The organism is Serratia sp. 2723 (assembly GCF_050434425.1).
In the GTDB taxonomy this organism is placed as follows: domain Bacteria; phylum Pseudomonadota; class Gammaproteobacteria; order Enterobacterales; family Enterobacteriaceae; genus Chania.
Genome location: NZ_JBNDIN010000016.1, coordinates 57672 through 115342, shown reverse-complemented (window position 1 = coordinate 115342; position 57671 = coordinate 57672). Strand labels below are relative to the sequence as shown.

At 56.3% G+C, this 57671-nt stretch carries 40 protein-coding genes and 4 tRNA genes (2 of these 44 cut by a window edge); 20 read left to right on the top strand and 24 right to left on the bottom strand.

The window, feature by feature from the left end:
* The 6 genes from ABIE29_RS20465 to ABIE29_RS20440 form a co-directional block, all read left to right on the top strand.
* On the top strand, window positions 1–871 hold the 3' portion of the coding sequence (locus tag ABIE29_RS20465) for an anaerobic C4-dicarboxylate transporter (RefSeq protein ID WP_429620797.1). Its footprint begins 476 nt before the window's first position; the window shows 871 of its 1347 coding nt (coding positions 477–1347); its start codon lies off the left edge, out of view; the stop codon is at window positions 869–871.
* A 202-nt stretch (window positions 872–1073) separates the two neighbouring features.
* The gene (locus tag ABIE29_RS20460) at window positions 1074–1838 is read left to right on the top strand and encodes a DUF481 domain-containing protein (protein WP_429620795.1); all 765 of its coding nucleotides are present in this window, start codon (window positions 1074–1076) and stop codon (window positions 1836–1838) included.
* Window positions 1839–2117: 279 nt separating this feature from the next.
* Window positions 2118–2336, top strand: coding sequence for an HP1 family phage holin (locus tag ABIE29_RS20455; RefSeq protein ID WP_429620793.1), 219 nt, complete (start codon window positions 2118–2120; stop codon window positions 2334–2336).
* On the top strand, window positions 2320–2874 hold the full coding sequence (locus ABIE29_RS20450; RefSeq protein ID WP_429620791.1) for a lysozyme: 555 nt from the start codon (window positions 2320–2322) through the stop codon (window positions 2872–2874). Before ABIE29_RS20455 ends, ABIE29_RS20450 begins: the two co-directional genes overlap by 17 nt.
* Window positions 2875–2931: 57 nt before the next feature.
* Window positions 2932–3150: a DNA-binding transcriptional regulator gene (locus ABIE29_RS20445; RefSeq protein WP_179247308.1), complete on the top strand. Its 219-nt coding sequence runs from the start codon at window positions 2932–2934 to the stop codon at window positions 3148–3150.
* A 132-nt stretch (window positions 3151–3282) separates the two neighbouring features.
* Window positions 3283–3930: a helix-turn-helix domain-containing protein gene (locus ABIE29_RS20440; RefSeq protein WP_429620789.1), complete on the top strand. Its 648-nt coding sequence runs from the start codon at window positions 3283–3285 to the stop codon at window positions 3928–3930.
* Here the strand turns inward: ABIE29_RS20440 and ABIE29_RS20435 are convergent.
* The 6 genes from ABIE29_RS20435 to ffh all read right to left on the bottom strand — a co-directional run bounded on the left by ABIE29_RS20435 (window position 3927) and on the right by ffh (window position 8126).
* Window positions 3927–4307: a VOC family protein gene (locus ABIE29_RS20435; RefSeq protein ID WP_074032104.1), complete on the bottom strand. Its 381-nt coding sequence runs from the start codon at window positions 4305–4307 to the stop codon at window positions 3927–3929. The two genes, ABIE29_RS20440 and ABIE29_RS20435, sit on opposite strands and share 4 nt — an antisense overlap.
* A gap of 197 nt (window positions 4308–4504) precedes the next feature.
* Window positions 4505–4861 carry a 50S ribosomal protein L19 gene (rplS, locus tag ABIE29_RS20430; RefSeq protein WP_004712521.1) on the bottom strand — a complete coding sequence of 119 codons (357 nt, stop codon included), beginning with the start codon at window positions 4859–4861 and terminating at the stop codon, window positions 4505–4507.
* A 77-nt stretch (window positions 4862–4938) separates the two neighbouring features.
* Window positions 4939–5682, bottom strand: coding sequence for a tRNA (guanosine(37)-N1)-methyltransferase TrmD (gene trmD / locus ABIE29_RS20425; protein ID WP_021182185.1), 744 nt, complete (start codon window positions 5680–5682; stop codon window positions 4939–4941).
* Between the two features lie 52 nt (window positions 5683–5734).
* Window positions 5735–6283, bottom strand: a complete 549-nt coding sequence (gene rimM / locus ABIE29_RS20420; protein ID WP_021182184.1) for a ribosome maturation factor RimM — start codon at window positions 6281–6283, stop codon at window positions 5735–5737.
* A gap of 18 nt (window positions 6284–6301) precedes the next feature.
* Window positions 6302–6550, bottom strand: coding sequence for a 30S ribosomal protein S16 (gene rpsP / locus ABIE29_RS20415; protein WP_004932501.1), 249 nt, complete (start codon window positions 6548–6550; stop codon window positions 6302–6304).
* A gap of 214 nt (window positions 6551–6764) precedes the next feature.
* Window positions 6765–8126 carry a signal recognition particle protein gene (ffh, locus tag ABIE29_RS20410; RefSeq protein WP_021182183.1) on the bottom strand — a complete coding sequence of 454 codons (1362 nt, stop codon included), beginning with the start codon at window positions 8124–8126 and terminating at the stop codon, window positions 6765–6767.
* A gap of 166 nt (window positions 8127–8292) precedes the next feature.
* On the opposite strand from ffh, the gene ABIE29_RS20405 reads away from it, so the two are divergent.
* The gene (locus ABIE29_RS20405) at window positions 8293–9087 is read left to right on the top strand and encodes a cytochrome C assembly family protein (RefSeq protein ID WP_429620820.1); all 795 of its coding nucleotides are present in this window, start codon (window positions 8293–8295) and stop codon (window positions 9085–9087) included.
* 64 nt (window positions 9088–9151) lie between these two features.
* On the top strand, window positions 9152–10441 hold the full coding sequence (locus tag ABIE29_RS20400; protein ID WP_429620783.1) for an HlyC/CorC family transporter: 1290 nt from the start codon (window positions 9152–9154) through the stop codon (window positions 10439–10441).
* Between the two features lie 276 nt (window positions 10442–10717).
* Here ABIE29_RS20400 and luxS read toward each other — a convergent pair whose 3' ends face one another.
* From luxS to pncC, 13 genes are all read right to left on the bottom strand, one after another.
* The gene (gene luxS, locus ABIE29_RS20395) at window positions 10718–11233 is read right to left on the bottom strand and encodes an S-ribosylhomocysteine lyase (RefSeq protein ID WP_429620781.1); all 516 of its coding nucleotides are present in this window, start codon (window positions 11231–11233) and stop codon (window positions 10718–10720) included.
* 164 nt (window positions 11234–11397) lie between these two features.
* Window positions 11398–12960, bottom strand: a complete 1563-nt coding sequence (gene gshA, locus ABIE29_RS20390; protein WP_429620779.1) for a glutamate--cysteine ligase — start codon at window positions 12958–12960, stop codon at window positions 11398–11400.
* An 81-nt stretch (window positions 12961–13041) separates the two neighbouring features.
* Window positions 13042–13470 (bottom strand): YqaA family protein, encoded by a 429-nt coding sequence (locus ABIE29_RS20385; RefSeq protein ID WP_024530730.1) that lies wholly within the window; start codon window positions 13468–13470, stop codon window positions 13042–13044.
* Window positions 13467–14033 carry a fructose-1-phosphate/6-phosphogluconate phosphatase gene (yqaB, locus tag ABIE29_RS20380; protein WP_429620777.1) on the bottom strand — a complete coding sequence of 189 codons (567 nt, stop codon included), beginning with the start codon at window positions 14031–14033 and terminating at the stop codon, window positions 13467–13469. Before yqaB ends, ABIE29_RS20385 begins: the two co-directional genes overlap by 4 nt.
* A gap of 310 nt (window positions 14034–14343) precedes the next feature.
* Window positions 14344–14420: transfer RNA gene (locus ABIE29_RS20375), tRNA-Arg, on the bottom strand.
* Between the two features lie 186 nt (window positions 14421–14606).
* Window positions 14607–14683, bottom strand: a tRNA-Arg gene (locus ABIE29_RS20370).
* Between the two features lie 200 nt (window positions 14684–14883).
* Window positions 14884–14960 (bottom strand) — tRNA-Arg (locus ABIE29_RS20365).
* A 3-nt stretch (window positions 14961–14963) separates the two neighbouring features.
* A tRNA-Ser gene (locus ABIE29_RS20360) sits at window positions 14964–15056 on the bottom strand.
* 333 nt (window positions 15057–15389) lie between these two features.
* A complete protein-coding gene (gene csrA, locus ABIE29_RS20355) occupies window positions 15390–15575 on the bottom strand; it encodes a carbon storage regulator CsrA (RefSeq protein WP_004091602.1) in 186 nt (61 codons plus the stop codon).
* Between the two features lie 254 nt (window positions 15576–15829).
* On the bottom strand, window positions 15830–18457 hold the full coding sequence (gene alaS / locus ABIE29_RS20350; RefSeq protein ID WP_429620765.1) for an alanine--tRNA ligase: 2628 nt from the start codon (window positions 18455–18457) through the stop codon (window positions 15830–15832).
* 131 nt (window positions 18458–18588) lie between these two features.
* Entirely contained in the window at window positions 18589–19122 is a 534-nt protein-coding gene (recX, locus tag ABIE29_RS20345) for a recombination regulator RecX (protein ID WP_429620763.1), read from the bottom strand.
* Window positions 19123–19180: 58 nt separating this feature from the next.
* Complete coding sequence (recA, locus tag ABIE29_RS20340; protein WP_429620761.1) at window positions 19181–20245, bottom strand: recombinase RecA; 1065 nt, start codon at window positions 20243–20245, stop codon at window positions 19181–19183.
* A 112-nt stretch (window positions 20246–20357) separates the two neighbouring features.
* Window positions 20358–20846, bottom strand: a complete 489-nt coding sequence (gene pncC, locus ABIE29_RS20335; protein ID WP_429620759.1) for a nicotinamide-nucleotide amidase — start codon at window positions 20844–20846, stop codon at window positions 20358–20360.
* A gap of 203 nt (window positions 20847–21049) precedes the next feature.
* Here pncC and ABIE29_RS20330 point away from each other — a divergent pair, with 203 nt between their 5' ends.
* The 5 genes from ABIE29_RS20330 (at window position 21050) to ABIE29_RS20310 (ending at window position 44204) form a co-directional block, all read left to right on the top strand.
* Window positions 21050–22435: an MFS transporter gene (locus tag ABIE29_RS20330; protein ID WP_429620757.1), complete on the top strand. Its 1386-nt coding sequence runs from the start codon at window positions 21050–21052 to the stop codon at window positions 22433–22435.
* Window positions 22436–23105: 670 nt separating this feature from the next.
* A complete protein-coding gene (locus ABIE29_RS20325; RefSeq protein WP_429620755.1) occupies window positions 23106–39266 on the top strand; it encodes an Ig-like domain-containing protein in 16161 nt (5386 codons plus the stop codon).
* 216 nt (window positions 39267–39482) lie between these two features.
* Window positions 39483–40859: a TolC family outer membrane protein gene (locus ABIE29_RS20320; RefSeq protein ID WP_429620818.1), complete on the top strand. Its 1377-nt coding sequence runs from the start codon at window positions 39483–39485 to the stop codon at window positions 40857–40859.
* 26 nt (window positions 40860–40885) lie between these two features.
* Window positions 40886–43024 (top strand): type I secretion system permease/ATPase, encoded by a 2139-nt coding sequence (locus tag ABIE29_RS20315; RefSeq protein ID WP_429620753.1) that lies wholly within the window; start codon window positions 40886–40888, stop codon window positions 43022–43024.
* A 10-nt stretch (window positions 43025–43034) separates the two neighbouring features.
* Window positions 43035–44204 (top strand): HlyD family type I secretion periplasmic adaptor subunit, encoded by a 1170-nt coding sequence (locus tag ABIE29_RS20310; RefSeq protein WP_429620751.1) that lies wholly within the window; start codon window positions 43035–43037, stop codon window positions 44202–44204.
* A gap of 57 nt (window positions 44205–44261) precedes the next feature.
* Here the strand turns inward: ABIE29_RS20310 and dinQ are convergent, their stop codons facing one another.
* On the bottom strand, window positions 44262–44345 hold the full coding sequence (gene dinQ / locus ABIE29_RS20305) for a damage-inducible type I toxin DinQ (protein ID WP_429620816.1): 84 nt from the start codon (window positions 44343–44345) through the stop codon (window positions 44262–44264).
* 372 nt (window positions 44346–44717) lie between these two features.
* Window positions 44718–45797 carry a lytic murein transglycosylase B gene (mltB, locus tag ABIE29_RS20300; protein WP_429620749.1) on the bottom strand — a complete coding sequence of 360 codons (1080 nt, stop codon included), beginning with the start codon at window positions 45795–45797 and terminating at the stop codon, window positions 44718–44720.
* 266 nt (window positions 45798–46063) lie between these two features.
* On the opposite strand from mltB, the gene ABIE29_RS20295 reads away from it, so the two are divergent.
* The 4 genes from ABIE29_RS20295 (at window position 46064) to ABIE29_RS20280 (ending at window position 51081) form a co-directional block, all read left to right on the top strand.
* A complete protein-coding gene (locus ABIE29_RS20295; RefSeq protein WP_429620747.1) occupies window positions 46064–46801 on the top strand; it encodes a carbonic anhydrase in 738 nt (245 codons plus the stop codon).
* A gap of 201 nt (window positions 46802–47002) precedes the next feature.
* Window positions 47003–47476, top strand: coding sequence for a (2Fe-2S)-binding protein (locus ABIE29_RS20290; RefSeq protein ID WP_429620745.1), 474 nt, complete (start codon window positions 47003–47005; stop codon window positions 47474–47476).
* Window positions 47473–49743 carry a molybdopterin cofactor-binding domain-containing protein gene (locus ABIE29_RS20285; RefSeq protein ID WP_429620743.1) on the top strand — a complete coding sequence of 757 codons (2271 nt, stop codon included), beginning with the start codon at window positions 47473–47475 and terminating at the stop codon, window positions 49741–49743. The genes ABIE29_RS20290 and ABIE29_RS20285 overlap by 4 nt, the downstream gene beginning before the upstream one ends.
* Before the next feature lie 6 nt (window positions 49744–49749).
* Complete coding sequence (locus ABIE29_RS20280) at window positions 49750–51081, top strand: c-type cytochrome (protein WP_429620741.1); 1332 nt, start codon at window positions 49750–49752, stop codon at window positions 51079–51081.
* 397 nt (window positions 51082–51478) lie between these two features.
* Here ABIE29_RS20280 and ABIE29_RS20275 read toward each other — a convergent pair whose 3' ends face one another.
* Genes ABIE29_RS20275 through ABIE29_RS20265 form a run of 3 tightly spaced genes read right to left on the bottom strand, consistent with a single transcriptional unit; the run spans window position 51479 to window position 54741 of the window.
* Entirely contained in the window at window positions 51479–52834 is a 1356-nt protein-coding gene (locus ABIE29_RS20275) for a sigma 54-interacting transcriptional regulator (protein ID WP_429620739.1), read from the bottom strand.
* Window positions 52821–54578: an ATP-binding protein gene (locus ABIE29_RS20270; protein ID WP_429620737.1), complete on the bottom strand. Its 1758-nt coding sequence runs from the start codon at window positions 54576–54578 to the stop codon at window positions 52821–52823. Before ABIE29_RS20270 ends, ABIE29_RS20275 begins: the two co-directional genes overlap by 14 nt.
* Complete coding sequence (locus ABIE29_RS20265) at window positions 54568–54741, bottom strand: hypothetical protein (RefSeq protein ID WP_429620735.1); 174 nt, start codon at window positions 54739–54741, stop codon at window positions 54568–54570. The genes ABIE29_RS20270 and ABIE29_RS20265 overlap by 11 nt, the downstream gene beginning before the upstream one ends.
* A 167-nt stretch (window positions 54742–54908) precedes the next feature.
* On the opposite strand from ABIE29_RS20265, the gene ABIE29_RS20260 reads away from it, so the two are divergent.
* The 3 genes from ABIE29_RS20260 to ABIE29_RS20250 all read left to right on the top strand — a co-directional run.
* Entirely contained in the window at window positions 54909–55361 is a 453-nt protein-coding gene (locus ABIE29_RS20260; RefSeq protein WP_429620733.1) for a periplasmic heavy metal sensor, read from the top strand.
* A 289-nt stretch (window positions 55362–55650) separates the two neighbouring features.
* The gene (locus ABIE29_RS20255) at window positions 55651–56118 is read left to right on the top strand and encodes a glycine zipper 2TM domain-containing protein (protein ID WP_429620731.1); all 468 of its coding nucleotides are present in this window, start codon (window positions 55651–55653) and stop codon (window positions 56116–56118) included.
* 147 nt (window positions 56119–56265) lie between these two features.
* Window positions 56266–57671: the 5' portion of an alpha/beta hydrolase gene (locus ABIE29_RS20250; RefSeq protein WP_429620730.1), read on the top strand. Its footprint extends 49 nt past the window's final position; the window shows 1406 of its 1455 coding nt (coding positions 1–1406); the start codon lies at window positions 56266–56268; its stop codon lies off the right edge, out of view.

Sequence of the window (57671 nt, the reverse complement as noted above, 5' to 3'; positions counted from 1 at the left end):
GGCCGGCCATGGGATCGGCAAAGCCTACTCGCTGCTGGAGATCCTGGCCGTTTCGATCCCGGCGTCGTTGGTCGGCGTATTGATGGCGGCATTGTGGAGTCTGCGCCGCGGTAAAGATCTGGATAAGGATGCGGATTTCCAGGCCAGGATCCAAGATCCGGAGCAGCGCGCCTATATCTATGGCGGCACCGAAACGCTGCTCAATCAAACATTTCCCAAGCAGGCTTACTGGTCAACGCTGATCTTCTTCGGCGCTATCGCTATCGTGGTCATGCTCGGTGCCTTTGCCGATCTGCGTCCTTCCTTTGCCGATGCCAAGGGCGTGTTAAAACCGCTGTCGATGAATCTGGTGATCCAGATGATGATGCTGATCGCCGGTGCCGTGATCCTGATGGGCTGTAAAGTCAAACCTAGCGATATCGCCAACGGTGCCGTATTCAAAGCGGGAATGGTCGCCATCTTCTCGGTCTTCGGCGTGGCATGGATGAGTGATACCTTCTTCCAGGCACATATGGGGGAGCTAAAGGTGGTGCTGGAAGACGTGGTGAAAAGCCAACCCTGGACTTACGCTATCGTCTTGTTCCTGGTTTCCAAACTGGTTAACAGCCAGGCCGCGGCTCTGACCGCCGTTGCACCAATGGCCTTGCAGTTAGGCGTCGAGCCTAAAATGCTGCTGGCCTTCTTCCCGGCGGCCTATGGTTACTTCGTGTTACCCACCTACCCAAGCGATTTGGCCTGCATCGGCTTTGACCGCTCTGGCACTACACGTATCGGTAAATTTATCATCAACCACAGCTTTATCATTCCTGGCCTGATCGGCGTCCTGTGCTCCTGCATCACCGGCTATCTATTAGTGATGACCTTCCTTTAGTCTCGTTTCTGCCGGCAGCGGGCGATCCCGTTGCCGCTGTTATCACTGCCGCAAAAAGCCAATAGTATCACTAGACGAAAAGTGCATAAGTCCCCTGTTTAAACTAAAAACATAAGCTAACCAGACCTATTTTTGTCCCCTCAGCGAACCGATATAATGTGAGCGCCATCACTTATAATCACACTTAACTACTGGATCCAAAATGCTCTCTTTACGCGCTCATCGCGCCATTCCGCTGTTTTTTAGCTGCTTGACCACCTTCACCAGTGTTTCCGTATTCGCCGACAATACCCTCTTCACCGCGATGGACGATCCGGCCACCGCCAAGAAGCCGTTTGATGGTAATGTTCAGGCTGGCTATAACGCCCAGTCAGGCAACACACAGAACTCGACCCTGCTGGCCAACACCACCATGACCTGGTTTAACAGCGATACGGCATACAGCCTGTGGGGCTCGGCGAACAACACTACCTCCTCCAACGTACGCTCCTCCGAGAAATACCAGGCCGGTGGCCGTACCCGTCATAATCTGACGGCTCGTAATTATATGTTCGGCCAGGTTGGCTGGTTGAACGATCGTTACAACGGTTATGATTCACGCTCTACGCTGACCGGGGGTTACGGGCGCCAGATCTTTAGCGACCCGCGCCAGGACCTGCGGGTCGAATTCGGCCCAGGCGTTCGCCATGATGAATACCACGGCGGTGGCCGTACCACCCGTGCCCTGGCCTATGGCGCTGCCAACTATTCCTACAGGCTGACAGACACGGCCCGTCTATCCGAAGGGCTATCCGCTTTGGCGAACGACGAAACCACCGTTAACTCCGAAACCGCGTTAAACGTCGCCATCAATAATGACTTCGCCCTACGGCTGGCCTACACGGTGGTCTACAACACCAAACCACCGGCCTCAGCACCGAAAAATACCGATACCACAACTTCAGTAACGCTGGTGTACGGTTTGTAATTTCGTCTTACAGATCCGCGTAGTCCACCTCTAAGCCCATAATTAATGGGCTTTTTTTATGCCCATTCGCGCATTGACCATTTTGCTAAAAATAATCCTATCCTTGCTTGACGACTTTAGCATTTTGATTAATACTGTATGCATATACAGTAATAATTGCTAAGGTAAAACCCATGATAAACCCGGCAAATGAGGCCAGTATCGACTCGCTTATCGTGGCCAACAGCCGCGTTATCCTACAGAACAACCCGCTGCGACAGCAGATCTGGGGTTAATGGGATGGAGAGATTAACCTCATTCATTACCTATTCCGCGGCACTGTTTCTCGCCTGGCTTGGCAGGCTCTCGCCGCAGGATGTTGCCTTTCTGATCGGCGCGGCTGTAGGGATCGGCACCTTCCTGGTTAATTGGTACTACAGACGCAAAAGTCTGGAGATCCTCAAAAGCATCGAGCGCGATGCAGCAGCACGGAGACTTTTTGATGAACTCAATCGTTAAGCGTTGCAGCGCCCTGGCCATTCTGACGATCGCCATGCTACTGCCACAGGCCAAGCGGATTAATACTTCCGAACAAGGGCTGTACCTGATTGCCGATTTTGAGGGGTGCCAGTTAACCCCGTATCAATGCGCAGCAGGGGTTTGGACGCAAGGTATCGGCCATACGGCAGGCGTTATTCCAGGTAAATCCATCACGCCAGTGCAGGCAGCGGAAAACCTGCTGGAAGATATCCGCCGGGTGGAGAGCCGCATCGCGGCCTGTCTGCCAAAGCAGATGCCCCAGGCCACTTATGATGCCGTCATGGCGTTTGCCTTTAACGTTGGTACGGGGGCCACCTGCCGCTCTACCCTGGTTTATTTCCTTAACCATGGCCAATGGCAGCAGGCTTGCGATCAGTTACCACGCTGGATTTATGTCAATGGCGTCAAAAACCGCGGGCTGGAACGCCGCCGGGCCGCCGAACGTGAGCTGTGCCTAAAAGGTCTCAGCACGCCGAATACCACCAGTTTCCCAGGGAAAGAACAGCTCGCTCAGTGACTTTTTCGAGCATTGCTGACGAATAGTTTTTCACCGTTTTATCAAGAGGGGGTCTCTATGATGCATTGTCCACTGTGCGGTAGCGTGGCACACACTCGCTCCAGCCGCTATCTGAGTGAGTCGACCAAAGAACGCTATCACCAATGCCGTAACATTAACTGCAGTTGTACCTTTGCCACCCATGAATCCGTGGCCCGGGTCATCGTTTCACCCGGCGACATCATTCCGGTGCAGCCTCACCCGCAAGAAGGCAAACAACGCGCCGCCGCGATGTAATGAAAAAAGGGGGATTACCATCTGGTAATCCCTTGGTTTCAAACCAATGCCATCAGAATAACGATAATCCAATCGGAGAGAATAGATGGTAAGCTTTAGAAAACCGGATCATTGAGATGATAGGGAGATCAAATGCAACAACTGGTCTTGGAACACTGGAGTTTTCATGCGCCAAAAACGACACAGCAAATCGTTGTTCCTGATGGCTGTCGGGATTTAATTTTCCTGACTGACAGAAATGGGCAACAGGAGATAATGATCACTGAGATCGACACCTGTGCCTATGGCGTAGAAAGCGCCGCAGGGGACCATTATGATGGTTTCCGGTTTCGGCCAGATTGTGTTATCGATGAGGGCAAATTATACCATTACCTCAACGCTTGCCGATTAACACCGGACCATCCAACATTACTGTCCATCATTCACGATACCGTTCGTGTGGATACGCAACTTGCCGAAATATTGCTGTCGTTACGGCTTGCCAACTCTCTGACTCAGGCAAGCCAGGAGTTGGGGATCAGCGTTCGTACTCTGGAACGACTGGTGAAGAACAAAACGGGCAAGAGCCCGTTATTCTGGCTTCGTCTATTACGAATGAGAAGAACTGCATCAATGCTATCTGCCTGTGATCCTGCCTCCCTGACAGAAATCGCACTAAACGGTGGCTATTGTGACCAATCGCACATGAACAGGGAGTTCCAGCATTGGTTAGGGATCACGCCTGCCGCATTCCGTATCAATCCCCATTGGCAACAGGCGTTTGGTGAAGGCTACGATTAAGCCATGACGGAACAGATCTCGACGAGGTTATGCTCTGGATCTGCCACATAGCAGATCGTTTGCCCCCAAGGCATGTGCTGAATATCTTCAACCAGCACCGCACCGGCATCCAGCGCTGTTTTTAGCGCTTTCGGCACATCGTCGGTAGTGAAGGCAATTTCAAACACCGGATGATTATAATCACTTTTAGCGCTCTTTTTGCCCTGCCCAGCCAGCAACTCTCTTGAGCAAAATGACAGCCGCGTGGCACCGGTAGCCAATTCTCCCCAGTCCCCACTTTCATGCAAACAATGGATCTCAAAACCAAAGGCTCGATGATAGAAATCCATCGTTTGCTGCACGTTATCAACATATAAAATCGTATAGGCAAATTGCATTGCAGGCGCTCCATTCAGCTGTCAGTGACGGTAGTTTCACAAATCCGCCTTCCCGCGTATTGGATAAATACGACAGGCTAATTAACGTACGTCCCCCTCCCTCCTCGTCAAACACCAACACCATGCCCGACGCACCATAAAAAAAGGGGATTACCATAACGGTAATCCCCTTATCACTATTAACTTTTGGATGCTGCTTAGTTAACGCGGTTCAGACGCTCTTTGATACGAGCAGACTTACCAGTACGTTCACGCAGGTAGTACAGTTTGGCTTGACGAACGGCACCACGACGTTTAACAGTAATGCTGTCGATTACTGGGGAGTGAGTCTGGAATACACGCTCAACACCTTCGCCGTTGGAAATCTTACGAACAGTGAATGCAGAGTGCAGACCGCGGTTACGAATAGCGATAACCACGCCCTCGAATGCCTGCAGACGTTTTTTGCTACCTTCAACGACCCATACCTTCACTTCCACGGAATCACCCGGACGGAATGCAGGTACGTCTTGCTTCATCTGCTCTTGTTCAATTTGCTTAATAATGTTGCTCATAATATGTCTCTTACCCTAGGTAAACTGATATATCGGTCTCGTCGAGACAACGCTCAGACGTTCCCTTCATAGTCCTGTTACTTAGCTCGATGTTCCCGTTGGAACTCGGCCAGCAACACCTCTTGCTCGTCAGTCAGAGCTAGGCTTTCTAGAAGTTCAGGTCTTCTAAGCCAGGTACGGCCCAGCGACTGCTTTAAGCGCCAGCGACGTATCTCGGCATGGTTGCCCGACAGTAAAACTGGCGGAACCTCCATCCCTTCTAACACCTCCGGGCGGGTATAGTGCGGGCAGTCCAGCAATCCCTCAGCGAAGGAATCTTCCTCTGCCGAAGCCTGATGGCCCAGAACACCCGGTATAAAGCGGGCGACCGAATCGATCAGGGTCATTGCCGGTAGTTCACCGCCGCTGAGAACGTAATCGCCGATTGACCATTCTTCGTCAATTTCGGTTTGGATCACGCGCTCGTCTATCCCTTCGTAACGGCCACACACCAGGATCATCTTCTGGTTAGCCGCCAGTTCGCGCACACCGGTTTGATCCAGCTTGCGCCCCTGAGGTGACAGATAAATCACCTTTGCTCCCTCGCCTGCCGCTGCTTTTGCTGCATGAATAGCTTCCCGCAAGGGTTGCACCATCATCAACATTCCCGGGCCGCCGCCATAAGGGCGATCGTCCACGGTACGATGCCGGTCGTAGGTGAAGTCACGCGGACTCCAACACTGCACGCTCAGCAGGCCATTTTTTACTGCCCGGCTAGTTACCCCGTAATCGGTGATTGCGCGAAACATCTCAGGAAACAGGCTTACGATACCAATGAACACCAGCCAATCCCCATCTTGTTATTCCACTTGCTTCGACCATTAAATCCGGAGGTCAAAAACCAGGATCCCACTCAGCCTCGATAATCTTGGCGGCGAGATCGACTTTCTTGATAACCTGCCCATGAAGAAACGGGACCAACCGCTCCTTCATACCGAATGCATCTTTCAGGTTTGCCCGCACGACCATGACGTCGTTAGAACCGGTTTCCATCATATCGATGACTTTACCCAGTTCGTATCCGGAAGTGGTGACTACCTGGCAACCCATAAGGTCTTTCCAGTAGTAATCATCGCCTTCCAGCGGAGGCAACTGCTCGGAATCTACGACAATTTCGCAATTGGTCAGTAAATTCGCTGCATCCCGATCGTCAATGCCTTTGACCTTGATGATCAGATCCTGACTGTGGCGTTTCCAGTCTTCCAACTCGACAAACTGCCACTGACCAGAGCGCTGGATTAACCAGGGCTGATAGTCAAATATGCTTTCGGCGTTCTCGGTGGATGAAAACACTCTGAGCCAACCACGGATGCCGTAAGTAGACCCCATCTTACCGAGTACAATCGGCTGCTTAGGTGCTACCGGTTTGAGTTGCTTGCTCATTGCCACCACCGCGACAGATTAAGCTGCTTTCTTAGCGTCTTTGATCAGCGCGTGAACGCGATCAGAAACGGTAGCACCCAGACCAACCCAGTGCTCAATGCGATCCAGGTCCAGACGCAGTGCTTCAGCCTGACCAGATGCGATTGGGTTGAAGAAACCTACACGCTCGATGAAACGACCATCACGAGCATTGCGGCTGTCGGTCACTACTACTTGATAGAACGGACGCTTTTTAGCGCCGCCACGTGCCAAACGAATTGTTACCATAACATCCTCTTTAGTTAATAAAACAGCCGGGCCCCATTGAGGGACGGGGCCCGGTTGCAATATAAAAAGCCCGAAAATTTTACTCATTTTGGCGCAAAAAGCAATCTAAAGCGTAGATTGCCGGTAATTCGTTTTTGCGCCATCACGCTCTCGGACAGGTTTTACCGTGATCGGTAAATCGACAAACCCGCCACAGCCTTGCTGCGGCGTGGTTTTAACGGCCTGGGAAGCCCGGCGGCATCATGCCTTTCATGCCGCGCATCATCTTCGCCATTCCGCCTTTTTTCATCTTTTTCATCATGCGCTGCATATCGTCGAATTGTTTTAACAACCGATTAACATCCTGCACCTGCATGCCGGAGCCCATCGCAATGCGACGTTTGCGTGAACCCTTGATAATTTCCGGCTTGGCACGCTCTTTCAACGTCATTGAGTTAATGATCGCCTCCATGCGTACCAGCACTTTGTCATCCATCTGCGATTTGACGTTGTCCGGCAGTTGGCCAGCGCCCGGCAGTTTGCTCAACATGCTGGCCATACCGCCCATATTACGCATCTGCTTGAGCTGGTCGAGGAAGTCGGTCAGATCGAAACCGTCGCCCTTCTTCAGCTTGCTAGCCAGTTTTTCCGCCTGTGCGCGGTCAACCTTGCTTTCGATATCTTCGATCAGCGACAGCACGTCGCCCATGCCGAGAATACGTGAGGCCACGCGATCCGGATGGAATGGCTCCAGCGCGTCGGTTTTCTCGCCCACGCCGAGGAATTTGATCGGCTTGCCGGTAATGTGGCGAATAGACAACGCCGCACCGCCGCGCGCATCACCATCGACCTTGGTCAGCACTACGCCGGTCAACGGCAGCGCTTCGTTAAAGGCCTTGGCGGTGTTGGCCGCATCCTGGCCGGTCATGGCGTCGACCACAAACAGGGTTTCCACCGGCTTGATCGCCGCATGTACCTGTTTGATTTCGTCCATCATCGCTTCATCGACGTGCAAGCGGCCTGCGGTATCGACGATCAGCACGTCGTAGAACTTCAGCTTGGCCTGTTGCAGCGCACGGTTAACAATGTCGATCGGTTTTTCTTTCACGTCTGACGGGAAGAAGTCGATGCCGACGCCTTCCGCCAGGGTTTCCAACTGCCGGATCGCCGCAGGGCGATACACGTCGGCAGAAACCACCAGGACTTTTTTCTTCTGTTTTTCTTTCAGGAATTTGCCGAGCTTGGCCACGCTGGTGGTTTTACCCGCACCTTGCAGGCCGGCCATCAGCACCACCGCCGGTGGCTGCGCCGCCAGGTTCAGCTCGGTGTTCACTTCGCCCATCGCGGCAATCAGCTCGCTCTTGACGATTTTGACGAACTCCTGGCCCGGCGTCAGGCTTTTGTTAACTTCATGCCCAACCGCGCTCTCTTTCACGCGGTTGATGAAGTCACGCACTACCGGCAGCGCAACGTCCGCTTCCAGCAATGCCATACGCACTTCACGCAGGGTTTCTTTAATGTTCTCTTCGGTCAGCCGCCCACGGCCACTGATATTGCGCAGGGTGCGCGACAATCGATCGGTTAAATTTTCAAACATCGTCTCATGCTCAACGTAAGAGTCAGGCCGCAGTGGCGACACAATTGCGGCGATTATAACACGTTGCTACAACGATCTCTGCCTCAGCGTTGGAGATTGGTTGGAGTAGGGGCCGCTCAACGTTATACTGGCATTCCAATTAACCATGCCGATGCTAAATAACGCTATGCCAGTATTCTCTCTTGTGGCTTTGATGGCCTACCTGCTCAGCCTTGGACTGATCATTCCCAGTTTGTTGCGGAAGAATAGCGCATACCGTCGGCTGGCGCTGGTTTCGGCCGTGGTGGCGCTGATCTGCCATGCCATCGCCCTCCAGCAGCGCATTTTTGACGTCAGCGCCGGGCAAAATCTCAGCCTGCTGAACATCGGCTCCATCGTTGGCCTGATTATCTGTTCGGTGATGACCTACGTCGCCTCCCGCGATCGCGGCTGGTTCCTGCTGCCGATCGTCTACAGCTTTGCGATGATCAACCTGGCATTCGCCTGCTTTCTGCCTGGCGAGTTTATCACCCATCTGGAAGCCAGCCCGGAGCTGATGGTGCATATCGGCCTGGCGCTGTTCTCTTACTCCACCCTGATTATCGCCACGCTGTACGCCCTGCAACTCGCCTGGCTTGATTACCTGCTGAAACATAAAAAACTCGGTTTCAGTGCCGATATGCCGCCGCTGATGAGTATTGAGCGCAAGATGTTTCATATCACCCAGATCGGTGTGGTATTGCTGACGCTGACGCTGTGTACCGGCCTGCTGTATATGGACAACCTGTTTAGCAAAGAGAACGTACATAAGGCGGTGCTGTCCATCATGGCGTGGTTTGTTTATATCGTGCTGCTGTGGGGCCATTATCACGAGGGCTGGCGTGGCCGCCGCGTGGTCTGGTTCAGCTTTGCCGGCTCTTTTCTGCTTACCATGGCCTACTTCGGGAGCCGCCTGCTCCAGGAACTGATGATGGTGCGCTAAGTCTGGCCTGGCGCTCCATCGCCCCGCTGAGGCACTCTTCTCCCCCAACATAAGGAATACCGCGTTGGAGCACGTTTCGACTGAGACCCTCATTTTCATTTTGGTGATTATGGTCGCGGTCTCCGCTTATTTTTCAGCATCCGAAACCGGCATGATGACGCTCAACCGCTATCGTCTGCGCCACTTGTCCAAACAGGGCAACCGTGCCGCACGCCGAGTAGAGAAGCTGCTGCAAAAGCCTGACCGCCTGATTGGCCTGGTGCTGATTGGCAACAACCTGGTCAATATCCTGGCCTCTGCGCTGGGGACCATCGTCGGGATGCGCCTGTATGGCGATATTGGCGTGGCAATCGCCACCGGGGTGCTGACCTTTGTCGTGCTGCTGTTCGCCGAAGTGTTACCCAAAACCTTTGCCGCCCTCTATCCTGAACGCATTGCCTTCCCTAGCAGCTTCCTGCTGGCCCCGCTGCAAAAAGTCATGTTCCCACTGGTGTGGCTGCTCAATGGCATTACCACCCTGCTGCTGCGGATTTTCGGCATCCGTACCAACGTACGCATCAGCGGCGCGTTGAGCAAAGAGGAGCTGCGCACCATTGTGAACGAGTCCCAGTCGAAGATTTCGCGCCGTAATCAGGACATGCTGATTTCAGTGCTGGATCTGGAGAAGGTGACGGTGGATGACATCATGGTGCCGCGCAACGAGATCGTCGGAATTGATATCAACGACGACTGGAAGTCGATCATGCGCCAGCTGACACACTCCCCACACGGTCGAATCGTGTTGTACCGCGATTCGCTGGACGACTCCATCAGCATGCTGCGCGTCCGTGAAGCCTACCGGCTGATGACCGAGAAAAAAGAGTTCAACAAAGAGAACCTGCTGCGAGCGGCCGATGAGATCTACTACGTGCCAGAGGGCACGCCACTCAACGTTCAACTGGTGAAATTCCAGCGCAACAAAGAGAAGGTCGGCATCGTGGTCGATGAGTATGGTGATATCCAGGGGCTGGTGACGGTTGAGGATATCCTCGAAGAAATCGTCGGCGATTTCACCACCTCAATGTCACCTACGCTGGCGGAGGAAGTGAATCCACAGAGCGATGGCTCGGTATTGATCGATGGCAGTGCCAACGTGCGCGAACTGAACAAGGCTTTCAACTGGACGCTGCCAGCCATTGAGGCCAGGACCATCAACGGTATGCTGCTCGAAGAGCTGGAGGAGATCCCCAGCATCGGGACCAGGGTACGCATCAGCCACTATGATATCGATATCCTCGACGTACAGGACAATATGATCAAGCAGGTGCGCGTCACGCCGATTAAATCCTTACAGGCAAGTGTGCAAAACCACTAGGCCCCTCACCCTAACCCTCTCCCACAGGGAGAGGGGACCTATCGAGTAAGCTGAAAGTATCGTGGTTCTTCATAAGCATCGGTGATTGAAAGGACGATCTAGTTTGCTTAGCTCACCTCTATTACTTCCAAAAGAGCCGGGACTACCAGCTCCCTCTCCCTGTGGGTTTGGGTTTGGGTGAGGGGCAATCGGGCTGCTTGATCAGCTCTATTACGTCCAAAAGAGTAGAGACTACCAGCTCCCTCTCCCTGTGGGAGAGGGTTGGGGTGAGGGGACCTAGATGTGCAACTCTTGCAGCTTATCTTCCGGCAACGCCAGCTCTTCGTTATGGTTCACTACCACGCCGTGCTCAAGAATATGCTTGGCAATTTCCTGCGCCTCTTCCAGCGAGTGCATATGGTAGGTACCGCATTGGAACTCATTGAGCTCAGGGATCTTGCGCTGGTCAGTCACCTTCAAGACGTCGGCCATCGCGGCTTGCCAGGCATCAGCCACGCGCTGCTCTTCCGGTACGCCAATCAGGCTCATATAGAAGCCGGTACGGCAACCCATTGGCGAGATATCGATGATCTCCACGCCGTTACCATTCAGATGGTCGCGCATGAAGCCAGCGAACAGATGTTCCAAGGTATGGATCCCACGCTCTGGCATCACTTCCAGATTCGGGCGACAGAAGCGCAGATCGAATACGGTGATGGTATCCCCATGAGGGGTTTGCATGGTTTTAGCAACGCGGACAGCCGGAGCCGCCATGCGAGTATGATCTACGGTAAAGCTATCCAGCAGTGGCATGTCATCACCTCTTGGTAAAATGAATTTATTTCGAAACTTTTTTCGTACCGATGAAACCTTTTCCAACCCTGCGGGTCTTAATCTATGAAAGACGCGCATTTGTTATCATCATCACTGTTTTCAGAGATGAGTATTTGGCCACAGTGATGTGGCCTTTTTCTTTTTCAGCCCCCGCCGTTTTCCTTCAGGAACTGTTCAAAGCTTAGCGTGTCACTGGCTTCTATGTCACGCTGGCGCTGCCACGAGGCTTGCTGCTCCTGAGCGAATTGCTCTTCGGTCAGCAGTTCCAACGGCTCCGCTATCAGCATTTTGCGATATTTTTCCGCCAGTTCCAGGCCAACGTTACCGGTGCCTTGCGCTTTCATTTCCTTGAGGATACGGGCCGAGAACGTCAGCTCCGGATCGTCAAACGCCGCCACCAGTTGTTCACACACCTGCTGATATTGTCGATCGCCCGCTTCGCTATCCAACACCTCGGCCACCCGCTTCAGATCGGCAAACAGCGCTTTGCCAACCTTATCCAACGGTTCACGGGTATCGTTACAGCCGATGCCGATGGTCTGGCCTGGCTTACGCCCTTCCAGGATCACCCGATTCCAGTTTTTACGGGTGCACAACAGTTCATCACTGCTCATTTCTGGCGCATCCGCCAGTACGCACCACACCAGGAACAGATCCAGGAAACGCGCCTGCACCGCATCCACACCGATTGGCGAGAATGGGTTGATGTCCAGCGAGCGTACTTCGATATACTCGATACCGCCGCGTAACAGTGCATCTGACGGTGTCTCACCGCTGTGGGTGACGCGTTTTGGCCGGATCGGGGCATAGAGTTCGTTTTCGATCTGCAACACGTTGCTGTTCAGTTGCAGATAGCGATCGCCCTCTTTTACTCCCAGCTTGGCATAGTCTTCTGAAGGCGTCGCAATCGCACGCTTCAGACCTTGCACATAGGTTTGCAGATCGTTAAAGGTAATACCCAGATTACTCTGCGACTTATTGGTATAGCCCAGATCGCTCAGGCGCAGCGAGGTGGCATAAGGCAAATAACACATGCCCCGTTCATTGCGCTCAAACGGCAAATCGGTTTCTCGGCCTTTGAGGAACGAGGAACAGATGGCTGGCGATGCCCCGAACAGATATGGGATCACCCAACCAAAGCGGTAGTAGTTGCGGATCAGGCGGAAATATCCCGCAGAGATCTGCTCTTTACCACTCTCTTCATCTTCAACGCCGGCCCACGCCTGCCAAAACTCCAGCGGCAGGGAGAAGTTGTAGTGCACACCGGAAATGGTTTGCATCAACGCGCCGTAGCGGTTCTTCAGCCCCTCCCGGTACAGCGTTTTCATCCGCCCAACGTTGGAGGTGCCAAATTGCGCCAGTTCGATGTCCTGCTCGGCGTTGATAAAGCACGGCATGCTCAACGGCCACATGCGCTCATCACCCAGATTGCGCGCCACGTGACGATGGATATCGCGCAGGAACGTCAGCAAGTGATCGAGGTCGTCATCAACCGGTGTAATAAATTCTAATAGCGCCTCGGCAAAGTCCGTGGTGATCCAATGGTGCGTTAATGCCGCCCCCAGTTGTTCTTGATGACCCGTGCTGGCAAGCGTGCCATCCGCAGTTACCCGCAGTGTTTCACGCTCAATACCGCGCCGGATCCCTTTTAATGCATGAGGGTGGGCTTCCAACCAGGAAAGCGCCTGTGATACGTCCGGGATCAAATTGACCTCCCGCTTCTAAAAACGATAGCTGTAAGCATACTGAATCCGCTCCCTAGAGAATATTGAGTTATATTCACTTGGTTAATGCCACCAGGCGATACCCTGCAGCGTAATCATCGTCAAGATGATGTAACGCAACGCTTTTCCGATACACAGAAACAGCGTAACGGCACCCCATGGCATGCGCAGCCAGCCTGCCAACACGCACAATAAATCGCCCACAACCGGCACCCAACTGAGCAACAGCGCAGCCGGGCCAAAGCGTTGTAACCAACCAAGAGCCGTTTCCAGCCCGCGTTGTGGTTTCAACGCCGGTAACAGACGCCCGATAATGACGTTGGTCAACCCACCCAGGGTATTTCCCAACGTTGCAGCCAGCACCAGTAAACCTGGTGAAGCGCTGCTGTTGGTCAACAACGCAACCAACACGATCTCCGAATTGCCAGGCAACAGCGTCGCACTAAGGAAGCTGCTGCCAAACAACGACATGACCGCCAACGTACTACTCACAATGCGCGAACGTCTACCACGGCCATATTGGCGCTTCTGGCGGCCCGAATGCCGAAATCGGCATCTTCAAACACCACGCAGTGCTCAGGAGGCACGCCAATCAACTCCGCACAGCGCAGGAAGGTATCCGGCTCCGGCTTGTGGCGTTGAACATCATCAGCACCAACGATGGCATCAAAGCAGTCGAACAGCCCTAAATGACGCAGCAACATCTCCGCCATCCGGTGCTCACTGCCCGTCCCCACGGCCATGGGGCGACGGCCATGATAAGACTTCACTACTTCAATCAGCGGCAATGGGCGCACCGTGTCTAATAGCATGCTTTCTACCGCACGGGTTTTCTCGGCGGCCAGTTGATGAGGATCGAGATCGGCCTGATGTGCGGCAATCACCGCCTGCGCAATGCGCCAGGTAGGTGAACCGTTCAGCCCTGTCATGGCGGCCGCATCAAACTTCATTCCGTAACGAGCCAACACCTCGTGCCACGCCTTGAGATGCGTCGGCTCGGTGTCCAGAATGGTACCGTCCATGTCGAAGATCAGACCCTGATAGCGATCATACATCGTGACTCCATGACCATTGAGCAAAGAAAGCTACTTTAGCGTAAAGCCGGAAGGTTGTCGCTGCCAGAGCATGACGGAAAATGCGGTGTAGAAGAGAGCTTATAAGAAGCAAAGACGGAAGCTGGAAAGCAGAAAACGAAAAACCCGCCGAAGCGGGTTTCTCTATAAAATGGTGCATCCAGGAGGACTATTCAGCACAATCCTGCGCTTCACCCGTTGGGCCGTTGCAGTGCAACGTTATCCTCCCTAGTGCTACCTTCCATATTGTATCTATCTACAAATTAGCGTTTGCGATAAGTACATTATAATATGGTGCATCCAGGAGGATTCGAACCTCCGACCGCTCGGTTCGTAGCCGAGTACTCTATCCAGCTGAGCTATGGATGCAGTTTTATTTTTTAGCGATGGGTTTCGTTCCGTGAAACTTCACTTGAAGAATGGTGCATCCAGGAGGATTATTCAGCGCAAGCGCTTCACCCGTTGGGCCGTTGCAGTGCAACGTTGCCTCCCTACTGCTACCTTCTATATTGTATCTATCTACAAATTAGTATTCGCGATAGGTACTTTATAATATGGTGCATCCAGGAGGATTCGAACCTCCGACCGCTCGGTTCGTAGCCGAGTACTCTATCCAGCTGAGCTATGGATGCACAGGAATTCTTTTTTGATACCGTATGGTATGTCGTTACTACCCCACCATACTGCAAAATATGGTGCATCCAGGAGGATTACTCAGCGTAACCGCTTCGCCCGCCGGGCCGTTGCTAAAGCAACGTTATCCCCCTTTGTGCTACCTTTCAGCTCGCATTCATCTGTAAGCTAAAAACTCTCAGACAAACACTTCGTAATATGGTGCATCCAGGAGGATTCGAACCTCCGACCGCTCGGTTCGTAGCCGAGTACTCTATCCAGCTGAGCTATGGATGCAAATGGCGGTGAGGCGGGGATTCGAACCCCGGATGCAGCTTTTGACCGCATACTCCCTTAGCAGGGGAGCGCCTTCAGCCTCTCGGCCACCTCACCAGTACGCTTCTTGCGAATCGTGCCTAACTTGCTTTAGAGAAGCTCATCGGCACTGCGTGGCGCACATATTACTTTCCCGGGTTTATAAGTCAAACAATTTTTCCCAACTCTTGCGCGTTTGCACAAATCACAGGCAACATGAGTAATTTCGCGGCAAAAAGAGTGCTTTATCAACAGGAAAATGCCGTGCTAACGCGGATAAGAGTTTGATCGCAGGAGAAAGATTATTGGCAAAAAGAGTGAGGGAGATAACTGGCAACGTGAAAGAAGGAGGTAAAGCGGGTCAAGAAAAGCAAGGAGCGTCTCGCTATAGAACGAGACGCTACTTAGAAATCAGTAAGTCGTCTGTTGAGACTTCTCGGCCTGGATGCGCTGGTAGATTTCTTCACGGTGAACAGACACCTCTTTGGGGGCATTCACACCAATACGAACTTGGTTGCCTTTAACCCCTAGCACTGTGACCGTAACCTCATCGCCAATCATGAGGGTTTCACCAACTCGACGAGTCAGAATTAACATTCTTTGCTCCTTGAAAGATTAAAAGAGTCGGGTCTCTCAGTTTCCCCGCCATTATCCATTATATGTAGTGAAAACGTAAGTCAAGAACCCACAATAAATGTAAGCAGACTTGGTGTCACTCCAGATTAAGAATAAGTTTAGCTGACCTGGAAAACTTTGTTCCCGCAATTATCACAACATTGTGTTAGCACAGTCTAAAAACGCCATAAGCCGTAGTGGTTTACGGCGTCAGTAACGTGCCTATTTATTTATATTCACAGTTTCGCGGCCACCCAGGCCTCTACGCTGTTTAATGCCGCAGGCAAGGCGTTGGCATCACTGCCCCCAGCCATTGCCATATCAGGGCGTCCACCCCCCTTGCCACCAACCTGCAGTGCGATGTTGCCGATCAGCTCGCCGGCTTTAACCCGGTCGGTCAGATCTTTGGTAACACCCGCAATCAGGCTGACTTTGCCTTCTTCCACCGTGGCTAACACGATGATCGCAGAACCCAGCTGATTTTTAAGATCGTCAACCATGGTACGCATGGTCTTCGGTTCAACGTTATCCAACTGGCTGACCAGCAGTTTCACGCCATTGACCAGCTTGGTTTGACTCGATAGCGAAGCGCTTTCCTGCGCAGCTTGCTGATCTTTCAGCTGTTGCAGCTCCTTTTCCAGCGCGCGAGAGCGATCAAGTACCGCACGCACCTTATCACTCAGGTTATTGCTGTCACCCTTCACCAGGTGAGCAACATCCTGTAACAGGTCACTTTGCTGATGCAAGGTCGCTATCGCCCCTTCACCTGTCACCGCTTCAATACGACGGATACCGGCTGCGGTACCAGACTCACTCTGAATGCGGAACAGGCCGATGTCACCGGTACGGTTGGCATGCGTACCGCCACACAGTTCGGTAGAGAAATCCCCCATGGTCAGCACACGCACGTGGTCATCGTACTTCTCGCCAAACAGCGCCATCGCACCCTTCTCTTTGGCATCGTCCAACGCCATCACTTCGGTCTGCACCGACAGGTTACGACGGATCTGCTGGTTAACCAAATCTTCTACCGCGCGGATTTGTTCTGGCTTCATCGCTTCGGAGTGCGAGAAGTCAAAACGCAGGTACTTGTCGTTAACCAACGAGCCTTTTTGCGCTACGTGCTCACCCAGGATCTGGCGCAATGCCGCATGCAACAGGTGAGTGGCGGAGTGGTTCAGCCGAATACGGTTACGGCGTACGCTGTCGATCGCCGCATCAACGCGGTCGTTCAGCTTCAGCGAGCCGCTAGCCAGCTTGCCCAGGTGACCGATAGCCTGGCCATATTTCTGCGCATCGCTCACCACAAATTCACTGCCGGCCGCTTTCAGCACGCCTTTATCGCCGACCTGGCCACCCGATTCGCCATAGAATGGCGTTTCGTCCAGCACCACCACGGCCTCTTCACCCGCATGGATCTCAGCCACCGGCTGACCATCACGGAACAGAGCGGTAACTTTCGCCTGTTGCTCTTCGCGATCGTAACCATTGAACTGGCTTGCGCCGTCAACACGGATCAGGCTGTTGTAGTCCGCGCCAAAACCGCTGGACTCACGCGCACGGCGGCGTTGAGCCTCCATCGCCTGCTCAAAGCCTTGCTCATCAACCTTGAGACCACGCTCACGGCAGACGTCGGCGGTCAGATCCACCGGGAAACCGTAGGTATCATACAAACGGAATGCCGTTTCGCCATCCAGGGTATCGCCCTGCAGCTTGGCCAGTTCGTCATCCAGCAGCGCCAAACCGCGCTCTAGCGTACGAGCAAACTGTTCTTCTTCGGCTTTCAGTACCTGCTCAACCTGTGCCTGCTGACGTTTCAGTTCATCGGCAGCCGGGCCCATCACTTCGATCAACGGAGCAACCAGCTTGTAGAAGAAGGTATCCTTCGCGCCCAACATGTTGCCATGACGGATCGCGCGGCGAATGATACGGCGCAGCACGTAGCCACGGTTTTCATTCGACGGGATCACACCATCGGCGATCAGGAAAGCACAAGAACGGATATGGTCCGCAATCACGCGCAGCGACTTGTTACCCATATCGGTTGCGCCGGTCAGTTTAGCAACGGCAGCAATCAGGGTGGTGAACAGATCGATTTCGTAGTTGGAATTGACATGTTGCAGCACCGCAGCGATACGCTCGAGGCCCATGCCGGTATCCACCGAAGGCTTCGGCAACGGCAGCATGGTGCCATCAGACTGGCGGTTGAACTGCATGAACACGATGTTCCAGATCTCGATATAGCGATCGCCATCTTCTTCCGGGCTACCCGGAGGGCCACCCCAGATATGGTCACCGTGATCGAAGAAGATCTCGGTGCACGGGCCGCATGGGCCGGTGTCACCCATCTGCCAGAAGTTATCGGAAGCAAAGGCCGCGCCTTTGTTATCGCCGATACGGATGATGCGTTCCGCAGGCACGCCAATCTGCTTCTGCCAGATGTCGAAGGCTTCGTCATCGGTCTCATAGACGGTGACCCACAGCTTTTCTTTCGGCAGGTTGAACCAGTTTTCACCGGTCAGTAGTTCCCACGCGTAGCTGATAGCATCGTGCTTGAAATAGTCACCGAAGCTGAAGTTGCCCAACATTTCAAAGAAAGTATGGTGACGGGCGGTATAGCCGACGTTTTCCAGGTCGTTGTGCTTGCCACCGGCACGCACGCAACGCTGTGAAGTGGTGGCACGCGAGTAGGCGCGCTTGTCCAGCCCCAGGAAAACGTCTTTAAATTGGTTCATGCCGGCATTGGTAAACAGCAATGTCGGATCATTGTTAGGTACCAGGGAGCTGCTTGCTACAACCTGGTGGCCTTTACTATGAAAGAAATCGAGAAACGCTTGACGGATCTCAGCGGTGCTCTTGCTCATAATTTTCCCGGAAAGACTAGAATAACGATGCGTGAAAGAGGCTCGACATCCTGACGATATCCTCTGGCTCACGAACTAAATGTGGGGATAAGATAAATTTTCTTCGGGGGGAAGTAAAACGCCGTGTGCATTCATTGTGCAAAATCACGGTAAATCGACTGAATTTCTTCCTGGAAGAAGCCGCGATAGAGCAGATAGCGCAACACCTTGGCCTTCTCTTTCCATTCTACCGGTAATGGATCGCCAAATTTGCGTAGCGCGATCTCCCTGGCTTGCTCACACCAATCGATTTCGCATTCCGCCAGTGCGTCCTGCACCATCTCTTTATCCACGCCCTTTTGCATCAGTTCTGAGCGAATGCGTTGCGCGCCATACCCTTTGCGGCTGCGGCTGGCGATAAAGCTATTGGCGAAACGCCGATCGTCCAGCCAGTTATGCTGGTAGCAATAACTAATCACCTGTTCAATGATTGCGGGATCGACGGGCTCTTCGGGGGGTTCTGTAGAGGATTTGCTACCGAATCTGGCGTTCGCCATAAATGGCGGCGCCGCAAGTTTGCGGCGCAGTTCGGCTTCACTATGATCGCGTTGGGACAATAGCCGCATCGCACGGCTAATCAACGTATTTTGCTGATTACTCGCAGATTGAGCACCTACATCATTCATATCGACAAGCCTTAGTGATCGGTATACGCCCTAAAGGGCATATACCGACCGGCAAAGATTAAAACTCTTCGCTGGTTTCTGCTTCGCTGTCATCTGCCTGCTCGGCACCGGCAGCAACGGGTTCACCATTGCTGTGCAGCAACAGGTCACGCAGTTTTTTATCCAGTTCCGCAGCAATAGCCGGGTTTTCTTTCAGGAAGTTACAGGCATTGGACTTGCCCTGACCGATCTTCTCACCGTTGTAGCTGTACCAGGCACCGGCCTTCTCGATCATCTTGTGCTTCACACCCAGATCGACCAATTCGCCACGGCTGTTGATCCCTTCGCCATACAGGATCTGGAACTCTGCCTGTTTGAACGGCGCAGCAATTTTGTTCTTCACCACTTTCACGCGGGTTTCGCTACCGATCACTTCATCACCTTCCTTGATCGCACCGATACGGCGGATATCCAGACGGACAGAAGCGTAGAACTTCAGGGCGTTCCCCCCGGTGGTGGTTTCCGGGTTACCGAACATCACGCCAATTTTCATACGGATCTGGTTGATGAAAATCAACAAGGTGTTGGCGTTCTTCAGGTTACCGGCCAATTTACGCATGGCCTGGCTCATCATACGTGCCGCCAGCCCCATATGTGAGTCACCGATTTCGCCTTCGATTTCCGCTTTCGGCGTCAGCGCCGCTACGGAGTCAACGATGATGACGTCAACCGCACCAGAACGGGTCAGCGCATCACAGATTTCCAACGCCTGCTCACCGGTATCCGGCTGAGAACACAGCAGGTTGTCGATATCCACGCCGAGTTTCTTGGCATAGATGGGATCCAGTGCATGCTCAGCATCGATAAACGCACAGGTTTTACCTTCGCGCTGCGCGGCGGCAATAACTTGCAGAGTCAGGGTAGTTTTACCGGAGGATTCCGGGCCATAAATCTCGACGATACGGCCCATTGGCAAGCCGCCTGCGCCCAGTGCGATATCGAGTGACAGCGAGCCGGTGGAGATCGTTTCTACGTCCATGGAGCGGTCTTCACCCAGACGCATGATGGAGCCTTTGCCGAACTGTTTCTCAATCTGACCCAGTGCCGCAGCTAACGCCTTTTGCTTGTTCTCATCAATAGCCATTTTTGCTCCTTCGTTGCGCAATGCCAGAATGACTCACATTGCCGCTGAATGTATGTTGTGCAGGAAATTGTCGCTAATTATACTGTATGGTCATACAGTATCAAGCCTAATTTTACAAAAATTCATCAAGCGCGGTTTGCAACGCAAAAAGGGTTGCCTGCAGGCGCACCGCATCGCGATCGCCGGTAAATTGCATTTTGCACGCCAGCACCCGGCCGGAACGTTCGGCAAAACCAAACCAGACGGTACCCACCGGTTTTTCCACACTGCCACCGTCTGGGCCGGCAATGCCGCTGACCGAAAGCGCCAGATCGGCCTTGGCCGCGTGCATCGCGCCCTGCGCCATCTCACGCACCACCTCCTCACTGACCGCGCCATAAGCCTGCAAGGTCGCTTCCGCCACCCCTAACAGTTCGTGCTTTGCCGCGTTGCTGTAAGTGACAAAACCGCGATCGAAATAGGCCGAGCTGCCGGCGATATCGGTAATTGCCTTGGCAATACCGCCGCCCGTACAGGACTCTGCGCAGCTGATCCAACGCCCATCGGCCTTTAGCCTTTTTCCGACGGCAATACTGAGCTCACGCAACCGCTTCTCACTCATGGCCTCTCCTTTTAATCAATCAAGGTATATGCGCCTGATGGTAGCATTTATCAAGCCTCTGCGGCATTTTACCGGCCGAAATGCCAAGCGCTTCGCAGCACTGCGGTTTTAAGCCGTTGTACTAACTGCTAGTATCGGGAATACGTCCAGCTTGTTGCGGCAAACCCGTTTGCCTCAATCTTCGACTAAAACAGGAAGGCCGAGTGAAAAAAACGTTAGGTGTATTCTTTCCGCTGTATACCACCACCCTGCTGATGCTGCTGGGTTCAGGGTTACTGACCACCTACATTTCCCTGCGGTTAACCTCCATCAACGTCAGCGGTGCCCTGATCGGGGCCATTATCGCCGCTAACTACATCGGCCTGGTGATCGGCGGCAAGGTCGGCCACTTTCTGATTGCTCGCGTAGGGCATATCCGCGCCTATGTCTCCTGCGCCGGGATCATTACCGCTGCGGTGCTGGGCCACGGCCTGACGGAATACATCCCGGTCTGGGTGGTGCTGCGGCTGATTATCGGCCTGTGTATGATGTGCCAGTACATGGTGCTGGAGAGCTGGCTGAACGATCAGTCTGAATCCAATCAGCGCGGCATGGTATTCGGCTTTTATATGGCTGCCTCCTACCTTGGCATGTCACTGGGGCAGATCGTGCTGATGTTGCAAGCCAACCTAGGCATCACCACGCTGCTGCTCATCGCGCTGTGTTTTTCCCTCTGCCTGGTGCCAATCGCCCTGACAACCCGCACCAATGCCCGGCATATGTCACCCGCCCCCATGGAGCTGCGCTATTTTTTACATGCCATTCCTAAAGTGTTGGCCACCACGCTGGTGATCGGCATGGTGGTAGGCTCCTTCTACGGGCTCGCGCCGGTATATGCCAGCCAGCAGGCATTGTCCACTCAGCAAACCGGCCTGTTTATGGCCATTGCTATCTTTGCCGGGCTGGTGGCGCAGTTTCCGCTGAGCTGGCTGTCAGACCGTTACAACCGCACGCTGCTGATGCGGGTTAACGCACTGCTGCTGGTGATTGCCGCCTTACCGCTGGCCCTATTGCCCCATATCGATTTCCCGGTGTTACTGATCGTCGGCTTCATGGTCAGCATGTTGCAGTTCACCCTGTATCCGCTGGCGGTAGCGCTGGCCAACGACATGATTGAGCCAGAACGCCGCGTTTCCCTGGCTGCCTGTCTGCTCATGGCGTTTGGCGTGGGGGCCAGCATCGGGCCGCTGGCCGTCGGTGCGTTGATCCAGCCTTTGGGTGGGAACATCCTGTACGTGTTTTTCGCGCTGTGTGGTCTGTTGATTATGGCTTGCAGCAGAACGGTCAAACAGGATGAGTCGCAGTTTGTACAAGATGCGCCGGTGCCCCATATCGCCATGCCAGACAGCCTCTCCAGCTCCCCGCTATCCCCTGCGTTAAACCCGACGTTCGATGAGCAGACCATTCAAGATACGATGCCCGCGCCGGAGGCCGCTCCCGATCCGCTAGTTCAGTTGGCGGAACCGCTGTCGGAAGAAGATCCAGCCCATTCTCAAGGTGCAGATCCCGAAGAAGATACCGGGCTGAAAAAAGCCTACACTATGCTATAGGTTAGCCAGGCGTGGTCCGCCACGCCCCACCCCAAAAACTGAAGTTTTTCTTATACCAATCAATAAAATTAGTAGCATAACTAATAAATAAAAAATCTTAACTTCACGATTTCAAAAAAAAACCCTTTATTAGCCACGAAGATAAATGCCAATGGCCCCCGCAATAACCGTTAGTTTTTTCATGTAATTGGCTTATTCCCTCCCCCGGTAGCACCAACTTAAAAATAAGTAAAACCCTCAACAATAAAAAGTTAACCACATGATTTAAAATTAATTTAATTTTATAGCCCGATAAACAAACGAGTAAATAAAATGCAATTTATCTTGATAAAAATAAAGTGTCCGGGTAATTTAAGAAACCATGAATTACCTGTGGATACTTATCCACGCTAGCAGATAAGAATTTTTATCAATACCGAGTTTGTACAATAATTATTGCCACCTATGGCATTTTTATCAAAGCTCGCTTATACCTTACCTCATGGATAAGTTAGAAAACTTAATCATCAGGGATGAGCTTTTAGTTAACTTTGTATTAATTAGTCATCGAAACACCAGGTTAATTTTAGCTCGAGGGCATCCCCTCGGGCATTCCAGCGCGCCTACAAAAACCACACCAGTGGTTTTGTTGCGCTATGCAAATTCACTTTGACGTTCAGAGGCTAACCACATGGCACAATCCAATTTCACCCTTGGGGCTGTTGATATTATTGCTCGTCACGGCGGCGCAAGAATCGCTGACGTCGCAACCGGTTCCCATTCCGTCAGCCTCACACAAAGCAGCATCGTGCGGATCCATGGCACTCAGGCTTTGGTGAGCAGCTATGAACGTCAAGGTAACGATCTGATAGTTCACATGAAAGATGGCACTACGGTACGTTATCAGAGCTTCTTTGAAGTGGACGCCGACGGCAAACACAGCGAACTGGTATTTGATGATGGCAATGGCGCTATCCTGCACGCAATATTCCCGGAAACCGCCGCTACCGCCCAGCCGATGCTGATCACACCGCAGTTTGAATCACTGTCTGATATTTCACCTCTGCTGATTGGCGACCATGATTTATCCAATGGCGCTATCGCCGCTATTCTTGCTGGCCTGGCGCTGGGCGCTGGCGTCGCCATCGCTACCGGGACGGGGAAGAACGACCACCACAATGACGAACCGTCCTTACCGCCAGAACAACCAACCCTGACCGTCGGAAAACTGGGCCAGGACAACGTTCTGAACGCCGGTGAAGTTAAAGTTGCCCAATTACTGAGCGGCCTGACCACCGGCGTTGCCGCGGGTGTGACCATCACGCTGACGCTCAACGGCAAAAGTTACACCTCTACCGTAGGAGCCGATGGCAAGTGGAGTTTTGATTTCAGTTCAGCTTCGCTTTCTGGCCTGAAAGACGGCATTTACCAGTTGACGGTTAAAGTGACCAACCAGGATGGGATCAGCATCGAAAAAACGATCTCCGTGCTGGTCGATACCACCCCGCCAGCCTTAACCGTCAACAAACTGAGCGGCGATGACCATCTGACTGGTACCGAGTTAAAAGCGGCACAGGTGCTGAGCGGTACTGGCGAGGCCGGCCTGACCGTTACCATTACCCTGAACGGTAAAACCTACACCACAACGGTGGATAGCAATGGCAAGTGGAGCCTGCAACTGCCTGCGGCGGATCTGGCTTTGCTGAAAAGTGGTAACTACGAGTTAATCGTGACCTCCGTCGATAAAGTCGGCAACCAAACCACGGTCGATCATCAAATCTCGGTTGATACCATTGTCGTTAATCCTGCCCCGCAGATCTCGATTAACGCCCTGACTGGCGATAACCTCATCAACGCCAACGAAACGAAAAGTGCCCAAACGCTGAGCGGCCATACCCAGCACGTCGAAGCCGGGCAAACCGTTACCATCACCCTGAACGGCAAAACCTATACCGCTGTCGTTCAAAATGATGGCAGTTGGTCGCTTTCACTGCCTGCCGCCGATCTGGCCGCGCTGGCCAATGGTTCGATCACGCTCAATGCCACCGTCACCGACAAAGCAGGCAACAACGCTACCGTGACGGAGCATTTGCAGGTAGATACCGTGCCACCGGTGCTGACGCTGGATAAATTTACCGGAGATGATGTTGTCACCGCCGACGAGCAAAAATCCGCGCAAAATATTACCGGCACCGCCTCCGTCAGCGAAGCCGGGCTGGTGGTCAGCGTGTCATTCAATGGCAAAACCTATACCGGGATCGTAGGCGCAGATGGCAAATGGAGCATCAGCGTGCCTGCCGCAGATATGGCCGCCCTGACCAACGGCAGCTATGAGATGATCGCCACGATTAGCGATCAGGCCGGCAACACGACAACCACCGCGCCACAGCTTATCACCGTGGACGACCAGCTCTCGGCCATCAATATCGGCATTGTTTCTTCCGACGATAAGCTCAACGCCGTCGAAGCCGGGCTTCCTCTTGCCATCAGCGGCACTACGGCCAACGTCGCCACAGGAGCTACAGTTACCGTCACGCTCAATGGCAAAACCTATACCGCGCTGGTATTGGCTGACGGCAGTTGGACATTACAGGTGCCTAGCGCCGATCTGCAACTGCTGGCCGAAGGCCAAAACACCATTTCTGCCAGCGTGGCAGGTATCGATGGTTCGACCGTGACCACCACGCATAATCTGGACGTTTACACTCATAACTTGCCTTCGGTGACTCTGGACACGCCGTTTGGTGATGGCATCCTGAACGGCGCAGAAGCGGGTCAACCGCAGACCATCACGGGTTCTACCGGCATCACCACGCCGGGCCAGACCGTTACAGTCACCCTGGGCGGTAAAACCTATACCGGCACCGTAGACGGCAGCGGTAACTGGAGCGTCACGCTGCCCAGTGCCGACCTACAAGCGCTGCCGGACGGCACACCGGCCTTGACCGTCACGGTCACCGATGCTGCCGGTAACAGCAATACGCTCAACACCACCGTCACCGTTGATGCGACCGCACCAACACTCACCGTTAACGTAGTGGCCGGGGATGATGTGCTGAACGCCGCCGAAGTGCAGGCAGCGCAGACCGTGTCTGGCACCGCGTCCGTTGCCGATGCTGGCCGCACCATCACCCTGACCCTGAACGGCAAAACCTATACCGCCGTAGTGCAACCGGATGGTTCCTGGAGCGCTTCACTGCCTGCCGCCGATCTGCAAGCGCTCAGCGATGGCAGCCATAACCTGGTCGCTACCCTCACCGATACTGCGGGTAACAGCACCAGCGTCACCCACAGCATCAGCGTCGACGCCAACCCGGCCAACCTGCCAACCGTCAGCATCGGCGTGTTTGCCGGTAACGACATTATCGACGGCGCGGAGGTGAAAACCGCCCAAACCCTGTCCGGCACCACTACGCACGTGGAAGCCGGCCAGACCGTCACTATCACCCTGAACGGTAAAACCTACACCGCTACCGTGCTGGCAGACGGCTCCTGGAGCACCAGCGTACCGGCCGCCGATCTGGCACTGTTGGCCAACGGCCAGACCACCATTACCGCCACCGTCAGCGACAGCGCCGGTAACCCGGCCAGCGCCAGCCATGACGTGACCGTCGACACCAGCCTGAGCGGGCTGTCGATTGACGTGATCGCCGGTGACGATAAACTCAACCTGGCCGAAAGCCTGCTACCGCTGGCAATCAACGGTAGCAGCACCAACCTGGCTACGGGCGCGACAGTGACCGTTACCTTGAACGGTAAAACCTACACCGGCACCACGCTGGCGGATGGCTCCTGGAGCGTCTCCGTGCCTGCGGCCGATCTGGCCTTGCTGGCCGATGGCACCGCTACCGTGACCGTCACCGCCGTCGATCAGACCGGTAATCCGGTCAGCGGCAGCCACGATCTGGGCGTGTTTATCCATAGTCTGCCAACTGCCACCCTGAACACGCCGTTTGGCGATGGCATTCTCAACGGCACGGAAGCGGGTCAACCGCAGACCATCACGGGTTCTACCGGCATCACCACACCGGGCCAGACCGTCACTGTCACTCTGGGCGGTAAAACCTATACCGGTACCGTAGACGGCAGCGGTAACTGGAGCGTCACGCTGCCAAGCGCCGATCTGCAAGCGTTGCCAGACGGCACACCAACCTTGTCAGTGGTGGTCTCCGATGCCGCCGGTAACAGCAATACGCTCAACACCACCGTCACCGTCGATGTGACCGCACCAACACTCACCGTTAACGTAGTGGCCGGGGATGATGTGCTGAACGCCGCCGAAGTGCAGGCAGCGCAGAGCGTGTCCGGCACCGCCTCGGTGGCGGATGCAGGCCGCACCGTTACCCTGACCCTGAACGGCAAAACCTATACCGCCGTAGTGCAACCGGATGGTTCCTGGAGCGCTTCACTGCCTGCCGCCGATCTGCAAGCGCTCAGCGATGGCAGCCATAACCTCGTCGCTACCCTCACCGATACTGCGGGTAACAGCACCAGCGTCACCCACAGCATCAGCGTCGACGCCAACCCGGCCAACCTGCCAACCGTCAGCATCGGCGTGTTTGCCGGTAACGACATTATCGACGGCGCGGAGGTGAAAACCGCCCAAACCCTGTCCGGCACCACTACGCACGTGGAAGCCGGCCAGACCGTCACTATCACCCTGAACGGTAAAACCTACACCGCTACCGTGCTGGCAGACGGATCCTGGAGCACCAGCGTACCGGCCGCCGATCTGGCACTGTTGGCCAACGGCCAGACCACCATTACCGCCACCGTCAGCGACAGCGCCGGTAACCCGGCCAGCGCCAGCCATGACGTGACCGTCGACACCAGCCTGAGCGGGCTGTCGATTGACGTGATCGCCGGTGACGATAAACTCAACCTGGCCGAAAGCCTGCTACCGCTGGCAATCAACGGTAGCAGCACCAACCTGGCCGTCGGAGCCACGGTTACCGTCACCTTGAACGGTAAAACCTACACCGGCACCACGCTGGCGGATGGCTCTTGGAGCGTCTCCGTGCCTGCGGCCGATCTGGCGTTGCTGGCCGATGGCACCGCTACCGTGACCGTCACCGCCGTCGATCAGACCGGTAATCCGGTCAGCGGCAGCCACGATCTGGGCGTGTTTATCCATAGTCTGCCAACTGCCACCCTGAACACGCCGTTTGGCGATGGCATTCTCAACGGCACGGAAGCGGGTCAACCGCAGACCATCACGGGTTCTACCGGCATCACCACACCGGGCCAGACCGTCACTGTCACTCTGGGCGGTAAAACCTATACCGGTACCGTAGACGGCAGCGGTAACTGGAGCGTCACGCTGCCAAGCGCCGATCTGCAAGCGTTGCCAGACGGCACACCAACCTTGTCAGTGGTGGTCTCCGATGCCGCCGGTAACAGCAATACGCTGAACACCACCGTCACCGTTGATGCAACTGCGCCTACCCTCACAGTGGGCCTGGTTGCCGGGGATGACGTGCTGAACGCCGCCGAAGTCCTGGTGGCGCAGAGCGTGTCCGGCACCGCCTCGGTGGCGGATGCGGGCCGCACCGTCACCCTGACCCTGAACGGCAAAACCTATACCGCCGTAGTACAGCCGGATGGCTCGTGGAGCACCAGCCTGCCTGCCGCCGATCTGCAAGCGCTCAGCGATGGCAGCCACAATCTGGTCGCTACCCTCACCGATGCTGCGGGGAACAGCACCAGCGTCACCCACAGCCTCAGCGTCGATGCCAACCCGGCCAACCTGCCGACCGTCAGCATCGGCGTATTTGCCGGTGACGACATCGTTAACGGAGCCGAAGCGCTGGTCACTCAGGCCCTGTCAGGTACCACCACCCATGTCGAAGTGGGCCAGACCGTGACGCTGACCCTGAACGGCAAAACCTACTTCGCCACCGTGCAGGTAGGCGGCGGCTGGAGCGTAAACGTTCCGGCAGCAGATATGGCGCTGCTGGCCAACGGCCAGGCCACCATCACCGCCAGCGTCAGCGATCAGGCTGGCAATCCGGCCACCGGCAGCCATACCATCAACGTTGATACAACGGTGGAAAGCATCGCCATTAACCTGATTGCCGGTGACGATAAGCTGAACCTGACCGAAGCCTCACAGCCGCTGACCATCAGCGGGACCACGGTCAATGTGAACGCTGGCCAAACCGTTACCGTAACCTTGAACGGCAAGACCTACACCGGCGTCGTTCTGGCCAACGGCAGTTGGAGCGTATCGGTGAGCAGCGCCGATCTGCTGGCACTGCAAGACGGCCTGACAACGGTAACCGCCAGCGTCTCCAACCCGGGTGTCGATCCGGTCAGCAACAGTCATTCGCTGGACGTACATATCCATACCCTGCCGGAACCAACGATCAATCAGCCGTTTGGCGATGGTTTCCTCAATCAGGCGGAGGCGGCCACTGCACAACTGCTGAGCGGCAGCACCGGCATCCCTGGTGCGGGACAAAGCGTGATCGTCAGTCTGGGCGGGAAAACCTATACCGCTACCGTGGATGGCAGCGGTAACTGGAGCGTTTCTATCCCATCGGCCGATCTGCAAAATCTGCCTGCGGGCAGCAATACCATCAGCGTCGCCGCAACGGACTCTGCGGGTAACAGCGTGGCTGGCAGCATTACGGCGCAGGTCGATCTGGTGCCACCAACCTTGGCGGTCAAGCCGTTTGCCGGGGATGACAAAGTTAACGCCCTGGAAAGCCTCAGCGACCAGGTGGTTTCCGGCACCGCTTCCATCGACGACGCCGGGCGTACCGTCACGGTGACCCTCAACGGTAAGTCCTATACCGGGGTAGTCGCCAACGACGGTACCTGGAGTGCCACCATCCCAAGCGCCGATCTGCAAGCGCTAGGCGATGGCAGTTATCCATTAACCACTACCCTGAGCGATGCGGCGGGCAACACCACCACCGTCACCCACACCGTGACGATCGACGCCAATCCGCTGGATCTGCCAACCCTGAGCATCAATGTATTTGCCGGTAACGATATTATCGACGGCGCAGAGGTGAAAACCAGCCAGACGCTGAGCGGCACTACCACCCACGTGGAAGCAGGCCAGTTGGTGACCATCACGCTGAATGGCAAAACCTATACCGCTACCGTGCTGGCAGACGGTACCTGGAGCACCAGCGTACCCGCCGCCGATCTGGGCCAACTGGCTCAGGGCAACAGCACCATTAGCGTCACCGTTAGCGATACCTCCGGCAACCCGGCAACGGCAACGCATGACGTGGTGGTCAACACGGCTCTGAGCGGCATCGCCATCGACGTGATTGCCGGTGACGATAAGCTGAACCTGGCCGAAAGCCTGCTGCCATTAACCATCAACGGCAGCAGCCTCAACCTGGCCACCGGCGCAAGCGTGACCGTGACGCTGAACGGTAAATCCTACACCGGCACTACGCTGGCGGACGGTTCCTGGAGCGTGCAGGTGCCACCAGCCGATCTGGCGCTGTTGGCAGACGGTAATATCAACCTGAGCGTTTCCGCTGTCGACCAGGTCGGTAACCCGGTCAGCAGCAGCCATACCTTGGGCGTGTTTATCCATAACCTGCCTGACGCCACCCTCAATACCCCGTTTGGCGATGGCATCCTCAACGGTACGGAAGCGGGTCAGCCACAGACCATCACCGGCTCCACCGGCATCACCACGCCGGGACAAACAGTGACCGTGACCCTTGGGGATAAAACCTACACCGGCACGGTAGACGGTAGTGGCAATTGGAGCGTCACCGTTCCGGCTGGCGATCTGCAGGCGTTGCCGGATGGGACGCCAGTACTCAACGTAGTGGTCACCGATCCTGCGGGCAACAGCAATACCCTGAACGGCACCGTAGTGGTCGATAAGGTTGCACCGACCCTCACCGTTGGCGTGATTGCCGGGGATGACGTGCTTAACAGCGCAGAAGTGCTGCTCAACCAGACCGTCTCAGGCACCGCCTCCATCGGCGATGCCGGTCGTACCGTGACGTTGACGCTGAACGGTAAAACCTACACCGCAGTGGTTCAGCCTGACGGTTCGTGGAGCACTTCGCTGCCAACCGCCGATCTCGCCGCACTGTCCGATGGCAGCTATAACCTGGTCGCCACCTTGACCGATGCCGCCGGTAACAGCACGAGCGTCACTCATGCTATCGGGGTAGATGCCAGTGCGTTGAACGCACCGGTGCTGACCATCGGCACCTTTGCGGGCAACAATATTATTGACGGTGCCGAGGTGCAGACAACGCAAACCCTGAGCGGCAGCAGCCTGAATGTTGAAGCCGGGCAGATCGTTTCCGTCACCCTCAATGGTAAAACCTATACCGCCACCGTGCAGGCAGACGGTTCCTGGAGCACCAACGTACCGGCAGCCGATCTGGCTCTGCTGACTAACGGTAGCCTGACGATCACCGCCGAAGTGACCGATAAAGCCGGCAACCCAGCCAGCGCCACCCATGACGTCACGGTCGATCTCACGCTAAGTGCGTTGGCAATTGCCCCAATCACCGGCGATAACCAACTGAACGCCATCGAAGCCGCCGCAGGGATCAGCATCAGCGGGAGTTCCACCAACGTGGCCGCCGGGGCCACCGTCACCATCGCGCTTAACGGTAAGTTCTACGAAGCGATAGTGCAGGCCGATGGTAGTTGGACGACTACGGTGCCATCCGCCGATCTGACGATCCTGGGCGATGGCAAACTGACCGTCACCGTCAGCGCCACCGACGAAGCGGGTAATCTGGTCACCGGTTCGCAGCAGTTGGGCGTGCTGATCAACAGCCTGCCGGTTGCTACCCTGAACACCCCGTTCGGTGATGGCTACCTCAATAAGGCAGAGTCCACCAGCGATCAAACGCTAAGTGGTACTACCGGCGTCAGCGGCAGCGGGCAAACCGTCAGCGTGGTGCTGGGCGGTAAGACCTATACCGGCATCGTGGATAACAACGGCAACTGGAGCGTGAGCGTGCCAAGTGCCGATCTGGCAGCCCTGCCAGACGGCACAACCAACATTGGAGTCACCGTCGGCGACGTGGCAGGCAACACCTCCAGCATCAACTCCAGCGCCACGGTCGATCTGACCGTGCCGGTGCTGACCATCAACACCGTCAGCGGTGATGACATCATCAACATCGCCGAAAGCCAGCAAGCGCTGCAAATCACCGGTACCGCACCGATCAACGACAGCGGCCAGCCAGTGGTGGTGAAAATCACCATCAACGGCTTGACCTATAACGGGCTGGTACTGGCGGATGGCAGCTGGAGCGTCACCATTCCTGCCGGCGATCTGGCTAACCTGCCTAACGGTGCCTCCTCCATCACCGCCACCTTGACAGACACCGCAGGCAACACCGGCAGCGTCAGCCACGGCATCACCCTGGATACCGATCCGGCCCAGGCGCCGCTGTTGACCATCAACACTCTGTCCGGCGACGACTACCTCAGCCTGGCGGAATCCAACCTGCCGTTGACCATCAGCGGGGGGAGCCAACGCGTCGAACAGGGGCAACAGGTCACCGTAACGCTCAATGGCAAAACCTATACCGCCATCGTCGGTGCGGACGGCAGTTGGAGTCTGCAGGTTCCGGCTGTGGATGTGGGTGCCTTGCCAGACGGTCAAGACACCATCACCGCCACGGTTAGCGATACCTCTGGCAACCAGGCCACCGCCAACCACAACCTCACCGTGATCACCGATGCGGGTAATCTGCCGCAACTGTCGATCAACGTGATCGCTGGCGATGACATCATCAATGCCAACGAGGCGAAAGCTGCCATCATCATCAGCGGGGGATCCAGCCACGTGCAGCCTGGCCAGGTGGTCAGCGTACTGCTTAACGGCAAAACCTACACCGCAGTGGTACAAGCAGACGGCAGTTGGAGCGCAACGGTTCCATCAGCCGACGTGCAGGCATTGCCTCAAGGCTCGCAGACCGTAACTGCCTCGGTGACCGATATCGCCGAAAACCCGGCAAACGCAACGCACAACGTCAACGTAGACACCGTGCCACCACTACTGGAGATCGATATCTTCGCTGGTGACGGTATCCTGAACCTGGCGGAAGCGCTGCTGGGGCAAGTGTTGAGCGGGCATACCGATCCGGGCCTGACCGTTACCGTCACGCTGGGCGCCAATGTTTACACCGCTCTGGCGGATCCGACAACCGGTGCCTGGAGCGTTAATATCCCAAGCAATATCCTGCAAGGGCTGTTGGATGGTAACGTGACCATCGGTGTGAGCGTCACTGACACCGCAGGTAACAACGTGTCAGACTCCATCACCGTGGCGGTCAACACCCATACGCTGCCATCACTGACGTTGAACCCGCTGTTCGGCGATAACATTCTCAACATTGCCGAGCTGGGGATCGCTACGCCAATTGGCGGTGCAGCAGCCAACCTGCTGGTTAACACCCCGGTATTGGTCAAGATTGGTACCTACGTGGTGAACGGTATCGTGAACAACGATGGCACCTGGAGCGCGCTGATCCCAGCCAATGCCCTGGCCTTGTTGGCCGATGGCACCGTGCAGGTGGTGGTCTCCGCCGTGGATGCGGCAGGTAACCCAGCCAGCGCTGGCGGTTCACTGGAGATCCTGTCGCATATCCTGCCGAATCCAACCATTAACCTGCCGTTTGGCGATGGTGCTCTGAATCTGGTGGAGGCCGGGGTCAATCAGCTGCTGACCGGCACCACCGGCATTATCGGCAACGGTCAAACGGTGGTGGTCAGCCTCAACGGTAAAGACTACAACGCCACGGTCGCCAACAACGGCCAATGGAGCGTCACCTTACCGACTACCGATCTGCTGGGGCTGCTGGATGGCCCACACACCATCAGCGTGGTCGCCACCGATAAAGGCGGCAACAGCCACGGTGCGACACTGGACTTCGACAGCATTCTCACCGGGCTGCCGGTAGCCGGGTTCGACACACCGTTTATCGATGGCATTGTCAACCATGCCGAAGCCTTGTTGGGCGGAGCTCTCACCGGTACCACCGGGCTTGCCAGCGATGTTGGCCAGAAAGTGATGGTCAACGTGAACGGCCTGAACCTGGCGGCCACGGTAAATGCCGACGGCAGTTGGACGCTGCCGCTCGACAGCGCGACCCTGCTCGGCCTGCCGGACGGTAACTGGCCGGTCACGGTGACGGTCACCGACGCGGTGGGTAACAGCAACAGCACCAATGGCTCGCTGGAGATCCTGGTCAACAAGCTACCGTTGCCAACCCTGGATCTGCCGTTTGGCGATGGCCTGCTGAGTATCGCCGAAGCCGCGTTGACGCAAACCCTGACCGGCAAAACCGGTCTGGTCGGCAGCGGCCAGATCGTCACGGTGACGGTGGACGAAGGTCTGCCGAATCAGCAAACCTTCACCGCTCAGGCCGATGGTTTGGGTGGCTGGTCTCTGCAACTCACCGCCGCACAGCTTGCCGTGTTCACCAACGGTCAGCACACCATTGAGGTCAGCGTGGAGGATCGTGGCGGCAATACGGCCACCACCGCACCGCTGGACGTTAACGCCCTGCTGACGCTGCCGACTCCTACCATCGTTCCGCCATTTGGTGTTGACGGTGTGCTGAGCATCAGCGAAGCCGCCGGTGCGCTGACGATCACCGGCACCACCGGGGTAAATGGCGCAGGCCAGGCGGTCAAAGTGGTGATCGATGTCAATGGCGTGAGCTACAACGCGCAGGTTGATATCAACGGCAACTGGACGTTACCGCTGCCTGCGGCCACCCTGAGCAGCTTGCTGGACGGGCCGCACGTGCTGACCGTCACGGCGACCGACGCCGCTGGCAACACCAATAGCAGTTCGCTGAACTTCACCAGCGATCTCAGCGCGCCGCTGCCAACCATCAACACGCCGTTCGGTGATGGGTTCCTCAACCTGGCCGAGGCCGACCTGGGGCAAACTCTGACCGGTAGCGCCGGTGATGCCACCGCAGTGACCGTGACAATCGGTAGCCAAACCTTTACCGCCCAGGTCAGCGGCGGCAACTGGAGTCTGGCGCTGACTACACCGCAGTTAAAAGCGCTGGCCGAGGGCGATAACACCATCACCGTGACCGCCACGGATGCTGCGGGCAACCAGGGCACGGCCGGTTCTTCGGTCCATATTTCGGTCAACACGCTGCCGTCCGTCACCATCAGTAACTTCACGGCGGATAACACCATCAACTATGCCGAGAGCCAAACGGTACAGCTGATTACCGGTAGCACCACCAACGTCGCGGTTGGGCAACAAGTGACCGTTACGCTCAACAGCAAAACCTATACCGGGGTGGTGTTGGCCAATGGCAGCTGGAGCGTATCGGTGCCACCAGCCGATCTGAAAGCCCTGAGCGGGACGCCAAACATCACGGCTCAGGTCAGCGATCAGGCCGGGAACGTCGCCGTCGACAACCACAACTTCACCGTGAACCTGACGCCTCCAAGCCAGATCATCACCCTCGATCCGGTGACCGGCGATAACATCGTCAACGCCAGTGAAGTGGGCTTGATCATCAACCTGACCGGTAAGGTGGTTGGTGGGATTGGCCTTGGTCAGGTTGTGACCATTACCGTAGGCGGCTTACCGCTGGGTATTCCGGTCACTACCCTGGCGGATGGCACCTTCAGCACCGTGGTGACCTTCCCGATTGACGGCAATATCGTGGTTTCGGCCAGCACTACGTTGCTGACACCGCTGCCGACGGTATTTACTGCCAATGAAACCGTGCTGGTCGACCGCATTCCGCCGACGCTCACCATCAATACCTTCGCGGGTAACGATGTATTGAACGCCAGTGAAAGCACCGTCGCCCAGGCGATCTCCGGTACCGCCTCGGTCTCGGAAGCGGGTCGCATTGTCACCGTCACGCTGAACGGCAAAACCTACAGTGCACAGGTCAGTGGGGCCGGCACCTGGTCGGTCAACGTGCCACCGGCGGATCTGGTTAACCTGCCGCAGGGCAGTAGCACCATTAATGCCACCCTGTCCGACGCGGCAGGCAACACCACGCCTGCAACGCACATCATTACTACCGATACCACGGCACCGCTGCTGTCGGTTGATCTGCTGGCCGGGGACAATATCCTGACGTTGGCAGAAGCCCTGCTCGGCCAGGTATTGACCGGGACCGGCGGTATTGGTGAAACCGTCACCGTTACGCTGGGGCCATTGACCGCCAGCGTGGTGGTTGGCCCAGATGGTAAATGGAGCATTCCGCTGCCGTCGCTCGATCTGCAAAGCCTGACCGATGGGCCGCAGATCATCGGCGTCACCCTGACCGACACCGCAGGCAACAGCAGCCATACCGACGTGACGCTGAACGTGGCGTTGAACAAAACGCTCGGTGCGGGGGTTAACGCCCTGTTTGGCGGCGATGGCGTGCTGAACCTGGCCGAATCGCTGCTGACTCAGGTGATCAGCGGTAACGCCACCGGCGATTACAACGGTGCGGTTGTTCACGTCACCATCGCTGGTATTACGCTGGATGCGGTGGTTGGCGGTAACGGCCAGTGGAGCGTGTCACTGCTGCCTAGCCAGCTCAACCTGTTGGGTGATGGTCTGGCACAGGTCAACGTGCAGATCGTCGACTCCCACGGCAACGTGGTCAACGATCTGATCGATATCGACGTGCTGACCCAAAACCTGCCGGTGATCGGGCCGGTCGTTGCCTTCGGCGATGGCCTGCTGAATGCAGTAGAAGCCGGTGTGTCACAGACTGTCAGCGGGGTGATTAACGGTCTTGGTATCGGCGGCGGCAGCGTTAGCGTCAACCTAGGCACCAAAACCTATACCGCTAGCGTGGGTGCGGGTGGAGCCTGGAGCCTGTCGATCCCACCACTGGATCTGGCCGCCCTGAGCGACGGCAATCTGGCGCTGGGCGTCTCGGTGACCGATTCTGCCGGTAACGTGGTGAGCAAAAACATCGATATCACCGCCATCATCCACAATCTGCCGCACATCGTGCTGGATCCGATCTTTGGCGACGGTATCCTTAACGTGGCAGACCTGTTGCTGAACCAGACTATCGGCGGCACCGTCACCAATCTGGCGAAGGGTGCCACCATCAATCTGGATATTGCCGGTTCGCAAACGCTGACGGCCACCGTAGGCGACGGCGGCAAATGGAGCGCCACCATCACGCCGGATATCCTCGGTATCCTGCAAGGGTTGGGTAACGGTAACTTTACCGTTACCGCTTCGGCGACCGATGCGGTGGGCAACACCACCAGCGCTACCGCCGGGCTACAGCTGGATGTGAAACTGCCGGTGATTACGCTCGATCCGCTGTTTGGTGGTGATGGCTTCCTCAACGCAGCTGAAGCGTTGGTGGCACAAACCGTCAGCGGTACCGTGGACTTCGCCAGCGCGGGTGCCCAGGTACAGGTTTCTCTTGGCGGTAAAAACTTCCTGACCACCGTCGGTGCCGACGGCAAGTTCAGCCTGGTGCTGCAACCTGCCGATCTGCACACCCTGCTGGACGGCAATATCAACGTTGGCGTTTCGGTGCTGGATGGCTCCGGCAACACCGGCGTGCTGAATACGGCGATTGATGTGATCGTCAACAAGCTGCCAACGCTGGCGCTGAACCCGCTGTTTGGCGGCGACGGCTTCCTCAACGCGGCTGAAGCGCTGCTGACCCAGACCATCAGCGGTACCACCACCAATGCGGCGGCGGGTTCCCAGGTGGTGATCAAGGTCGGTACGCTGCAACTGAACGCCACGGTCGGTGCTGACGGTAGCTGGAGCGCCAACATCAATCCGCTGCAATTGGCGGATCTGGCGGCGGGTAATCTGATCGTCAGCGCCACAGTCACCGACCCGGCAGGTAACACCAGCGGCGCCAGCCTGGGCCTCAACGTGGCGACCATCCTGCCAACGCTGACGCTCAACCCGCTGTTTGGCAACGGCACGCTGGATCTCAGCGATCTGCTGTCACCGCAGATCTTGAGCGGTAACGCCGGTAACGTGTCGGCAGGGACCACCATCACCCTGACCTTGGGCAGCCACACCTACACCACCAGCGTCGATGCCACCGGTAAATGGCAGCTGCCGATCCCAGCTCTGGATCTGCAAGGGCTGCTGGATGGCCTGACCAACGTCACCGCCAGCCTCACCGATGCGGCGGGTAACACCGTGAGCCAGGTCAGCCCGCTCAACGTGCTGATCAACGCCCTGCCAACCATCACGCTGGATCCGCTGTTTGGCGGCGATGGCCTGCTGAATGCGCTGGAAGCGACCGGCAATCAGATCATCAGCGGTCATGCCACCAACGCACCGGGTTCAACCATTCAGGTTAACCTCGGCAGCAATACCTTCACCACCCAGGTGAAGGCCGATGGCAGCTGGTCACTCAGCCTGACGCCGCTCAATCTGTCCAGTCTGCTGGACGGCAATCTGGAGCTGGGGGTTTCGGTCACCAACTCCGCAGGGAAAACCGGCAGCATCAGCGCCGATCTGGGCGTGGGCATCCACAACCTGCCGACCGTTAACCTGGGCAGCCTGTTTGGCGATGGTTTCCTCAACCTGAGCGAAGCCAACCTGAACCAGCTGATCGGCGGCACCACCACCAACGCCGTCGGCGGTAGCGTCAGCGTTAACGTGGGGGGGCTGGTATTGACCGCCGCCGTAGGCAATGACGGGAAATGGAGCGTCAGCGTTCCTACCCTGAATCTGGTCAATCTGGCTGATGGGCCATTGTCGGTCGGCGTCACCGTTACCGACCGCTACGGTAACACCAGCTCGGCCAACGCCAACGCCACGGTGAAAATCCACGCGCTGCCGCTGTTGGGCATCGATGCCCTCGGCACCTTGGGTAATGCGCTGGGCATTCTGACCAACGGCCTCTCCATCAGCGGTACCAGCCTGAACGTGCAGCAAGGCGCGAAGGTTAGCGTCACCTTGCTGGGCAACACCCTGCAAGGCACCGTCGACGCCACCGGACATTGGTCGGTGAAATTCGACACCACCAACGCCCTCAAGGGTCTGAACGTGTTCAACCTGATCCCCACCCTGTTGGGCACCGTAGTGGCGGCTTCGGTCACCGACCTGGCGGGTAACGGGGTCAGCGTCTCTGCGGGGCTGACATCCGGTATCGAACTGCCACTGCTGATGACGGCTAACGCGGCGGTCGAAACGCTGTCGCTGGATACTTCAGGTTCTGAAAACACCAGCACCGACAGCACGACCGATGTCACTACGGTACAGCACGCCCAGGTTGCCGCCGTGCAACACACCACGGCAGAAACCAGCACGCCAACCAGCGAGGTCAGCAGTACCCAGACCACCACGGATTCCAGCGAGCCAGTCACCAGCACGCTGGTGGTGAACCCAACGCTGCCGGTGGATACCGCTGGCGTTACCACGGTTGAAGACACTACCTTCAGCATTGGTGGAGTCACCATCAATCTGGCAGATGGCACCACCGCCAGCGGCGACACCATCCATGGCAGCAGCGGTAACGATGTGATCCACGTTAACGCCCTCGATTTCCTGTCGATCGACGGCGGTGCGGGTATCGATACCCTGGAGCTGGATGGCAAAAACCTCAACCTGGATCTGACGGCCTTGGGCCTGAAGGTGCAACACATCGATATCTTCGATTTGGGCACCAGCGGCACCAACAGCATCACGCTGGATCTGCACGAAGCGCTGAACGTCAAGGACGCTGCCAGCGATGACCTGCTGATCAAAGGCAGCACCGGTGACCAGGTCAATCTGACCCAGGGCGAAGGCGGCACCTGGAGCACGGTGGGCCAACGGACGGTCGATGGCCAAGTGTTCGACGTTTACCACAACTCCGCCCTCGAAAGCGGCAACACCCTAGGAGATGTTCTGGTGCAGCAAGGCCTGCACGTCAATCTGGTGTAGTAACCGGCCCCTCAGTCAGCCACTGGCTCGTACGCAGCGAGCCAGTGGCATGGGAATGACAGAGTTCAGGCCAAGGCAGTGCGGCGGTCCCGTTTGGAAGACGGGCCGCCGAAATTAACGATCGTCACAATAACAAAGCCGAAACGGCAACCAGGGCAACCCGGCGCGGTTATCGGTATAGACGTGGTAGCGATAATGAAAAAACAAATTTATGACATGGATGGATATCGGCTCACGTTACGGCGTGCAGCCACAATCGGACTGTTTTTGGGCGGATTAGGCGGGCTGACAGGTCAGACTCTCGCCGCGCCGCAGGTCGAATTTAACTGGCAAGCCGCCCCGACAGAGCGTTCGGTGATGACGCTCACTTTACAGGATGCGATCCTGCGAGCCTTTGCTCGTAACCCGCAGATCGCTCAGGCTTCGGCACAGATTAACGTGGGTAAAGCCGATCTGGCGCTGGCGCAAAGCGCCTGGTTCCCGCAAATTGCCCTCAACAGCAATTTTGGCAAATCCAGCCAGACCGACTCCTCCGGCACCTTGAACAACTCCGCCTCGGCGGGCGTGACCCTGAACCAGTTGCTGTATGACTTCGGTAAAACCAGCGGCAGCATTGAGGAACAACATAACCTCTCCGATGCCTATCGCTTCACGCTGTACCAAACCATGACCGAGGTGGGTCAGCAAACGCTGCAGGCTTACCTGCAAGTTAAACGCTATCAGGACTTGGGCAGTGCGGCGGAGCGCAATCTGGTGTCACTGAACCGGGTCAAGGAAATTGCCGAGCTGCGGGCCAATGCCGGCCTCAGTTCGCAATCCGACGTGCTGCAGGCACAAACCCGCATCGCCGGGATGAATGCCACGCTGGAACAGTATCGTGCCCAGCACCGTTCGGCCCTGGCACAACTTACCGTACTGACCGGCATCGTGCCGGATAAACTGCCGGACCTTCCACAGCAACTGCTGCAACAGAAAATCACCCTCAAGTCGCTGCCCTATCAAAAAAGCAATGCGGTGCTCAGCGCCCAGGCCAAGCAGGAGGCCGCGACCCAGCGCATTCGCCAGGCCGAGGCCCAGCACTGGCCTACCATCTCGGTTCAGGCAGGCCGCACCCGCTATGAGAGCGATGGCAACGATGCCCAATCCTATTGGAACGATCAGCTACAACTCGTAGTGCAGGCACCGATCTATCAGGGCGGCGCGGTCAATGCCAAGGTCGATGCCGCTGAAGGCGCTCGCCAGGCAGCACAGGCTCAGGTCGAAGCCGCCAAGCTGGATATGAACCAGAAAGCCTCCACGGCCTATGCCGATTTGATCGGGGCACAGCAGCGAGAACTGGCCGGATCGCAACAGCTGAGCAGCGCGGACTACACCCGCAGCGTCTACCAGGACGAGTACAAACTCAGCAAGCGCAGCCTGAACGACCTGCTCAGCGTGGAACAAGATGTGCTGCAGGCGGAAAGCTCGCGCGTCATCGCCCTGTACGACGGCTGGGACGCGGCGGTGCGTTACGCCTCCGCGGTCGACAACTTATTGGATATGTTGGGTATCGAGCGCCAACGAGCCAGTGGCGACGACTTACCGTCGCTGTAGTCTGAATGATTTTGCCAGGAGCGCTTATGTCACAACCTGCTTCACTCGAAGCCTGGATCGCAGCCATGGCCCGGGCGGCCAACGGCTACGGTCTGGCTGTCGATATCAAATCCGTCCGCCAGCAGATGCGCTGGTATGAACAACTGCCAGCCTCCCGTCGCCTGGAACGCCTGGGCCACCTGATGGGGCTTAGCGTCAGCTTGCAACCACGGGAGAAGGTTCGCTGGCGTAACGAGATCCTGCCCGCGCTGATCGAGATCGACGACGGCGGCCTGATGGTGATCGAATCCCTCGACAGCGAGGGCAAGGCGCTGTACTGGCTCAACGACAGCGGCGACGTGCAACGAGAGGCCGAGCTGGTGGAATTGCTGCTGAAAGGGCAAGGCAGCATTGTGCTGCTGGGAGCGGCGGAGCGCGGGCAGGATGCGCGTATCGACGACTTCGTGCAGCCCTACCGCAAACACTGGTTCTGGCAACATTTTCGTGGGGCCAAACGACAGATTGGCGAGATCTCGCTGGCATCGATCATCAGCAACGTGCTGGCTCTCGCCGGTATTCTGTTTTCGATGCAGGTGTATGACCGGGTGATCCCGGCCCAGTCTTACTCCACCCTGTGGGTGCTGTTCTTCGGGGTGCTGATCGCGGCAGCGCTGGAGTATGCCATCCGCCTGTCGCGTACCGTGATCTCCGATCTGATGGGCAAGAAAATCGACCTGAAGATCTCCGGTATGCTGTTTGCCCGCGCCCTGGCGATCAAAAACGAAGCGCGGCCAAAATCGACCGGCTCGTTTATCTCGCAACTGCGGGAGATCGATCAGGTACGGGAATTGCTGACCTCCACCACCGTGGGTGCGGCGGCGGATATGCCGTTCGTGCTGCTGTTCCTCGGCATTATGGCGCTGGTCGGTGGTCCGTTGGTGTTTATCCCGATGCTGGCGATCCCGCTGATCGTCATTCCCGGTATCTTGCTGCAATGGCCGATGGCCAAGCTGGCGAAGGAAGGCATGCGGGAAAGCGCATTGCGCAACGCGGTGCTGGTTGAGTCGATCGAAGGGGTCGAGGATATCAAGGCACTCCAAGCCGAGCCTTACTTCCAGCGCCAATGGGAGCAGACCCACGCGGTCAGTGCCAACATCGGTATGCAGCAGCGGCTGTGGGGGGCGCGGCTCAGCGGTTGGGCCTCAACGGTACAGCAACTGACCTATGCCGGGATGCTGGTGTTTGGCAGCTATCTGGTACTCAACGGCGATATCACCACCGGTACCATGGTGGCCTGTAGCCTGCTTTCCTCACGCACCATCGCCCCGCTGATGCAGTTGACCATGGTGTTCTCACGCTGGCAGCACGCCAAAACCGCCATGACCGGCCTTGACGATCTGTTGAAAAAGCCGCTCGATAAGCCGGAAGAGGGCAAAATGGCCCACTGCCCGGTGCTCAGCGGCCATTTCCAGCTGCGTAATCTGCAATACAGCTACGACGTGGAGAAAGGGGAAAACTCGATCACCGTCAATAATCTGGAGATCAAACCCGGAGAACGGGTGGCGATCCTCGGTAAGGTCGGCGCGGGGAAATCGACGCTGCTGAAGCTGCTTTCTGGTCAGGCTAGCGCCACCCGGGGCAAGGTGATCATCGACGGAGTCGATATCAGCCATATCGATCCCAGTGATGTGCGCCGCCAACTGGGCTTTCTCTCGCAGGAGTCGCGGCTGTTTTTCGGCAGCCTGCGCCAGAACCTGATGCTCGGCCATCCTCACGCCACCGAATCGGAAATGCTCCAGGCGCTGCGTATTTCAGGAGCACTGAGCCTGGTACAACAGGACGCCGCCAGCCTGGATCGCATTATTCATGAAGGTGGCCGCGGCCTGTCCGGCGGCCAGCGCCAGATGGTGTTGCTGAGCCGTATGATCCTGCGCAACCCGCAAATCGTGCTGCTGGATGAACCCACCGCCTCCATGGATGAACAGCTGGAAGAGTATGTGATCCGCCAGATGCACGGCTGGCTCAGTGGCCGCACGCTGGTGCTGGTCACCCATCGGCCAGCGCTGTTGAAGCTGGTGGATCGCATCGTGGTGCTGGATAACGGCCGCGTGGTGGCCGATGGGCCACGGGATCAGATCCTGCAGGCAGCCAATAAGCCGATCAATAAAGAACAGGGCGTAGCATGAGGAGCAAGCAATGAGCAATATCACCATGCAAGACGATCTGGCACGCCAGGGGCGGCGGCATTCCTCGGTACTTTGGTTGACGCTGTTGGGGATGATCCTGTTTGTGGTTTGGGCCTATTTTGCCCTGCTCGATGAGGTCACCGTCGGCACCGGCAAGGTCACGCCCTTAAGCCGGGCCCAGCTGATTGAGAGCCTGGACGGTGGGATTATCGATCACCTGTATGTGCACGAAGGGGACATCGTCAACAAAGGCCAGAAACTGGCGCAGTTGGATGTGAAACGCTTTCAGTCCAACTATGGCGAAGCCTTTTCCCGCGTGCGCACCCTGCGCGCCTCCGCCGAACGCCTGCGTTCCGAGCTGACCGGCGAACCACTTCAGTTCAGCGCCGATACTTTGAAGGAGCCAAGTCTGGTGGCCCGTGAACGCCAGTTGTATGAGTCCCGCAAGCGCAACCGCGATGAGACCGTCAGCAACCTGCAACAGTCGATGCAGTTGGTCCAGCAGGAGTTACGCATGACCGAACCGCTAGTCGCCAAAGGGGCTGCCGGTCAGGTTGAAGTGATCCGCCTGCGTCGGCAGGTCAGTGAACTGCGAGGTAAGATTGACGAGGCAATTAACCAGTATGCCGTGCGTGCGCGTGAGGAACAGGTAAAAAACAACGCCGATCTGGACGCCCAGCTGGAACTGGTTAACGGTAAGGAAGATCAGTTGGAACGCGCCACCATGGTTTCACCTGTGCGTGGGATCGTAAAGGACATTCAGGTGACCACCGTGGGCGGCGTGTTGCAGCCGGGCGGCAAGCTGATGGAGATCGTGCCGTTGGAAGATCAGTTGCTGATCGAAACCCGCATCAACCCCCGGGATATCGCCTATATCCGCCCAGGTCTGCCCGCCACCGTCAAGGTAACCGCCTACGACTCTTCGATCTACGGCAACCTGAATGGCGAGGTGGAGAACGTTTCCCCGGATACCATTCAGGACGAGGTCAAACGTGACCAGTATTACTATCGGGTTTACGTACGCACCAAGCAGGCGGAGCTGATGAATAAGGCGGGTAAGAAGTTCCCTATTGTGCCGGGGATGGTGGCCAGCGTGGAGATCAAGACCGGGCAGAAAAGCGTGCTGGATTACCTGATAAAACCACTGAACAAGGTGAAGGAGTCACTGCGGGAACGGTAATTATTAAAGGCCAGAGAGTGGTTAGCCTCCCTGGCCTTATTTACGTTTCCACCTTCATCAGTCGATGAGTCTGCGGATCAGTTCCAACAGCGCAACCAGCGCTTTCAGAACGATGAGAACTTTATCAATGAAAGTTTTCATCCGTTACTCCTTAAAAAGGAGTGAGAGCCCCCTACTTGCCCTTACATTGCCTGTTATAGGAGTTGCCCTTCATTGTTAGATATTGGCTGCTTCACTCCGGCTAGAGCACCAGAACCGGCACCACCCGTAACTCTAGCCAGGACTTGAATACGTTCCCTCGCATACCAGAGTTCAACAGCAAACAGAGCTAACCCTATGATTATATCCGCTACGCGGTAGTTTGAAAATCAATCAAATCCTGCGTATACTGATCGAGTTAGATATTGGCTGTTTCACTCTGGTTAGAGCCACCAACTCAGGCCGGAAAGTAAAAAAACCCGATTCACCATCGGGTTTTTTTACGCCTGAAACTCGCTCAAAAATCAGAAAAACTCACTGCCCGCGCCGCGCCCTGCCCACCGCTTCACCCAACTGCCATACCGCCATCGAATAATGCACGCTGTGGTTATAGCGGGTGATGGCGTAGAAGTTCGGCAGGCCGTACCAATATTGATAGCGGTTACCCATATCCAGGCGCAGCAGGCTGACCTGCTGATTACCTTCCAACGAGCCTTGTGGCGTCAACCCGGCAGCAGCCAGCGTAGCGACCGAATAGTTGGTTTTAAAACCGGTCTCTAAACCGGGAGCCTGACCATTAGCCGGCACCGCCACCGTTGCCCCACGCGTCCAGCCATGGGCTTTGAAGTAGTTGGCCACGCTGCCGATGGCATCCACCGGATCCCACAGGTTGATATGCCCGTCGCCGTTGAAGTCAACCGCATAGCTCTTGAACGATGAAGGCATAAACTGGCCATACCCCATCGCACCGGCGTAGGAGCCGCGCAGGGAAAGCGGATCGTCACCTTCTGTGCGTGCCATCAGCAGGAAGGTCTCCAGTTCGCCGCTAAAGTAGTCGGCGCGGCGCGGGTAGTTAAACGACAGCGTCGCCAGCGCATCGATGATACGCGTTTTGCCCATCACCCGGCCCCAACGGGTTTCCACCCCGATAATGCCGACAATAATTTCTGGCGGTACGCCGTAAACCTGCGAGGCGCGCTGGAGCTCCGCTTCATATTTATTCCAGAACACCACCCCGTTCTGTACGTTGTCCGGCGTCAGGAACTTGTTGCGATAGCGGATCCAGGCGCCGTTTGGCGAGGTCGCAGGCTTACCAGCAGGTGCTTGCTTATCCATCAGAGCCACCACCCAATCCAGCTGTTTGGCCTGGGCTAGCACGTCATGCAGTTGCTGGCGCTCAAAACCGTGCTCCTGCACCATCTTGTTGATAAAGCGCGCCGTTGCCGGATTGTCGGCAAAGTCACCGCCCAGAGGATGAATGGCATGCTCCGGTTCAAGCATAAAGCCACTCTGCACCAGGCTTTCTGGAGGAGCCAGTTGCTCGGTAGGTTTAGGCTCGCTGCTACAGGCAGCCAGCAAAGGGAGCAGGGGTAAAAGCGTAACCAGATGACGCATCGGATATCCATATAGGCCAGGCAAAATAAGTTGTCGCTATGTTAAGCCATTGTCTAACGCGAACAAACAGGAATATGTTCTCCGGCACCCTCATTTTGTTCATAAAATATCCGGCTGAAAAACAAGGTCACATATACACTTAGTAGTACTTACCTTTATCCAGGCGACACCCGTTCAACGCTACTACGCCAGATTGTTTCATTGCCCCTGGAAACTGACGCAATCAACGTGTTTTCTCTCCAAACAGCACACAAGGAATAACGTATATGAGTAAGCTCCGCGATCAGGAACCGCCACGCCGTGCCCTGCTAAAACGTACCGCAGCCCTTTCAGTATTAGCCATGACCGGCATTGCCGGTTTCACTGCGCCTTCTGTAACCTTTGCCGCCGCGATGACCAAAGAACAGCGCGACAAAATGACGCCAGACGACATCATCGAAAGCTTTAAACAAGGCAATATGCGCTTTCGTGAAGGCAAAATGCAACAGCATGACTATGTTGCCCAGAAGCGGGCCAGCGCTCAGGGGCAGTTCCCGGCGGCGGTCATTTTAAGCTGTATTGACTCACGCGCCCCGGCGGAGATCCTGCTGGACGTCGGCATCGGCGAAACCTTTAACGCGCGCGTTGCCGGTAATATTCAGAATGACGACATTCTGGGCAGCATGGAGTTTGCCTGCGCTGCTGCCGGAGCCAAAGTGGTCCTGGTGATGGGGCATACCGCCTGCGGTGCAATAAGAGGGGCCATCGAGAATGTCGAGCTGGGGAACCTGACCGGGCTGCTCAACAAGATCAAACCGGCCATCGACAAGACCGAATTTAAAGGCGAACGCAGCGGTAGCAACTATGAGTTTGTCGATGCCGTCGCCAAAACCAACGTCGAGATGACCATCGCCGATATCCGCAAAAACAGCCCGGTGCTGAAAAAGCTGGAAGAGGAAGGAAAAATCAAGATTGTAGGTAGCATGTACTATCTGGATGGCGGCAAGGTCGAGTTTCTCGCTTGATTCCTAGGTGTCCCTTCACAACAGCGGTGGGCATTGGTTCGCCGCTTCTTATAACTCTTCTTGAGTATCAATGCATTACATCACACAGCATTTAAATAATTATTATGCTAATAATTAAAAATCCCTCTTTTGATCAAACACCCTTCCAGCAATCAACATAGAATTCACAAAAAATTAAACTCACCAAGGATAGGGTTTTACATGGAAATTAATATTAATGGCCGTTTGGTCGCACTGAGCAATATCACACCAGAGACTCCCCTGCTGTATGTCCTACGCAACGATCTGCAACTCAACGGCCCCAAATATGGCTGTGGCCTGGGTGAATGCGGTGCCTGTACCGTGCTGATTGACGGCGTTGCAACCCGCTCTTGTTCCACCCCGCTGTCTGCTGCCCAAGGGAAAGCGATCACCACGCTGGAAGGGTTAAGTCAGGAAGGCCATTTACACCCGGTGCAACAGGGCTTTATCGATGAACAGGCCGCGCAGTGTGGCTACTGCACCAACGGCATGATTATGACGCTGGTGGCACTGTTCGAACGCGATCCCCAAGCCAGCGAGCAACAGATCAAAAACGAATTAGCCTTCAACCTGTGCCGTTGCGGTACCCATCTGGAAATTCTGGCTGCGGCGCAACAGGCCAAGCGGCTACTGGCCGAGCGCGGTGCCCAATGATGGAGATGCAAATAACCCGTCGTCGCCTGCTGCAGGCGGGTGGCGTAGTGATGGTCAGCAGCCTGTTACCCTTCAACGCGCTGGCGGGCAGCCCTGCCACCGCAGGCAAAGCGATCCCCCTGGATCGTATCAGCAGCTTTATTGCCCTCAGTGCCGACGGCAAAGTGACCGCGTTTAACGGCCACGTCGATCTCGGCACCGGCATACGCACCTCACTGGCACAGATTGTCGCCGATGAACTGGACGTGGCTTTCGATGATGTCACTCTGATCCTGGGCGATACCAATCGCACGCCCGATCAAGGCCCAACCATCGCCAGCGCCACCATTCAGGTAACCTCGGTTCCCTTGCGTCAGGCTGCAGCGCAGGTGCGGCAATTGCTGGTGGAACTGGCAGCTATTGCCTTCAAGCGCCCGGCCGCACAGCTGACAACCGCCGATGGCTTCGTGTTTGCCCCAGATGCGCCCTCAGTCCGCCTGAGCTACGCCGAACTGGCGCGTGGGCAGGATCTGCATCTACCGCTGGACAGCAAAGTGGTGCTCAAAAGCCCGCAAAGCGGCCAGTATGTGGGCAAACCGGTGGCGCGCGTCGATATTCCGGCCAAGGTTCGCGGCCAACTGACCTATGTGCACGATATGCGCCTGCCTGGCATGTTGCATGGCCGGGTCGTACGCCCGCCTTATGCCGGAGCAGACAGCAGCTCGCCATTGGGAAAAGCACTGATCTCCGTCGATCGGGACTCTATCGCCCACCTACCCGGCATTGTCAAACTGGTGGTCATCAATGATTTTATCGGCATCGTGGCCGAGCGTGAGGAGCAGGCGATCGACGCCATGCGCCAGCTAAAGGTGCAATGGCAGCCCTGGGCCGGGTTACCGGATCTGTCTTTGGATAAGCTGCACGCTACGCTGGAAGCCATGCCGAAAGCCGAGCGAATTCTGCGCGACGATCCGGATACCACCAGCGCCCTTGCCGCCGTCACAACGCAGGTCAATGTCGATTACGTCTGGCCTTATCACCTGCATGCCTCTATCGGCCCTTCCTGTGCCGTGGCCGAGGTAAACGCGCATCAGGCGGAAATCTGGTCTGGTACACAAAATCCCCACGACCTGCGCAAAGACATTGCCAAATTGCTTGAGCGTGAGCCGGAGCAGGTACATATCAACCGCATGGAAGCTTCTGGCTGCTATGGCCGTAACTGTGCCGATGACGTTTCGGCAGATGCGGCCTTACTGTCACAGGCTACCGGCAAGCCGGTGCGGGTGCAGTTGATGCGCGAGCAGGAAGCAGGCTGGGAGCCAAAAGGCAGCGGGCAATTGATCCGCATACGTGGCGGGCTGGATGCCAATCATCGGGTCGCCGCCTATGAGTTGAGAACCAGCTATCCCTCCAACAACGCCGTCACCCTGCCGCTGGTATTAACTGGCAAGGTCGCCAACCAGCCAGACGTTCAGCAGATGGGTGATCGTACCACCGTACCGCAATATCAATATCCACATATGCGGATAATTGCGGAGGATGCGGCCCCCATCGTGCGGGCTTCCTGGATGCGTGGCGTGTCGGCACTGCCGAACGTCTTTGCCCATGAAAGCTGGATCGACGAATTGGCCTATCTCGCCAAGCAGGATCCGATCGCCTACCGGCTGCAATATTTAACCGATCCGCGCGCCATTACGTTGATCCAGGCGCTGAAAAAACAGGCCAACTGGCAGGATGGGCCAGCACACCGCCAGCCTTTGGCAGAGGATCAAGAAGTAGTCAATGGCCGAGGTTTCGCCTATGCCCGTTACTTCCACAGCAAATTCCCCGGATTTGGTGCCGCCTGGGCGGCCTGGGTCTGCGATCTTAGCGTTAATCGCCGCAACGGGCAGATCAAACTGAACAAGATCTACGTTGCCCACGACTGCGGGCAAATCGTCAATCCGGCCGGGGTACGTCATCAGGTACACGGCAACATTATCCAGTCTGCCAGCCGTGTCCTGAAAGAGTTTGTCACTTTTAACAGCAGCGCAGTGACCTCATTGGATTGGGGGGGTTACCCCCTGCTGCGGTTTGACGAACTGCCAGAGGTGGATATCCAACTATTGGATAACCCGCATGAACCGCCGATGGGAGCAGGTGAATCCGCTTCCGTACCGAGCGCTGCCGCCATCGCCAACGCGTTATTTGATGCGTTGGGCGTCAGGCTGCGCGAAGTACCCTTCACCCCGGAACGGATCCTGAAGGCTTTAGCTACAGCTACCTCTTCCAGCCATGCAAACGGGTAACACATTATGCACAAAATAAAGAAAATCGCTGGCCTGGGCGCGCTGGCCGTTGCCATCATCGTCGCCGTGGGAGGTATTGCCACCTGGCAACCAGAAATGGTGCAAATCGATCGCCTGGATACCCATACCTTCAGCCAGGCGCAGATTGAGAAAGGCAAGCAGTTGGCCGCCCTTGGTGATTGCGCGGTTTGCCACACCCGTCCCGGTGGTGAACGCAATACCGGCGGGCTGGCGATGGAGATCCCGTTCGGCACCATCTATACCAGTAACATTACGCCCGACCTGGAAACGGGGATTGGTGGATGGTCCTATCCCGCCTTTGAACGCGCCATGCGTCACGGGGTCGATCGCCAGGGCAATTACCTCTACCCGGCTTTCCCCTATACCGCATTTACCCGCACCAGCGACGAGGATCTCCAGGCGCTGTACGCCTACCTGATGACGCAGCCAGCGGTACATTACCAACCGCCGAAAACCTCATTACATTTCCCGTTCAATATCCGTCAGGGAATTGTGACCTGGAACTGGCTCTATCTGACACCCGGAGCCATGCAGCCAGACGCCAGCCAGAGTATAGCGTGGAATAGGGGAGCCTATTTGACGGAGGGGCTGGGCCATTGCAGCGCCTGCCATTCACCGCGTAACTTCCTGTTTGGGGAGCAAGGGGGCAGCGAACATCTGAGCGGCGGTGTCGCAGAAGGCTGGAGCGCTCCGTCCCTGACCACCAACCCTCAGTTACCGCTGGCCTGGAGCCAGCAGGATCTGCTGGCCTTTATGCAAACCGGCTACTCCGCTAAACACGGTGTGGCAGCAGGGCCGATGGCACCGGTGATCGCGGAAGGTCTTTCTCAGCTGCCACCAGAGGATTTGCAGGCCATTGCCACCTATCTGCATTCTTTCCACCCTCAGGATGAGGGCCTGCCCGATAAGGCCGCTGAGATCAACCGGCTGGCGGAGCAAAGGGTTGAGCCGCTGTCTTCGCAGGGAGCACGGATTTTCTCCGGTGCCTGTATGGCTTGTCACTCTCAGGAGAAAGGCGCGCAGATGCAGGGCGTGCGCCCTTCTCTGGCCCTGAACAGCAACCTGTATAACAACAGCCCGGATAATGCCATCCGCGTGGTGCTTTCCGGTATCCAGCATCCGGCCAAAGGCGAATTAGGCTATATGCCTGCGTTCCGCAATAACCTCAACGACGAGCAAATCGCTGCGCTGCTGCACTATCTACGGCAGGACTTTGCCAATCAGAAACCGTGGCCTGATTTGCCACAGCGGATCGCTGAATTACGGGCGGAAACGGCCCCCTCACCCCAACCCTCTCCCACAGGGAGAGGGAGCTGATACGGTGTTGTGTTCAGGTATGAGAGACGAGCTGTAACACCGTCTGGATAATCAATAATCAGCCGGCAATCGCTGCCACCCCTCTCCCACAGGGAGAGGGAGCTGACACGGTGTTGTGTTCAGGTATGAGAGACGAGCTGTAACACCGTCTGGATAATCAATAATCAGCCGGCAATCGCTGCCCCCCCTCTCCCACAGGGAGAGGGAGCTGATACGGTGTTGTGTTCAGGTATGGGAGACAAGCTGTAACATCGTCTGGATAATCAATAATCAGCCGGCAATCGCTGCCCCTTCTCTTCCCTAGCCCAAAAAGGATAGGGAACCAGAGTGTTGTGGTTAGGTAGATTTCCGTAACGTATAGCAAGCTCGATCGGTCCCCTCTTCCTGTGGGAGAGGGTTAGGGTGAGGGGGCCTTTTGTAACTTGGCCAACAGCGTTTTACGGGTAATGCCGAGCTGTTTGGCCGCCTCGGTCTTGTTACCGGCGGTCTGTTCCAGCGCCGCCAAAATCGCCTGCTTCTCTACCTGCTCCAACGGCTGGATCGGTTGGCCACATTGGCGATCCGGCTGCACATCGACGCACTGGCTGATGCTCAGCGGCAGCTCTTTTTCACTGATAAAGTCCCCGCTCAGCAGGATCACCCCGCGCTCAACGCTGTTTTCCAGCTCACGCACGTTGCCCGGCCAAGGGTATTTCAGCAGCATATCCATCGCCAGCGGGGTAAATCCTTTGACCGGCTTACGGTTACGCTCGGCAAATTTGGCCAGAAAGTGCATCGCCAACAGGGGAATGTCTTCGCTGCGCGCCCTCAGCGGCGGGCTGTCCACCGTCACCACGTTCAACCGATAGTAGAGATCCTGGCGGAACCTGCCAGCCTCCACGTCCGCTAACAGATCCCGGTTAGTCGCCGCGATCAGGCGTACATCCACCGACAGAGTCTGATTACTGCCCACCCGCTGGATCTCCCGCTCCTGGATCGCCCGCAGTAATTTTGCCTGCATCAACGGCGATACTTCACCAATCTCGTCCAGGAACAGCGTGCCCTGATCGGCCTCCATAAAGCGCCCTTCCCGGCGCTTATCGGCACCGGTAAACGCCCCTTTTTCATGGCCGAACAGCTCAGACTCCAGCAGAGATTCGCTCAAGGCGGCGCAGTTGATACTCACCAATGGCCGATCCTTGCGCAGGCTGTTGGCGTGCACGGCCCGGGCTATCAACTCCTTGCCGGTACCTGATTCGCCACTGATCAACACCGTCGCTTCGGAAGGGGCAATCATGGCGATCATTTCCAGCAGCTTGCGCATCGGTTCACTGCGGCCAATAAAACTTTGCTGATCGAACCGCAAGCGCTGCTTCAGATCCTGGTTCTCACTCTTTAACGAGGTGTGCTCCAGCGCGCGTGCCAGCGTGAGCTGCAACGTATCAAAATCGAGAGGCTTGGTCAGATAGTCATAAGCCCCCGCCTTAATCGCTTCCACGGCAGACTCCACGTTGGAGTAGGCGGTCATGATCAGGATCGGGATCGCCGGATTATAGCTTTTGATGGCCTTCAGCGCCGCGATGCCATCCATTTCCGCCATCCGCACGTCGCTCAGGATCAGATCGAACGGCTGTGCCCTGACCTGTTCCAACGCTTGGCGACCGTTATGCGCCACGCTGAGCCGGTAGCCCCAGCCGCTTATCAGCGCCTGGAGTATGGTGCAGTGACTGATATCGTCCTCAACCAGCAAAATATGTGCACTAGGCGTCCGCATGAGCCTCTCCTTGTTGATTACTGTGCCTGAGCGGGATCACCATTGCAAAGCGGGTGCCCGCTGGTTGGCCGCTGCTGACGGCGATTGTCCCCTGATGCTCCTCGATCACTTTCTGCACCATGGTCAAGCCCAGACCGGTGCCCGTCGCCTTGGTAGTGAAGTAAGGGTTAAAGATTTTTCCAAGGTCGTCAGGTGAGATACCGGCACCCGAGTCGCTGACGGTAATGCGCATCTCCCGATCCTTGGTCGCTTCAACTTCAACCTCGAGTACGCCATCCGAGCCAATCGCCTGGATGGCATTGAGATACAGATTCAACAACACCTGAGTGAGGCGATCGGGGTCGATCTCCACCAGCGGCAAAGCTTCATCACAGCGGGAACGGAGGATGATATTGTTACGCTCTGCATCCTGACGGATCAGGTGCAGCGAATGTTCGATCACCTCGTTCATCGCCACCCGCTGCAAACGCAGATCGGCAGGGCGCACCAGCGCCAGTAACTCGGTGATCACCCGGTTGAGACGATCGACCTCTTTCGCCATCACCTTGGCCAGTTCATGCTGTTCGCTACCCGCAGGCGAGCGGTCGGCAAAATACTTGGCAAAACCCTTGATGGAGGAAAGCGGGTTACGGATCTCATGGGCCACACCGGCCGCTAAATCGCCGATGGCTGCCAGCTTTTCTTTGCGACGAACCTCCTCCTGCAGTTGGCGAATTTCCCGCATATCGCGAAAGATAAACACGTTCCCCAGAAAATGGCCGCTGTGGTTAACAATATTCGCCACGCTGATGCTCAACGGCAGGCTCTGCCCACCAGCCAGACGATGGTCAATATCCTGTTCGATAATCGGCTGACCGTGGCTACTTTTCTGTGCCAGTTGCTGCCATTCGGTGGGCAGCGCCTGATGGCTGGGCTGGCCAAACAGCTCGGCGGCATCACAACCCAGCATCACTTCTGCCGCATGGTTAACCACCCGGATCTGGTGTTGATCATTAGTAGTGATCAACCCCATCGGCAGGTTACTGATAATTTCACTGGAGAAAGCCTTTGAGTCTTGTAACTGCTGGCTGGAACGTTGATAACGCCGCCCCCAGAACAGCGCCAACAAACTGGCTAACGCCAACAACAGCAGGATGGACAGCAAAATAGAGGTGTTGCGCATATCCTTTGCCTGGGTGGCATCCAGCGCGACGGTGTCAAACGCCGCAAAAATGACGGCCTGCTCATCATCCTGAAGCTCGGCTGCCTCTTGCATACGCGATCGGTTCATCATATGGCCGGAGTGGCCGCTGCCGCGCTTGAGCGGCCTAAACCAACGGTAGGCTTCGAAAGCCTGCTGTTCATCAAAGGTCGTCATATGCCACTGTTCATCGCTGGAAGCCTTCAGCTCTGCCATCTGTTGCGGGCTATACAGCGACTGACCAACGCGCTGCGGATCGCTGTGCGCCAGGACACGGCCGGAACGGTCGGTTATGGCGATGTACAGCACGCTCGGCTGATAGGCCATCTCCTCCAACAGGGTTTGACGCTGATCGTGACGCCAGCGCATGCCCATACCGGTACGGGCACCGGATTCAAACGAGCTCATCAACACCGCGCTTTTTTCTCGTAGCGTTTGGATCTCCACCTCACGCCCACGCTGCAGATCTTTGATGGCCAGCGTAATAATAATACCAAGCAGTAACGCGACCGCAGCGATCGCTATCCAGGCGGGTAAGAGCGTCGATTTGGTTTTAAATTCCATTGGCTTCCTCTGCCACCGGCACGCCAGCGTGCGGGTAATTATTACCCATACTAATAGCATCGCGAGTAAAAATAACCCACTTAATCTCTGATTTGCGGCCAGCAAACGGCCATCTTCCGCTGTCAGTTATTTTTATTACTGTCATAAACTTAACGCGCTGCATGTTGAAGCTCCCTGGCGGGCGCCCGTTGGTTGAGCTAGCCAAGCCATCACGGCGATCCTGGATCTATACAATTCCCATGCCAGCCTGAAGCTGGCACGACGGTTGCAACACGACAATTGCAAATAAAGAAATGGGATCCATGACCCCTAAACAAAAGGAAATCAATCATGACGCTAACTAAAACCACCCTCGCCGCCATTATCTCCGTTGCCCTGCTGGCCGGTGTTAGCACTACCGCGCTGGCGCAAAATGGTCATCACGCAAACATGACCAATGCGCAGGGAAATCATCAGGGGATGGGCTATCAGCACGGTAACCGCGCGAACCTGACGCCAGAGCAGCAGGCCGTCAGCCAGAAAGCCTTTGATGAGTTCCAGTTGAAAACCGCCGATTTGCGCCAACAACTGATGTCCAAACAATACGAATATCAGACGCTGCTGACCGGCAAGCCTTTGGATGAGCAGAAGGTCTTGGCCGTGAGTAAAGAAATTACCGCCTTGCGTGACAACCTTTACCAACAACGCGTGGCGCTGGATACCGATCTGGCCAAGGCCGGCGTGCCGATGATGGGCCACGGAATGAGCGGCGCGGGGATGAACGGCGGACGCGGCTGCCATTAAACCCTAACCTTGCTCCAAGATAAAATCGGGAGAATACCAGAACCATTCTGGTTTCTCCCAGCAATCCCCCGCGACTCATTTACCCCTAGCAAATAATTAACAATCCTCGAAAGCCAGAAGATTCTCATCAAATTAACGTAAAACCACACGCTAAAATTCTTAATCTTTATTCTTACGTCCGAATATAATTTTTTTTCGTATCACCTGAATAAAATCAAGTTCCTGCCATACTTATTTGCATGAGACAGCAACTGTCTCTTTGCGCACTTAACTTGCCTGGAGTTTTCTCATGAATAAAACCATTATTGTTGTCGCTCTTGCTGCCGCCGTTCTCAGTGGATGTAACGCTAATCGCACCGCTTCCGGCGATACCTTTACTGCAGCGCAGGCCAGGCAGGCCAACTTCGTCACTTATGGCACGCTGGTATCCGTGCGCCCGGTAACCATTCAGGGTGGTGATGGCACCAACGCTGCCGGAGCCATCGGCGGGGCCGTGGTCGGTGGCTTCCTGGGTAATACCGTTGGTGGTGGCACAGGGCGCAATCTGGCAACGGCGGCGGGTGCCGTGGGGGGCGCAGCTGCTGGCTCAGGTATCCAAAGCGCCATGAACCGCAGCGCCGGGGTGGAACTGGAAGTGCGCCGGGATGATGGCGTGAATATCGTGGTCGTTCAGGCACAGGGCTCAACCCAGTTCCATAATGGGCAGCGCGTCGCACTGGTGACCAATGGCAGCACCACCACCGTATCACCACGCTAGAAGGAGCGGGTTGCTTCAAGGTTTAGGAGCCAGACCGCAACATGGCTCCTTACTACTGGGATACCGAATTCAGGGACGATCTCCCTTTACGGGATAATAGCGAGTTTTCCGGCTCGGCCATTACAATAAAAAACGGAGTTGAACCTGATGTTGATCAAATGGATTAAACGCATCGCCTTGCTGCTGGTGGTATTAATCATCGGTGCGCTGGGGGCGAGGATTTATGACACCCAGCGTGGGCCATCGCTACAGCTTTGGCATACCTTTGTCCCCAATGAAATGCGCGCCGATAAGATCGATAAGGCCAGTTGGGCAGACTATCTGACCGCCGAGGACGCCATTTTCGAAGAAGTCCGCCAGAATGTGACCGACAAGCTGGACAGCAGCCAGCAAACCTCGTTAAACCGTTACTATGCCGGCAGCCCGATCTATCCGGAAAAATTCCTCACCGACTGGAACCGCTCCTACATCATGATGCCGGACGGCAAACCGAAAGGCGCTGTCGTGCTGTTGCATGGTTTGACCGATACCCCTTACAGCCTGCGGCATATCGCGGATAATTACCGCGAATATGGCTATGTAGCGGTCGGTATTCGTTTACCGGCGCACGGCACCGTACCGGGAGCACTGACCGATGTAGACTGGCAGGATTGGATGGCCGCCACCCGTTTGGCAATACGGGAAGCCAAACGCCTGGCGGGTGACGACGTACCACTGCATATCGTTGGTTTTTCTAACGGCGGCGCATTGGCGATGAAATATACGCTCGATGCATTGGATGATCCTCGGCTGACCAAACCCCAACGTGTGGTGCTGATTTCACCGATGATCGGCGTCACCAGCTTTGCCCGCTTTGCCGGTATTGCCGGTTGGCCTGCCATCTTCCCGGCGTTTGCCAAGGCGGCCTGGTTGGGGATTGTGCCGGAGTTTAACCCGTTCAAATACAATTCGTTCCCGGTTAATGCGGCACGCCAGTCCTTCCAGCTAACCCAGGCATTACAAAAGCAGATTGCCGCCGATGCGCGCAACGGCAAAATGGGTGAGCTGCCACCGATTTTGACGTTCCAATCGGTAATGGATTCTACCGTCAGCACCCGCGCGGTGATCACCGCCCTGTATAACCATCTGCCCGCCAACGGCAGTGAGGTGGTGTTATTCGATTTAAACCAGGCGGTGGCGTTTGGGCCGTTACTCAGAAGCTCATCCTATACCGCGCTGCCGCGGCTGCTGCCACCGGCACCGCGTAACTATACGGCCACCATCGTCACCAACGTGACACCGGAAACCACCGATACCGAGGCGCGTACCATCGTCGCAGGGCAAACGGCCGAGACCACCGATCTACTCGGGATCACCTATTTGCCGGATATCTTCTCGCTGTCACACGTGGCGTTGCCGTTCCCGCTGAGTGATTCCCTGTACGGGCGTTACCCGGAACCGCGCAATCAGTACGGCATCAGCCTGGGGACCTTTGCCGCACGTGGCGAGCGGGCGGTGCTGGTGGTCGGGCTGGATTCGCTGATGCGCCTCTCCTCCAACCCGTTCTTCCCTTA

Bases quoted from the DNA above. Each gene is read 5' to 3' on its own strand.
- ABIE29_RS20290 (WP_429620745.1), top strand. From the start codon at position 47,003: ATGGAAATTAATATTAATGGCCGTTTGGTCGCACTGAGCAATATCACA.
- ABIE29_RS20280 (WP_429620741.1), top strand. From the start codon at position 49,750: ATGCACAAAATAAAGAAAATCGCTGGCCTGGGCGCGCTGGCCGTTGCC.
- ABIE29_RS20445 (WP_179247308.1), top strand. From the start codon at position 2,932: ATGATGCATTGTCCACTGTGCGGTAGCGTGGCACACACTCGCTCCAGC.
- yqaB (WP_429620777.1), bottom strand. From the start codon at position 14,033: ATGTATGATCGCTATCAGGGTCTGATCTTCGACATGGACGGTACCATT.
- mltB (WP_429620749.1), bottom strand. From the start codon at position 45,797: ATGCGTCATCTGGTTACGCTTTTACCCCTGCTCCCTTTGCTGGCTGCC.
- ABIE29_RS20265 (WP_429620735.1), bottom strand. From the start codon at position 54,741: ATGCAGCGCGTTAAGTTTATGACAGTAATAAAAATAACTGACAGCGGA.
- ABIE29_RS20295 (WP_429620747.1), top strand. From the start codon at position 46,064: ATGAGTAAGCTCCGCGATCAGGAACCGCCACGCCGTGCCCTGCTAAAA.
- ABIE29_RS20270 (WP_429620737.1), bottom strand. From the start codon at position 54,578: ATGGAATTTAAAACCAAATCGACGCTCTTACCCGCCTGGATAGCGATC.
- ABIE29_RS20440 (WP_429620789.1), top strand. From the start codon at position 3,283: ATGCAACAACTGGTCTTGGAACACTGGAGTTTTCATGCGCCAAAAACG.
- ABIE29_RS20310 (WP_429620751.1), top strand. From the start codon at position 43,035: ATGAGCAATATCACCATGCAAGACGATCTGGCACGCCAGGGGCGGCGG.
- dinQ (WP_429620816.1), bottom strand. From the start codon at position 44,345: ATGAAAACTTTCATTGATAAAGTTCTCATCGTTCTGAAAGCGCTGGTT.
- ABIE29_RS20285 (WP_429620743.1), top strand. From the start codon at position 47,473: ATGATGGAGATGCAAATAACCCGTCGTCGCCTGCTGCAGGCGGGTGGC.
- rimM (WP_021182184.1), bottom strand. From the start codon at position 6,283: ATGAGCAAGCAACTCAAACCGGTAGCACCTAAGCAGCCGATTGTACTC.
- ABIE29_RS20460 (WP_429620795.1), top strand. From the start codon at position 1,074: ATGCTCTCTTTACGCGCTCATCGCGCCATTCCGCTGTTTTTTAGCTGC.
- csrA (WP_004091602.1), bottom strand. From the start codon at position 15,575: ATGTTAATTCTGACTCGTCGAGTTGGTGAAACCCTCATGATTGGCGAT.
- rplS (WP_004712521.1), bottom strand. From the start codon at position 4,861: ATGAGCAACATTATTAAGCAAATTGAACAAGAGCAGATGAAGCAAGAC.
- ABIE29_RS20275 (WP_429620739.1), bottom strand. From the start codon at position 52,834: ATGCGGACGCCTAGTGCACATATTTTGCTGGTTGAGGACGATATCAGT.
- recX (WP_429620763.1), bottom strand. From the start codon at position 19,122: ATGAATGATGTAGGTGCTCAATCTGCGAGTAATCAGCAAAATACGTTG.
- ffh (WP_021182183.1), bottom strand. From the start codon at position 8,126: ATGTTTGAAAATTTAACCGATCGATTGTCGCGCACCCTGCGCAATATC.
- recA (WP_429620761.1), bottom strand. From the start codon at position 20,245: ATGGCTATTGATGAGAACAAGCAAAAGGCGTTAGCTGCGGCACTGGGT.
- rpsP (WP_004932501.1), bottom strand. From the start codon at position 6,550: ATGGTAACAATTCGTTTGGCACGTGGCGGCGCTAAAAAGCGTCCGTTC.
- ABIE29_RS20255 (WP_429620731.1), top strand. From the start codon at position 55,651: ATGAATAAAACCATTATTGTTGTCGCTCTTGCTGCCGCCGTTCTCAGT.
- ABIE29_RS20450 (WP_429620791.1), top strand. From the start codon at position 2,320: ATGAACTCAATCGTTAAGCGTTGCAGCGCCCTGGCCATTCTGACGATC.
- ABIE29_RS20405 (WP_429620820.1), top strand. From the start codon at position 8,293: ATGCCAGTATTCTCTCTTGTGGCTTTGATGGCCTACCTGCTCAGCCTT.
- ABIE29_RS20435 (WP_074032104.1), bottom strand. From the start codon at position 4,307: ATGCAATTTGCCTATACGATTTTATATGTTGATAACGTGCAGCAAACG.
- alaS (WP_429620765.1), bottom strand. From the start codon at position 18,457: ATGAGCAAGAGCACCGCTGAGATCCGTCAAGCGTTTCTCGATTTCTTT.
- ABIE29_RS20315 (WP_429620753.1), top strand. From the start codon at position 40,886: ATGTCACAACCTGCTTCACTCGAAGCCTGGATCGCAGCCATGGCCCGG.
- luxS (WP_429620781.1), bottom strand. From the start codon at position 11,233: ATGCCACTGCTGGATAGCTTTACCGTAGATCATACTCGCATGGCGGCT.
- ABIE29_RS20260 (WP_429620733.1), top strand. From the start codon at position 54,909: ATGACGCTAACTAAAACCACCCTCGCCGCCATTATCTCCGTTGCCCTG.
- ABIE29_RS20455 (WP_429620793.1), top strand. From the start codon at position 2,118: ATGGAGAGATTAACCTCATTCATTACCTATTCCGCGGCACTGTTTCTC.
- ABIE29_RS20320 (WP_429620818.1), top strand. From the start codon at position 39,483: ATGGATGGATATCGGCTCACGTTACGGCGTGCAGCCACAATCGGACTG.
- pncC (WP_429620759.1), bottom strand. From the start codon at position 20,846: ATGAGTGAGAAGCGGTTGCGTGAGCTCAGTATTGCCGTCGGAAAAAGG.
- ABIE29_RS20325 (WP_429620755.1), top strand. From the start codon at position 23,106: ATGGCACAATCCAATTTCACCCTTGGGGCTGTTGATATTATTGCTCGT.